Consider the following 50,547-nt stretch of genomic DNA (forward strand, 5'->3'; position numbering starts at 1 on the left):
ATCAGGTCCGCGACCTTCCTCATGAAACCGTCGTCGTAATGACGCCTGCGATCCCCACACATGAGAAACCGCACCTCCAATCATCGAATCTGCATTATCGCAGTCCAACAATCGGGGTGCAGTTCAGGATGCGGGGGCTTTCCGTTCAGTCGACCGGGCCGTCAGTTCACGGCCGGGTCAACCATGTCACGCGCGGCGACGACGGCTCAGGGCGATGCCTGCGCCGGCCGCGAGCATGAGGCCGGCGGCGACGGCGACGGTGGTCACCGCGGCGCCGGTGGAGCTCAGGCCGCCGGACTTCTCCGTCAGACCCTTGCGGGCGGCGTCGAGCGCGGAGAGCGCGGCGTCGACCTGCGTCTGGGTGGCGGAGGCGTTCGCCGAGACGGCCTTGGCCTGGGCGAGCGCGGCCTCGAACACCTTCCAGGAGGCGTCCGTGTACTTGGACGAGTCAAGCTTCTCGGCCTCGACCTTCTTGATCGCGGCGTCGAGCTTGGTCTTGTCCACGCGCTCCGGCTTCGGCGTGGGCTCGGGTTCCGGCTCCGGCGTCTCGCCCTTCTCGATCAGGCCGTCGAACGCGGTCTGCAGCGAGATCGTCGCGTTCTTGACCTCGGTCTCGGTGGCGTCGGCCTTGGCGCTGATCTGCTTGGCGTACTCGAGCGCGGCGGCGTAGGTGTTCCACGAGTCCTCGGTGTACTTGGACTCGTCGAGCTTCTTGCCTTCGACGTCCTTGATCAGCTTGTCGAGCGCGGTCTTGTCGACCTGTTCAGGCTCCGGCTCGGGCTGCTTCTCCTCGAGCGCGGCGCGGGCGTCGGTCAGCGTCTTGAGCGCGGCGTCGACCTCGTCCTGCGTGGCGTCGGCCTTGGCGCTGACGGCCTGCGCGGCCTTGAGCGCGTCGGCGAGGGCGGTCCAGCTGTCCTGCGTGTACTTGGACTCGTCGAGCTTCTCGTCCTCGATGGCCTTGATGGCCTTGTTGAGGGCGGTCTTGTCGACGGTGGGCGCGGGCTTGCTCACGGTGATGTCGATCGTGGCGGTCTTGCCCTGGTAGGTGACGGTCACGGTCTTGTCGGCTTCGGTGAGCTTCGCGTCGAGCGCCGGCTTGAACGTGAAGTCCTTGGCGGTCGCGTCGCCGTAGGTCACGTCCTTGGTGGTGCCGTCGCTGTAGTGCTCGGTGACCACGAGTCCGGCCGGGTCGAAGGACTCGCCGACCAGGTAGGTGCGCTTGGTCGGCTGCGTCTTGACGCTGATGGACTCGAGGGTCGGGGCCGGCGGCTCCGGGGTCTCGCCGTTCACCTTGATGGTGAACGTCTTGGTCACGCTGCCGCTGTAGTTCACGATGCCCTTGACGGTGACCTTCGCCTCGCCGGCCGCGGTGTTGTCCGCGTACTCGAGCACGTAGTCGACGCCGTAGGTGAGCGTCTTGCCGTCGACCTTGACCACGACGTCCTTCGTGTCGAAGACGGCCGGGTTGTCGGCGTCGACCTTATCGACGGTCAGCTCGGCGGGCACGGTGACCTCGGCCTTGCTGATGTCGGTGGTCTCGACGGCCTTGCGCAGGCGGATCTCGGCGGCGGACATGAAGCGGTCGTTGCCGGAGTCGGCGTACGTGTGGACGGCCTTGAGGCGCACGTACTTGGTGGTCACCGGCTGGTCGAACTTCGCGATCTTCCATTCGTAGTCGGTGGTCCAGGTGCCGGTGCCGGCGTCGGTCCAGTCGGTGCCGTTGTCGGAGACCTGCAGCTTGTACTCGGTCACGTTGCCGTTCTTGCTGGAGGCCGGGCGCGGCAGGTAGCGCAGCGCGTCGAGCTTGGTGGCTTCCTTGAGCTCGAAGGCGATCCACAGGTCGTCCAGCGTGGTGGGCGTCCAGTTGGAGTGCCAGTACGTGTTGACGTTGCCGTCCTTGACGTAATCCTTCGGGCCTTCGGTGGAGCCGCCGCCGGTGGTCTGCTCGCTGCCGGCGGTGACGGTCATGTCGGCGGCCGGGTAGTCGCGGGCGTCGGAGTCGGCGGTGTCGGGCTGCTCCTTGCCGAGGTTGATGGTGAAGGTCTCGCGGGTGGCGTGGTCCTCGGACTCGGTGATCACGCGGATCACGTTGTCGTGCGCGGGCAGCACGGTCACGGACGCGTTGTCCTTGCCGGTGGCCTCGACGTCGGCCACGAGGGCCGGCGTGTTGTAGGAGCCGGACGCGAGCGCGGACTCGGAGACCGCGGTGCCGTTGACCTTGAGGGAGGCGAGGCCTGCCGCCGTGTTCGTGGTGAACGTGGTGGTGGCGACCTTGAGCTCGATCTCGGTCAGGCCGGTGCTCACCACGCCGCTGGACGTGGTGGTGTCGGCGTTGGTGATGGTGAAGCGGACGAACGTCGCGCCGGTGGGTGCGAAGTCGTAGGTGTACGGCTTGACGCGGTCGGAGGACTCGGCCGTGGCGATGGTCTCCTTGGCGTTGAGCTGGGTCCAGTCGGTGCCGTTGTCGGAGACTTCGATCTTCGTGGTGCCGGCGTCCGGGAAGGTCACGGACGACGTGTCACGGAAGAAGTACATGACGATCTGGCCGAGCGTCTGCTGGGTCGCGTACTCGAACGTGATCTGCGCCGTGTTGTGACCGGCCTTCGACCATGCCCAGTTGGTCCATGCGGACGGGTTGGGGCCGCCGGAGAGGTTCGGGTCGACGGTGGTGGAGCCGTTCTTGATGGCGTCCAGCGTGTCGGACTGCGAGCCTTCGGGGATGTCCTGCGTCAGCTTCATCGCGTTGCCGGAGACGCTGTCGCCGATGGTGACGGTCGCCTTCTGCACGCGGATGGTGGCGGTGACGGCGATGTCCTTGCCGAAGACGGTCGCCTTGCCGGGCACCACCACGGTGCCGGCCTCGTCGTACTTGCTGTCGGCGGGCTTGGTCCAGGTCACGGCGAAGTTGGCGCTGGTCACGGTGCCGTCGGAGAGCACGAGCGGGCGGGACTCGGGCAGCACGGCGGGCGTGCCGACCTGGGTCGTGGCCGAGTAGTTGAGCAGCGCGCCGCCCTCGTCGATCATCGTGACGCGCACGCTGATCGTCTGGTCGGCGACGGTGCCGGTCACGGTGAACGTGCCGGCCTTGGCGACCTGCTCGTCGGTGACCTCGCCCCACGTGACGTTCTGGCGGTCCTTGGTGCCGTCGGAGTAGCGCACCTCGACGTCGGTCGGCAGCGTGGGCTTGTTGCCGGTCTTCACGTAGTAGTTGCGCGCGTAGTAGAAGCCGTCGATGGTCTTGGCGGTGGTGGAGCCGGGCACGGCGGTCGTGGTGATCGTCGTGGTCGCGGCCTTGAGGCCCTCGGCCGTGGCGGTCACCTTGATGGTGCCGGCGGTCTTGGTGGACTGGACGATGGCGACCAGCTTACCGCTGAACGCCTTGCGGTTGTCCTCCTGATAGGACTGGTGGTCCGTGGTCTTGCCGTTGTCGACGGCGAGGAGCTTGCCGGCGCCCTCGACCTTGAACGTGACGCGGTCGGCGGCGTTCGGCACGGTGTTGCCGTTCGCGTCGGTCACGTCGACGGTGACGTAGCTGAGGGACTTGCCGTCGGCGGAGATCTCGGTCTTGTCGGCCTCGGCCTTGAGCTGGGAGGCGGCACCCGTGGTGGTCACGGAGGAGCGGCCCTCGGCGTCGGTGATCTGCTTGCCGTCCTTGTCGAACGCCTCGGCGGTGATGGTGCCTTCGGCCCACTTGACGTTCCAGGTCAGGTACATGTTCTTGTCGGCGGTCGAGTTCTTGCCCTCGCCGTCATAGGTCTGGTACGTGTACCCGGCCGCGGTGGTGTGGGTGGTGAAGCTCTTCTCGCCGATCAGCTGCTTCTCGGTGCTGCCCTTCGGGGTGAAGTACAGCTTGACCTTGGCGGCGTCGGTGTAGACGACGACCGGCACGTTGCCGTTGGAGTCCTTGGCGACGACGTCGCCGTTCCAGGCCGGCAGGATGTGCAGCGTGTGGGACTTCGTGTTCCACTGGGAGCGGTAGAAGTAGTAGCTGTCCTTGGGCAGGCCGGCGGTGTCGACGATGCCGAAGTAGGAGTTCTTCGGCGACGGCCAGGTGCCCTTGGCGCCCGCGTCGGTGCCGTTCCACGGGGTCGGCTCGCCGAGGTAGTCGAAGCCGGTCCACACGTACTCGCCGGCGACGAAGTCGCGCTGGATCACGTCGTACCATGCGGAGCTGGCGGTCGCGCCCCAGCCGACGGCGTAGTTGTCGTAGCTGGTGAGCTGCTGGTCGCTGGTCGAGCCGGTGGTGACGTTGTAGATGCCGCGGCTGTTGATCGCCGAGGCGGTCTCGGAGCCGTACAGCTTCCAGGTCGGGTGGGCCTGGTGCGTGGAGTCGTAGAGCGAGCCGTTCTCGTAGTTGGCGCCCACGACGCCGCCCGCGGCGGTCAGCGCGTCGCCCATCGTGTTGGACTCGTTCCAGTTGGCCTTGATCTTGTTGTCGCCGTAGGTGGCCGGGCGGGTGGCGTCGGCCGCGGTGGTCCAGCGGGTGAGCTTGGCGGAAATCTGCGGGAAGTCGGAGACGCCGCCGGAGATGCCCTCCATCATTTCGTTGCCGGTCGACCACATGATGATGGACGGGTCGTTACGGTCGCGGTTGATGGTCGAGGTCAGGTCGAACTTGGCCCAGGACTCGTCCTTGTCGCCGCCGAGGATCTGGTTGTCCGCAGCGATGGTCTGGTCGAAGTACTTGGCGTAGTCCTCGGTGTTGCCGTTCTTGGCGCGGTTCCAGCCGTCGAAGATCTCCTCGATGACGAGGATGCCCTCCTCGTTGCAGATGTCGATGAGGGCCTTGGCGGCGGTGTTGTGCGTGGTGCGGATCGAGTTGACGCCCATGTCCTTGAGGATGCGGACCTGGCGGGCGATGGCGCTGTGGTTGGCGACCGAGCCGAGCGAACCCTGGTCATGGTGCATGGAGACGCCCTTGAGCTTGACCTTGACGCCGTTGAGCGAGAAGCCGGTGTTCGCGTCGAAGCTGGTCCAGCGGAAGCCGTACGTGGTGTCGTAGGTGTCGACGGTCTTGCCGGCCACCTGCACCTCGGTGCGCACCGTGTACAGGTTCGGGTTCTCGACGCTCCACAGCTTCGGCTTGGCGGCGGTGATGGTGGACGCGACGTCCGCGCTCTTGCCGGCCGCGACGGACTTGGCGTCGGTGGTGACGGTGCCGATCGCGGCGGAGGTCTCGCCGCCCTTGGGGAACACGGTCTGCTTAAGGGTGACGTCCGCGGCCGCGTCGGTGTTGTTGGAGACGGTCGTGGTGAGGTTCATCGTCACGTCGCCGCCGTTCTGCTCGGCGAGCTTCGGCGTGGTGACGGCGACGCCGTCGCCGGCGACGTGCACGCCGTCGGTGACGGTAAGGGTGACGTCACGATAGATGCCGGAGCCGGAGTAGAAGCGCGAGGACGGGGTCTTGTGGTCGACCTTGACGACGATCGTGTTCTCGGCGCCGAACCTGGCGTTCTTGGTCAGGTCGAACGAGAACGGCGAGTAGCCGTAGGGATGCTCGCCGAGCTTGACGCCGTTGAGCCAGACGGTCGCGTTCATGTACACGCCGTCGAAGTTGATGCTCACCTGCTTGCCGGCAAGGCCCTTGTCAAGGGTGAAGGTCTTGCGGTACCAGCCGGTGCCGCCCGGCAGATAGGCGCTTTCGGCCTCGCCGGACTGCGTGTACTTCTGCGTGATGCTGTAGTCGTGCGGCAGGGAGATCTGCTGCCAGGCGGAGTCATCGAAATCGGGATCCTGCGCGGCGATGGCGTCCGACATCTTGAACTTCCAGTTCGCGTCGAAGTCGGTGGTGCGCGCCTGATCGGCCTCCACGCGGTTGGCGTAGACCACCTCGGGGGTGGAGCTCATCTGCGTGGTGGAGTCGGCACGGGTCGCGGTGTCGGCCGCCGACGCGCCGATCGCCCCCATGCCCAGTGGAATGGATAGAGCCACGGCTGCGGCGAAAGCCACCACGCGGCCACCAAATCTGTGCACTGTCATCCAGTTTCCTTCTTCATTGAATTAACGAGCGTCCGCTGTGGCGCTCCTTGCTGCGGTCGACATACCTGCGCCGGCGCATGGCCGGAGACGGTACCTTTCCCGTATTCTCCCCTATTCTACCGAACTGGACGACATTTATGTAAAGAAACTTAACAATTAAACGGCCCGGCGCGTCGCGGGCGGACTGCGCGAGAGCCCGGCTGCCGCCCGTCTGCCGGTCCGGATGTGGCCTTTACCACACGCACCCTTGAAACGCAAGACCTATGTCCATATTGGGCCATACGTTTGGTTACGTAATGCAGGGGAACCCGCGCCACGCGAGTTGAGAAAGGCCGAAGCCTGACCCTTAGAACCTGTTGGTCAAGACCATCGTAGGGAGCAATGGATATGAGCATCGAACACATCGAAGTACCGGCGAACGCCCCGGCAGGCGACACGCGCGACGCCGCGCCTGACATCCGCCGGCGCATCGCGCGGGCCGTGGGCGACGTGCGCGGACGCACCCCGCTCGCCCAGTCGTTCACCAACTTCGTCACCATCAACCTCGTCGCCAACGCGCAGCTCGCCGCCGGCGGCACCGCCGCGATGAGCTTCCTGCCGGACGACATCATCGACACCGCCGCCATCTCGGGCGCTGACTACATCAACGTGGGCACGCTACTGCCGTTCTATAAGGACGCCCTGCCGCAGGTGGCGCGCGCGTTCCACACGGCCTCGCACCCGTGGGTGCTCGATCCGGTCGCGGCCGGCATCGGCGCCACGCGCACCGCTATCCTGACCTCCTTCAAGCGCTGGCCGCCGACCATCGTGCGCGGCAACGCCTCCGAGATCATCGCGCTCGACGCGATGTGGGGGCTCGGCGACGCGGACACCGCCTCACGGCCTGCCGGCGTGGAATCCGTGGACGCAGTGGACAGCGCCGTCGCGGCGGCCCTGCGGCTCGCCCGGTTCATGGCCGCGCACAACGGCATCGGCAAGGCGGCGGTCGCCGTAAGCGGCGCCGTCGATCTGGTCACCGACGGCGAGGACGTGTACCGGCTGCCCGGCGGCAGCGCGATGATGACGAAGATCACCGGCGCCGGCTGCTCGCTCGGCGGCGTGACCGCCGTGTACCTTGCCGTGGCCGACCCGCTGACCGCGGCGCTGGCCTCCACGGCGCTGTACAACCGCGCCGGCGAGATCGCCGAACGCCACAGCGCCGGCCCCGGCTCGTTCCAGACGGCGTTGCTGGACGCCCTGTGGAACCTGACCGCCGAACAGGTCGCCGAAAGCGAAATCCTGCGCGACTGAACCATCACAGACTTGCCCCCGCTGGCGGGGGCGGCCGGCCGCAAGCCGGCCGGGGCGGCACGCCAGAGCAGTACCAAGCCGCCTTCCGTCGCCTCGCGACGTCTCCCGCCAGCGGGAGGAAGAGTGGAAACCACAACAATTAAAGGAACACCACATGAGCAATGAATATCCCTACGCGTCGATGCGCGACAGCTTCGACCTGTCCGCGTATTTCGTCGTCGGCCCGGACGACTGCAAGGGCCGCCCGCTGACCGACGTGATCGACCAGGCGCTGCACGGCGGCGCCACGTTCATCCAGCTGCGCGCCAAGGGCGCCGACGCCTCCGAGCTGACCGAAATGGCCCGCGACATCGCGCAGATCATCGAGGACAACGAGAAGTCCGACTCCGTCGCCTTCGTCATCGACGACCGCGCCGACGTGGTCTGGCAGGCCCGCCGCAAGGGCATCAAGGTCGACGGCGTGCACATCGGCCAGACCGACATGGAGCCGCGCGAGGCCCGCGCCCTGCTCGGCGACGAGGCCATCGTCGGCCTTTCCGCCGAAACCGAGTCGCTGGTCAAGGTCATCAACGAGCTGCCCGACGGCTGCATCGACTACATCGGCGCCGGCCCCCTGCACGTCTCCACCACCAAGCCCGAGGCGTCCGTCGGCGGCAACGACGGCTCCGGCCGCACGCTTGACGCCAAGCAGATCGACACCATCTGCGCCGCGTCCGAGTTCCCGGTCGTCGTCGGCGGCGGCGTGACCGCTGCCGACATGGCCATGCTCGCCGGCACCAAGGCAGCCGGCTGGTTCGCCGTCTCCGCCATTGCCGGCGCTGAGAACCCGGAGGAGGCCACCCGCGAGATGGTCGCCGGCTGGAAGGCCGTGCGCGGCGACAAGCGCCACGGCTACGCGCCGCGCATCGTGACCCACAACCCGGCCACCGACACGCAGGCCGCGCAGGAGGGCACCGCGCAGCCCGGCTCCGAAGCCACCGAGAAGAAGTTCACCAACGCCAAGGAGGCCAAGGAGGCGCAGAAGCTCGCCAAGCAGCAGCGCGTCGACATCGCCGCCCGCGGCTCCAAGCAGCGTGACAAGGCGCATATCCGCAAGACGAAGTCCGTGCCGTTCTCCTACGAGTACGGCTCGTACGACCTCGAGGTGCCGTACACCGAGATCAAGCTCTCCGACACGCCCGGCGTCGGCCCGAACCCGCCGTTCCACGACTACAACACCGAAGGCCCCAAGTGCGACCCGAAGGAAGGCCTCAAGCCGCTTCGTCTCGACTGGATCCGCGACCGCGGCGACGTCGAAGAGTACGAGGGCCGTGCCCGCAACCTCGAGGATGACGGCAAGCGCGCCATCAAGCGCGGCCGCGCGACGAAGGAATGGCGTGGCCGCTCGCACAAGCCGATGCGCGCCAAGGACCACCCGATCACCCAGATGTGGTACGCCCGCCACGGCATCATCACCCCGGAGATGCAGTACGTGGCGACCCGCGAGAACTGCGACGTGGAGCTCGTGCGCTCCGAGCTGGCCGCAGGCCGCGCCGTCATGCCGTGCAACATCAACCACCCGGAGGCCGAGCCGATGATCATCGGTTCGAAGTTCCTCACCAAGCTCAACGCGAACATGGGCAACTCGGCCGTCACCTCGTCCATCGACGAGGAGGTGGAGAAGCTCACGTGGGCCACCAAGTGGGGCGCCGACACCGTCATGGACCTGTCGACCGGCAACGACATCCACACCACCCGCGAGTGGATCCTGCGCAACTCCCCTGTGCCGATCGGCACCGTGCCGATGTACCAGGCGCTCGAGAAGGTCGAGGACGACGCGAGCAAGCTGTCGTGGGAGCTGTTCCGCGACACCGTCATCGAGCAGTGCGAGCAGGGCGTCGACTACATGACCATCCACGCCGGCGTGCTGCTGCGCTACGTGCCGCTCACGGCGAACCGCGTCACCGGCATCGTCTCGCGCGGCGGCTCCATCATGGCCGACTGGTGCCTGCGCCATCATCAGGAGAGCTTCCTGTACACGCATTTCGACGAGCTGTGCGACATCTTCGCCAAGTACGACGTCGCGTTCTCGCTCGGCGACGGCCTGCGCCCCGGCTCGCTGGCGGACGCCAACGACGCGGCCCAGCTGTCCGAGCTCATGACGCTGGGCGAGCTCACCCAGCGTGCATGGGACAAGGACGTGCAGGTCATGATCGAAGGCCCGGGCCACGTGCCGTTCGACACCGTGCGCATGAACATCGAGCTGGAGAAGGCCGTGTGCAAGGGCGCCCCGTTCTACACGCTGGGACCGCTGACGACCGACACCGCCCCCGGCTACGACCACATCACCTCCGCGATCGGCGCCACCGAGATCGGCCGTTACGGCACCGCCATGCTGTGCTACGTGACGCCGAAGGAGCACCTCGGCCTGCCGAACAAGGATGACGTCAAGCAGGGCGTGATCGCCTACAAGATCGCCTGCCACGCGGCCGACATCGCCAAGCACCACCCGCACGCGCAGGACCGTGACGACGCGATCTCGAAGGCCCGCTTCGAGTTCCGCTGGCTCGACCAGTTCAACCTGAGCTACGACCCGGACACCGCCATCGCCTTCCACGACGACACGCTGCCCGCCGAGCCGGCCAAGATGGCGCACTTCTGCTCGATGTGCGGCCCGAAGTTCTGCTCGATGGCCATCTCGCAGAACATCCGCAAGGCCTTCGGCGGCGCCGCCGCGCAGGAGCAGATCGTCAAGGACTCGATCGCCGGCAAGATCCCGGCCACGGGCGAGACCGCCCCGGCCGCCGCGGATGGCGTCGTGTCCGCCAACGTGCTCAGCCCCGAGGAGATTCGCGCCGGCCTTGACGCGATGAGCGCGAAGTACACCGCCCAGGGCGGCAAGCTGTACTCCACCGCCACGGAGTAAATGACAGGCTGCTAGACAATGCCCCCGCTGGCGGGGGCTGTCGGCGGAGCCGACTGGGGGTGGTCATTGACTGGTGTCTGTGACACCACCGATACCACCCCCAGTCAGGCATTCGCCTGACAGCCCCCGCCAGCGGGGGCATTGTCGTATCAACCAACACTCTCGCCCCCGCTGGCGGGGGCTGTCTCGCGCAGCGAGACTGGGGGTGGATCACACCACGCCGCCGCCGTCCGGAGCTACTCCATGCGCTGGCGCAGTTCCGGGCGTCGTTCCACGCGTTCGAACGCGGTCATCAGGTCGCTCGCGCGGATCGCACCGCGCTTGTCCTTGGCCGCCACGAGCGCGGCCTCCGTCCAGATGGCGCACACTTCGGCGCCACTCCAGCCTTCGGTGCGGGCGGCGACATCGGCGAGCGGAAGAACCCCCTCGGTGGTCAGCGCACGCTCCTGCACCTCGAGGATGCGCAGACGGTCGTGCTCGCTGGGCATGGGGAACGGAATCTGCCAGTCGAAACGCCCCGGACGCAGCAACGCCGGGTCCACATCCTCGATGCGGTTCGTGGCGGCGACCACCACGACGTTGCCTTTCGAGGCGAAACCGTCCATCAGCGTGAGCAGCTGGGCGACGAGCCGCTTGCCGACGCCGTTCGTGTCGTTGTCGCGCGAGGAGGCGATCGAGTCGATCTCGTCGAAGAAGATGATCGCGCGCTTGTCGGCCTGCGCGGCGGCGAAGATCATGCGCAACGTCTCCTCGCTGTCGCCCACGTACTTGCTGACGATCGTCGGGCCGGAGACCAGGTAGAACTGCGCGTCGGCCACGTTCGCGATGATGCGCGCCAGATGCGTCTTGCCGGTGCCGGGCGCGCCGGTGAAAATCACGCCTTTGATCGGCTTGGCGCCGATGGCGCGCATCTGCTCGCTGTTGCCCAGCTGCGTCTCGATGAGCTCCTGGGCGCGGGCGACGACACGCTCGTAACCGCCGAACGAGGCGAACGTGAGACTCGGGTCGTCGCCGGGCATGATCCGGTACTGTTTGATGTCGTCGTCATGGTCGGACTCGCCAGGCCGGATCGCGGTCGGCCACAGCACCCGTTCGATGCCGAACAGGTCGGTGAACTCCACTGTGTTGCCGGGCATGATGTTGGCCGGATACTCCCCCTCCAGCAGTTCCAGGCCGTCCGACGTCTCGATGACCACGCAGTCGTCGAGCGCTCGCCTGACCACGCCGACGCGCGGCTTGACCGGCCACACGTCTGCCGGCACCTTCGTGTAGAAGTCGGTGCCGATGAGCAGCACGTCGCCCACGTCGAACACCTCTTGCCGCGGAAACGTCAGCCGCGTGGTGCGGCCGTTCTGCATGACCGCGTAATAGGCGGTCCGGCCGTCGTCGAAGCCGGTGATGCGCGCCAGCACGCCGTCGTGTCGTCCCACCATGTCGGCGGTGTCCGTCATGTCGCCCATCGTCTCGCCGTCCCTTTCCTCAAGCCGGTGCTGTTCCTCGCCGCGTCCGCTGTACCACGCACGCCATGCCGCACGATTCCGCGAACCTCACCATACCATCACACATTCGCGCGAACCGCAAGAGCCGCCTGTGCGTCACGCTGCTCGCCCTCACCACGTGACGCGCGGCCCGAACCCCAGTATTTGCAACGCTTCTCACTACCGCGTCACCGTGCTCGGGAGAACAGCGTGACGCAAAGGCTCGTGCGGTCGGACGGTGTGACGCGGATAACCTATGCCGGCGATGATACGGCCGCTAGAATGGCCGGTATGACAGTTTCAACACCCATGCAAGACCATGCAGGCCGCACGACGCTGCCCGCAGTGCTCACCGTCGCCGGCAGCGACTCGTCGGGCGGCGCCGGCATCCAGGCCGACCTCAAGACCATGCTCGCCAACGGCGTGTTCGGCATGAGCGCGATCACCGCTCTCACCGCGCAGAACACGATGGGCGTGACCGGCGTGGAGAACGTGTCGCCCGAGATGGTGGCCGCGCAGATCGACGCCGTGTTCGCCGACATTCCGCCGCAGGCCGTCAAGATCGGCATGGTCTCCTCGGCGCCGCTCATCGAGGCCATCGCGGACCGTCTTGCCGCCCACCACGCGACGAACGTGGTGCTCGACCCGGTCATGGTCGCCACGTCGGGCGCGCGGCTCATCGACAACGACGCGATCGACGCGCTCACGTCACGGCTGTTCCCGCTGGCGACGGTCATCACGCCGAACATTCCGGAGACCGAGGTGCTGCTGGAGTTGGGCGGCGGTCAGGCAGCGGCCGACGACGCCGTCGCGCAGCATGCCGCCGAGTGGACCGGGGATGCGGCAAGCGAAACCGGTAGCGCCACGATCGCCGGTCCGGCGGCCATGGAGACGGCCGGACGCGCGATCGAGCGGCGATACGGCTGCGCGGTGCTCGTCAAGGGCGGTCACGGTGTCGCCGACGCCAGCGACCTGCTGGTGAGCGGCGGCGCGACGACGTGGTTCCATGGCACGCGCGTGGACAATCCGAACACGCACGGCACCGGCTGCACGCTGTCGTCGGCGATCGCCTCGAACCTGGCCAAGGGCGAGACGCTGGAGGGCGCGATCCGGCTGGCGAAGGTATACCTGACCGGTGCGCTCGAGGCGCAGCTCGACCTCGGCCACGGCTCCGGCCCGATGGACCACGCGTGGCGCTGGCGTTAGCCGCAACCACCTTTCCCGCTCGCGCTGGCAGGGTCTGTGTCTGACGGGGTGGACGACGGCGGATACGCCGGTGACCACCCACGGCTTCGTCGACAGCGTCCGCCAGCGGGGGCGTCATACACCGCTATATGTTGTACGAGCGGCCGTCCACGGTCGTCCGTTGTTTGAAAGGACCATATCATGACATTCGACCGCAATGCGGTAAGGCAGGAAGTCCCGATCGACCCGAAGACCGGCAAGCCGTATCTCAACACCGTCGCCGCAATCCAGGTGTCGGCGAACGGCGTCGGCTCCGAGGTCTCCCCGTACGTCTCGCAGGCAATCGAGGTGATTCGCGAGTCCGGATTGCCGCAGGAGACGAACGCCCTGTTCACCAACGTGGAGGGCGATCTTGACGAGGTGCTGCGCGTCGCCGGCGACGCGGCGAAGAAGCTCGCCGAGCAGGGGTATCGCACGAGCCTCGTGCTGCATATGGACATCCGCCCCGGATTCACCGGCCAGCTGACCGAAAAGCCGAAGCTGGTCGACGAGATCCTCGCGGCGAAGCACCGGCAGGATGAGAAAGCTGACGCTGAATAGCTGGCAGACCACTAGACATCGTCCCATCGTCACAGCGGGTAGCTACCCGCTGTGACAGACTTGCACCGCGCATGCGAAAAACCGCGGGAAATCACGAAAACCGCGGAAAACTAGAGGAAACCGCCTTCGCAAACACCCGTCACTTGGATGCGTCACAGCGGGTAGCTACCCGCTGTGACATTATGAGGACACAAGAGGGCGGAGATGGAGGGAGGAGCGACCGGCTGAAGATGACGGCGGCGGCTCCCCAGTCGTCGCCCGCGTGACGCTCCCCCAGTCAGCTCCGCTGACAGCGTCCTGCAATCAAGGACTGCCTTCGGCAGGCTCAATACCGGTTCGCTGTCGCTCGCACCTCGCCTATAAACAGCTCCGCTGTCTGCTTCACGGCTCGGCCCTCCACCGAGGGGATCAAGGGAGGGGAGGCCGATCAGCGGCCCTTGCCGAAGGCGCGCAGGCGGATGCCGTTCCAGTCGGGGCTGACGGTGAGCGGCGTCGCGGCGTTCATGCCGGCGGTCTTCGCCGCGGACTGGACGGTGCTGGAGCTTGCCGCGCCCGGACGTCCCGGCTTCGGCGTGAGCACCCAGAAGGGGCCGTCATCGCCGACGACCGAATAGGCATCGACGATGGTGTCGGACAGCTCGTCCTCATCATCGCCGTCGCGCCACCATACGATTGCGCCGTCTACGGCCGAATCGTAGTCCTCGTCGACAAGATCCTCGCCCGTCAGATTCTCGATCTTGGCGCGGATCGAATCATCGACGTCATCATCCCACAGCCATTCCTGCACGATGTCGCCGGAGCGGAACCCAAATTCTTCACCATTCTGTGATGCCGTTTCATTCACGAAAGACACCTTACCAAAACACGGGGAACACACGCGTTACGATATCGAAAATCGTTCAACATCCGGGAAACCGCCGTCAGCCGCTCACGACGCCGAACAACCCTCAAGTGCCCCCGTCTGCCCTTTGCCGATGGCGACGAGCGCCTTGTACGCCTCGTCGAGCGTGGACACCTTGACGACCGTCAGGCCTTGCGGCACATGGCCGACGACCTCATCACAGTTCGACTCCGGGGCGAGGAACCACGTGGCCCCGTCGCGTTTCGCGCCGATCATCTTGAGTCGGATGCCGCCGATCGCGCCCACCGTGCCTTTGGCGTCGATGGTGCCGGTGCCGGCGATGGTCTTGCCGCCGGTCTCGTTCTCCCCGGTCAGCTTGTCGATGACGCCGAGCGTGTACATCATGCCGGCCGAGGGGCCGCCGATGCCGTCGATGTGCATGGAGACCTTGACGCCGGAGACGTCCTTGCCCATGTGCTTGAGGTAGGCGAGCGCGGCCTTCGTGGCGGCGCTCTGCGAGGAGTCCATCTGCTGCGAGGTCTCCTTGGCGTACTCCTCGCTCGTCTGACCGACCGGGAAGACGACCTCCTGCGGCAGCACGGTCTGGTTCTTGTCAAGCCAGCCGACAAGCGCCTCGCCGTTGGTGACCGGATAGCCGGGCACGCCGGACGCGTTGACGGTGACGAGCAGCAGCTTGCCGGAATCCTTGTGCGTCGTGGCGCCGGTGACGGCGATGACCTGTTCGCCCGACGCCTTGCCGAGGACGTCCTGCGTGGGTCCGGGGCCTTCCACCGTGTAGGCGGACGGCAGCAGCAGGATCACGATGCCCAGCGCCACGGCCAGCGTGCCCGCATAGTAGCGCAACGGTCGGCGGCTTTCGGGGATGAGGCCCACATAGGCGAGGGCGCGGCGCAGCATCGTTTGTGCGCTGTGCGCGTGAAGTCGGCGTTTTGACTGCATGTTCGGCATACCTCCCATATTATGGAATCAACTGACAGTACCACGTAAGGCGGGGAACACCATGGATGAGAACGCTATGCGGCAGTGGTTCATCGACTGCTTCGGCCCGGTTCAGGGCGAGATGGCCTGGAATCAGCTGTCCCAGCTGCCGGAGGAGATTCGCGAGCAGCTCATGAGCCAGGACGCCAGCAAGTTGCCGAAGCCCGCCGAGGTGCAAGCGCTCATGCAGGCGTTCACCTCGGGCGGCCTGAACACGTTCGGCGACATGAAGCGCACGGTCGAATCCGGTCCGATCAACGTGAGCCTCGCGAAGACGATCGCCCTGCAGCGCGCGAACGCCGACGGCTCGCAGGCCACAGTGAGCGCGCAGGCCGCCGACGAGACGCGCCGGGCGGTCAGCGAGGCGAACCTGTGGCTGGACACCGCGTGCGAGTTCGACCCCGCGCCGGGCGACATGGAGATGCTCACCCGCGCCGGATGGGTGGAGAACACGCTGGAATCGTGGGCGAAGTTCGCCGCGCCGGTCGCCCAGTCGATGAACGACGCGCTCGCCTCGGTCATCTCCGAACGTCTCGGCGACGCGTTCGGCGGCGAGATCGCCGGCGTGTTTGCAGGCCCTGTGCCCATCCCCATGCCGGACAACATGAAGGACCCCGCCCAGCTCATCAAACTGCTCGGCAACACGTCGTTCGCCATGCAGCTCGGCCAGGCGGCCGGCAAGCTCTCGCATGAGGTCAACGGCAGCTTCGACCAGGGCATCGCGCTGCTCAAGAGCCCCGCCGGCGGCCTGATCGTGCAGAACATCAGCGAATACGCCACGTCACTGAACATTCCGGTGGGCGAGGTGACGTCGTTCCTCGCGTTGCGTGAAATCGCCCACGCCCGCCTGTTCGCCGGCGTGCCGTGGCTCATGCCGCGTTTCGAGGCGCTGATCGGCAAGTATGCGCGCGGCATCACCATCGACCTCGACGCCATGGAGGAGCAGCTGCGCGACGCGACCTCGATGGACCCCGAGTCCATTTCGGGCGCGGTGAACCTGACGAAGGTCGGCATTCCCGACACGCCGGAGCAGAAGGAGGCGCTGGCCTCGCTGGAGACGCTCATGGCGCTGGTCGAAGGCTGGGTCGACTGCGTGACGTGGCGCGCCGGCATGGCGCACATCCCGCATATCGAACAGTTGCGTGAGATGATGCGGCGCAAGCGCGCGGTCGGCGGCCCTGCCGAGCGCACGTTCGAATCGCTGCTGGGCATGCAGCTGCGCCCGAAGCGGATGCGCGAGGCCGCGGTCATCTGGGAGCGCATCACCGCGGCCGAGGGCGCCGAGGTGCGCGACGCCAAGTGGTCGCACCCGGACCTGCTGCCGCAACTGCCGGCGGATGACGGTGCGCCTGCGGCAGGCGGCGAGGCGGCCGGCAATCAGACGTCCGGCACGACGTCCGCGCTCGAGCAGACGGCCGACGCCGCTATCGGCAACGGTGACGCCACGCCGGCAGGCGGTGGCGCTGCGACTGGCGACGGCATCGACTGGGACGCCGAGCTGACCAAGCTCCTCGACGAAGAGCAAGGCAGCGACGGCAGCGGTGACGCTGACAGCGCCGATAACGGCGACACTGACACTGGCAACGACACCCCCGACAGCAACGCCCCCGGCGACAATCGACACTGACCGAACCGCCGAACTACCGAACCGCCGAACTACCGGTCCCAAACCATCCCCGCAATCATCCTGCGTCACGCGGGCCGCCCGGCCCACGTGACGCACCCGCAAAAACCGTTGCAAACACTACGTTTTACAACTCACGTCACACGGGCCGGACGGCCCACTTGACGTGAGCGACGCATCAGCTGAGGAAGCGGCTGGGCGAGCGGCCCTGATAGGCGCCCTCGTTCTTGGCGCGCGCGAACGACATGTGCAGGCCGCGCTCCGCACGCGTCACTCCCACGTACAGCAGCCGCCGCTCCTCCTCAAGCCCCTCCCCCGGCCCCGGGGAGCCGTACGGCAGCAGGCCTTCCGAGCATCCGATGATGAACACGTACGGGAACTCGAGGCCCTTTGATGCGTGGATCGTCGAGACGGTCACCGACGACGCGGCCACGCTCAGCCCCTTGGCCTCGAGCAACGCCAGCTTCTCCTGCGCATCGTCGGCGAGCGCCGAATTCTGCCATCCCGAGTCCCTGCGCACCCGGTAGTGCAGCCCTTGCGCCCGCAACGCCGCGCACAGGGCGGGCTGCTGGGCGTTGATGCGAGTGAGGATTGCACAGTCGGACGGTTTGACGCCGCCTTTGACCAGTCGTGCGATGCGGGCGGCCACGCCGTGCGCCTCCTCAGTGTCATCGGCGTAGACGGTGTGGCCGACGCGCGGCCCGGTCTCACGGCCCGAGTGCAGGATCAGGTAGTCGTCGCGGTTCGGCGCGGCGGCGAGCACGCGGTTCGCGTACGAGACGACCTGCGGCGTGGATCGATAGTCGGTGTTGAGCGTGATGTCGGCGGCGAGCGGGCGGAATTCGTCGGCGAAGTGCAGCAGGTCGTAGCTGCTGGCGCCGGCGAACGAGTAGATGGTCTGCGCGGGGTCTCCGACCACGCACACGTTGCGGTTGCCGCCCGCCCCTGCACGCGCCGACCGTCCGTCGCCGCCGAGCCACAGCCGCATGAGCCGGTGCTGCAGCGGCGAGACGTCCTGGTATTCGTCGACGGTCAGCCAGCCGATGGATGAGCGGATAGAGGCGGCGGCCTCCTCGAAGTCGTCGAGCACATGGCAGGTGAGCAGCAGGATGTCGTCGAAGTCGATCTGCCCGCGCGCGGTCTTCTCCTGCTCGTAGGCGCGGATCACGTCAGCGAAGCGTTCGGCGTCGAGGTCGGCGGGCGGCGTGCGGTGGGTCGCCGAGCAGACGCGGCCGTAGTCCTCGGGCGCGATGAGCGACACCTTCGTCCAGTTGATCTCCGCCTGCACGTCGCGGATGGTCTGCGGCGACGTGTCGGATGCGTTGGTGACGCGCCGTATGGCACGGTCGATGGCGTCGCGCTGGTCGTCGCTCACGTGCGGGAACGGGGCCTCGCAGATGTCGTTCCATACGCGGCGCAACTGGTGGAGCGCGGCCGAGTGGAACGTGGCCGCGGTGACGTCGTCGCCGATGCCCAGCGCCGTGAACCGGGCGCGCATCTCCATGGCCGCCTTGACCGAGAACGTCACGGCGAGCACACGCCGCGGATCCCAGTCGCCGCGCGCGCACGCGTAGGCGATGCGCCGCGTCACGGTGCGCGTCTTGCCGGCGCCGGCGCCCGCGATGATGCGCACCGGCCCGTCGAGCGCGGTGACGGCGGCCATCTGGGACTCGTCAAGCCCTTCGAGAATCGCATCGGTCGGTGAGGTCATGGTATCCATTGTGCGCCATGGACGGCCGTAGCCACGCATCCGGAGGCCGCCGGTACGCTGCCAGCGTATCGGAGTGCGCACTTTCCGCACGTCATGCGGCCAGTCGGGCGACGACACGCCCTGTGATGTACTAGTGTGGGAATGTGACTCAACGAAGCAAGCTTATGTTGGCGGCGCTCGCCTCGGCATCCATGCCCGACATCGTCGTGGCCGGCGTCCGCAGCAGTGAACAGGCCAACGACACCGACGCGGCGGCGGGCATCGACCAGGCCGTGGTGCAGGATTCCGCCGGCAGGCTGTACGACGTGTACGCCTGCGAGAGCGAGGACGGTCGCAAGCGTCTCGCCGGCCGTGTGCGCGCCGCGCGCACGCTCGCGGACGCGAAGGACCCCAACGGGCTTGGGTTCGCGCTGGACCGTGTGCTTGCGTTCGTCGACGGCGAGGCCGACAAGGATACGGCTGACGGCACGACGGTGATGATGGCCGCGCATACCGTGGGCGTCGCCCGGCAGCTGGACCTGCTCACGTTGGATGACTGTGCGGCGATGGGTACGGCGATCGGCGCGATTCACCGGCTGCGGCCGAACTTTCTGCAGGCGGCGCAGTATCCGGTGTTCACCACCGGCCAGATCAGGGCGCAGCTGACCGCGTGGATCAAGCGGCTGCAGCAGGCGGGCCACGTGCCCTCGGAGATCACTTCGAGCTGGAGCCGGATCATGGAGACGGAAGGGCTGTGGTCGTTCGCCACATGCCCGGTGCACGGCGGGTTCGCCGACGGCGACGTGCTGTTCTCCGGCGCGACGATCACCGCGGTCACGAACTGGCAGAACATGCAGGTCAACGATCCGGCGCGTGACCTCGCCTGGATCTTCGGCAAGCTTGATGAAAGCCATCGCAACGCGGTGCTTGCCGCCTATGGGCGCATGATGGGCTCGCGGCTGGACGACCTGATCATGCTGCGCGCGAACCTGTGGCTGCAGATGGAGCAGGTGGGCGATTTCATCTCCGCGCTGTCGCGCGCGGACAGCCAGAAGATCATGCAGTTCAAGGCGCAGGTGGAGCGTCTCGCCCACCAGCTGAGCGCGTTCACCGCGAAGGCGGGCGCGTCCGGCACGTCGCGCGGCGCCGGCGCGAACGGTTCGAAGCCGCCGTCGACCATCACCGTGGGCACGTTGCTTGACGAGGGCGACCGTCGTCGCGAGGCCGCCGAGCGGCGTCGTCAGGCCGACGAGATGGCCGACCCCGGCGACCGCACCGACGAGACGGACCGTACCGGCTCGGCGGACATCCAGGCGGCGGGCGACCTCGACCCGCGCACTATGGGCGTCAGCTACGGCAGCGGATTCTCCACGGCACGTTCCGGCTCGTGGGACGAGGCGGCTGGCGTGGCGCGCACGAAGACGCACGACCAGCATCAGCCGGTCGGCTCCCAGTCGGCGACCATCACGCTCGGCCAGCTGGACAGCGCGACGGTCGAACCGGCGCTGGATGACGAACTGTCTGACGAGACCGACGATCATGAGCCGGTCGCCGCCGGCGCCGGTTCCGCGCGCTCCTCACAGGACGACATCGCGACCGTGACCGCCTCGCAGGCGTACGGCGACCGCTACGGCAAGTACGACGGCGCCGCGAAACGCAGCAACTACGATACGCCGACCATCTCGATACCGCTGCTCGAACGCGAGGAGCAGGCGATGCGTGACGCGCAGTCCGGACTGTCCGGCCATGCGACGTCCGAACATGCAACATCCGGCAACGCGGCAGCCGCCGGCGACTGACCGCCGCGTTCGTCACCCAGGTTTTGGCCGCCTATACTGAAACGCAACGCAACGAAAGGAACCATCATGGATATCGAACTCGGCATCACCAACGTCGCCCGTCCGGTGAGCTTCAGCACGAACGACGATGCGGACACCGTCACCGCGGCCATCGAATCCGCGCTGGCCGACGGCACCCCGATCAAGCTGACCGACGACAAGGGCCGTCGCGTACTGGTCCCCGCGCAGGCCCTCGGCTACGCGCTCATCGGCTCCGAAACCAAGCACGCCGTCGGCTTCGGCGCGCTGTGACGGCAGCTCGCCGCATGGCCGACGCCATCCGGTGACGACACGTTGGTGACGTCGCGGCCGGTGACGACACCGTCGATACCGTCGCCAACGTCACCATCCCATGCATACACGTCACGCTGCCCGCCCTCGCACAGTGACGCACTGCCGAAATCCCTTGTCGCGCAAGGGTTTTGCCGTTTGCGTCACTGTGCGAGGGCGGGCAGCGTGACGTTGTTTTTGTCAGCGGGTCATATCAGTTCGATGGCGCCGCGACGCACGATCTCGGCGACCGTCTCGTCGTCGGTGAGGTTCTCGCCGAGCCGGTTCGGCTTGCCGGCGCCATGCCAGTCGGAGCCGCCGGTGACCAGCAGGCCGTGCTCACGCGCGAGGACGAGCAGCCGTTCGCGCTGCTCGGGCGGATTATCGCGATGCCAGACCTCCAGTCCGTCGAGCCCTTCGGCGGCGAGCGAGGAGATCTGGTCGTCGGACAGCAGCGTCCGGTTGCGGCTGGTCGCGCCCGGGTGCGCGATGATGACGACGCCGCCCGCCGCGCGCACGGCGGCCAGCACCTCGTGCGTGGTGGGCGAGGGCGTGGGGATGTAGTATTTCGAGCCGGCGCTCACCGCGTCGGCGAACGCTTCGGACCGCGTGCGGTACACGCCTGCGGCGACGAGCGCGTCGGCGATGTGGGGGCGGCCTACGGTGGTCTTCTCCCCCTCGCGCACCTGGTCGAGCACCGACTGCCAGCTGATGGGGAAGTCCTCGCTCAACCGGGCGACCATGGCCTTGGTGCGCTTGAGCCGCGCCTGCCGCGTCATGGCGAACAGGTCGGCCGTATGATGGTCGGCGGGGTCGTATTGGAAGGCGAGCATGTGCACCGAGACGTCGCCGTCGCAGGCGGTGATCTCCGTGCCGCGCAGCAGGTGCATACCGGCGGCGCGGGCGGCGGCCGTGGCGTCATCCCAGCCGCTGGTCGTGTCATGGTCGCTGATGGAGGCCCCGTGCAATCCCAGTTCACGGCTCATCGAGACGAGCGTCTGCGGAGTCTCGGTGCCGTCCGAGTATGCGGTATGGCAGTGGATGTCCCACCCGGCCGTCGGCGGCTTGGTGGCGAGTGCTAAACGAGTCATGTATCCATCGTAAGCTGAGGCATGGCTACAGACGGCATGACTGCATGCGACGTGTCGGACCGGCAGGCAGGCCGGGTTCCCGCGACGTGCCGGATGCGACCAGAACCCACGGAAAGGACGGTCAACAACATGGCACAGGACATCGAAACGAACACGGACGGCACGGCGGCGGCCACGGGCAAGGGCCTGGCCGGCTGGCGTCACGGGGCGGTCTGGACGTATCTCATCATGCTCGTCGCGTCCGCGGCGGCGTTGTTCGTCTCGCTGATGCTCGCCGCCGAAACGCTGCAACTGGCCCGTCACCCCGGCGAGAAGCTCGGCTGCGACGTGAACGGCATCATCTCGTGCACGGATGTGGCGCAGTCGTGGCAGGCGGAGTTCATCAAGTTCGCCGGACTGAGCTTCCCGAACGCGTTCTTCGGCATCGCCGCCGAATCGGTGTTCGTCACGGTCGCGGTGATCGGCCTGGCGAAGGTCGTGGTGCCGCGCTGGTTCGCCATCTGCACGTGGCTGGGCGGTCTCGCCGCGCTGCTGTACGCCTACTGGCTGTTCACCCAGTCGATGTTCGTCATCCGCGCGCTGTGCCCGTGGTGCCTTGGTCTGATGTTCGCCACGACGATCCAGTTCATGGCGTTGTCGCATGCGACGGTCGCCGTGCAGGGTCTGCCGCGCCGCTCGCAGGGGCTGCGCAAGTACTACCGTCTGAACTTCGACCTGATGGTCGATTTCGTCTGGGTCATCGCGCTGGTCGTGCTCATCATCGTCGTGGAGGGACCGGCCCTGTTCGCGTGACGTTGTTGCGTGACGGAAGCGTGACTGTCGTCACGTGGGCCGCACATTGTGTCACGTCACGCTCGTCACCACCGTTGCGGCTTCTACCGCAGCTCGACGGTGGCGACGAGCGTGGCCGAACCGGTCAGACTCACCGATTCATCGTCGACGTCGACGCGCAGCGTGCCGCCGCGTACGGTGATGTCCCAATGGTCGATGCCGGTCTTGGCGCGCAGCGTGACACCGGTGGCGCACAGGCCGGTGCCGCAGGAGAGCGTCTCACCGCAGCCCCGCTCGTTGACGCGCATCGTCGCCTCGCCCAGTCCTGCCGCCTCGTCGATGTCGTCGATGCGCACGAACTCCACGTTCTGGTCGGACTCCAGCACAGGCGAGACGACCGGCTTGACCGCCAAATCAAGGTCCTCGACGCGCGGCAACGTGGACATGGCGTCCTCGATCACGGCGACCACATGCGGGTTTCCCATGTCGACGAACGTGCCGCGCGCGCTGCCCGGCGTACCGGGGATGGTGACCTCGAAGGCGTCCAGGTCGCCGCGCTTCCACTCCCCCATCTCGACGCGGAACACGTCACGGCCGTACGGTTCAACGTCGCCGAGAGACCGCAGCGTCTTCACGCCGGCGCGGGTGCCGAGCGCGAACGCCCCGCCGTCGCCTCCGGGGGCGGCATGGACCACGTCGATATGGGCCACGTCACGGGCGAACAGGGTGATGGCACGGGTGCCGTTGCCGCACATCTCGGCCAGCGAGCCGTCCGCGTTGCGGTAGTCCATGAACCATTCGGCGCCGCCCTCACGGCAGGCGTCACGCTGTTCTTCGGTCAGGTCCGAGACGTACTGCGGCCGTGTCAGCCGCAGCAGTCCGTCGGCGCCGATGCCGAAATGACGGTCGCACAGGCCGCTCACCTCGTCGGCGGTCGGCTCATAGAGGCCGTCCGGGTCGAAATACACGATGAAATCATTGCCGGTCGCGTGCGCCTTGACCATGGTGTTCGGAATGCTCATGGCGTACAAGCCTACTCCGACCGCGGAATGTGGGTAGAGTAGGGCGAGCAGCCGACGTGTGGACGGGCGCGGCGGCAGGCGGCAGTGTGCCGCAGCAGACACGGCGCGCGTTCGTCTTGTGGAGAACCGGCCGGGAGGTGCGATGTCGGGGCGCGCGGTGCGGTATGGTGGGTTCCGCGTGTGTTTCGCCGTCGGCCTGCCTGCGTCGTGAGGCGAGGTTTCGGTCTGCGGCGGTCGATTGGAGGGTGAGCATAATGACTTCAACGGCACCTATCGGGGTTTTCGATTCCGGTCTGGGCGGCATTTCGGTGGTGCGGCAGCTCGTGCATGACATGCCGCACGAGCGTGTGCTGTACTTCGGCGACTCCGCGAACGCGCCGTACGGCACGAAGACCCCTGACGAGGTGCAGCGGCTGAGCTTCGCCATCATGGAGCGGTTCATGAAGGAACGGGTCAAGGCCGTGGTCATCGCCTGCAACACGGCAACGTCGGCGGCGGTCAACGCGCTGCGCGACACCTACGACATCCCGATCATCGGCATGGAGCCGGCGTTGAAGGTGGCCTGCGACCGCGGCGACACCCACGCCGGAGCGGACGGTTCCGGTCCGGTCGTCGCGCATACACCGCAGCATGTGATCGTCGCCGCGACGCCGTTGACGTTGCGCGAACACAAGTTCGCGGCGCTGATGGACCGGTTCAAAGCGGACAATCAGATCCTGCCGCAGCCGTGCCCCGACCTAGTGGAGATCGTGGAGCAGGGGCGGCTTGACAACCGCGATCTGGTCATGGACACGCTGCACCGGTATTTTGACGGGTACGACCTCAACGGCATCGACGCGGTGGTGCTCGGCTGCACGCATTTCGTGTTCTACCGCGAGTACTTCCGCGAGCTGCTGCCCGAATCGACCGCGATCATCGACGGAAACGAGGGCACGGTGCGTCATCTGGGCGTCGTGCTCGAATCGCTGGGCAAGCTCGCCCCGGCCACGCAGGATGGCGGCGTGGAGCTGTCCAACTCGGACAGCGGCGAGCGCATCGCCAAGCTCGCCGCCGACCTGTTGCACCGCTGACGCAACTGTCGCTTGCACCGCCGCCCCCGCGCCGCTTGCGCTGCCGCCCCGCGCTGTATCCTCCCTCCTCTATCACTCTGCTCTCTGTCACAGCGGGTAGGTACCCGCTGTGATACCACTCATGAAATCGTTGGAAACTAGCCGCTGTCGCCCTCTCTGTCACAGCGGGTAGGTACACGCTGTGATAGAGAGGGCGTGCGTGTGCGCGAGGCTGTCCGCAAGTGGGGCGTAAGCTCGGACGAAACGTATGAAAGGGGATCAGCATGACGGCAACGGATACGGCAACGCCGACGAACGACACGGCGACAGCGAACGACACGACAGTGAACGCGACGGCGAACAACACGACAGCGAACGCGACGACGACGGCCAAACCGGCGAGCGACACGGCGACGACGGCAACGAACGCGGCGACGGCACAGGGTGCGCACCGCACGGCGATCATCGACGTCGGCGGCGGCTTCCGCGCGATCTTCGGCGCGGGCGTGCTGGACCGCTGCTCGGCCGACGGCATCACGTTCGACCACGGGTACGGCGTCTCGGCCGGGGCGGCGAACCTGACGTCATTCATCGCCCGCCAGCCCGGCCGCAACCACACGTTCTACACGCAGTACGCCTTCCGCAAGGAGTACGCGAGCACGGAAAGCTTCTTCAAGAACCACAATTTCGCGAACCTCGACTACATCTACGGCACGCTGAGCAACCATGACGGTGAGAATCCGGTGGATTTCGCGGCATTCGAGGAGAACCCGATGGGCTTCACCGTGGTGGCGTGCAACGCCGAAGACGGGTCGACCAAATACTTCGACAAGTCACGCATCCGGTTCGACGACTTCGACGCGGTCAAGGCGTCGTCGGCGGTGCCGGTCGCCTGCGAACCGTACGTGGTGGACGGCGTACCCTACTACGACGGCGGCATCGCCGACCCGGTCCCGGTGCAGAAGGCCCTCGATGACGGCTACGACCGCGTGGTCGTGGTGCTCACCCGACTCAGAGACGTGCTGCGCGAGCAGAAGAAGGACCTTGGCCCGGCGCGCATCCTGCAGCATCGTTACCCGGCCGCCGCCGAACGGCTGCGCGAGCGCTACCGCACGTACAACGACGAGGTGGCGTTGGCGAAGGAATACGAGAAGGACGGTCGGGTGCTCATCCTCGCGCCCGACGACCTGTGCGGCCTGTCGACGTTGTCGAAGACGTTCGAAGGTCTGGAGATGATGTACCGTAAGGGGTATGCGGCCGCCGGCGCGATCGCCGACTTCCTCGCCGACTGACGTGTGCGCGGAGGGATGCTCGCGTTACCGCATCCGTCTTCCGCATATTTCATGAGTCGCGTCACGCGGTCCGCCCAATCCGCGTGACGCGGCCGGCGCAAACCACTGAAGGACAACGGGTCTCGCATCGCCCGTCACGCGGACCGGGCGGCCCGCGTGACGGGATTATGTGTCAGCGAACACGCAACACGGTCCGCAATACGGTCAGTAGGCGGCGGCGATGGCTTGGTCGAGGTCGGCGATGAGGTCATTCACGTCCTCGAGGCCGATGGACAGGCGGATCAGGTTGGGGGTCACGCCGTCGGCCAGCTTGTAGCGTTCCGGCACCTCGCGGTGGGTGATGTTCACCGGGTCGACGATCAGCGAGCGCGCGTCGCCGATGTTCGGCACGTAGGCGAACAGTTTCGTGCCGTCGAGGATGCGGCGCACGTTGCTGACGTCGCCGTCGACGAGGAACGAGAGGATCTGGCCGACGCCGCGCGGGAAGTACTTGGCGACCAGATCGTACTGCGGGGTGCTGCCGAGTCCGGAATAGTTGACCTTGATGACGTGCGGCGTGTGCGTGAGATGCTCGGCTATCGTCCGCGCGGAGGCGACCTGCTGGCTGACGCGCTGCGGCAGCGTCTCCAGGCCTATGAGCTGCAGGTAGGCGTTGAACGCGCTTTGCACGGCGCCGAACGTGCGCAGGTACTTGATGCGGATGCGCCGGATGAACGCTTCGGCGCCGTACTTGTCGGCGAAGCTGCGCAACGTGCCGTCAGGGTCGGCGATGACCTGCTGCTCCTGCGTGAACTGGGGGAACCGGCCGTTCGCCCAGTCGAAGCGGCCGGCGTCGACGATGACGCCGCCGATGGCGTTGCCGTGGCCGGTGATGCCCTTGGTGGTGGAGTGCACGACGATGTCGGCGCCGAATTCGATGGGGCGCAGCAGATACGGGGTGGGGACCGTGTTGTCGACGATGAGCGCGATGCCATGACGGTGCGCGAGCTCGGCGATCGGTTCGATGTCGGTGATCTCGGTGCTCGGGTTGGCGACGGTCTCCGCGAAGATGGCCCTCGTCTCGGGGCGAATCGCGGCTTCGATGGCGTCAAGGTCGTTGATGTCGTCCACGAAGTCGGCTTCGATGCCGAACTGCGGCAGGAAATCGCCAAGCGCGTCCACGCTGGCGCCATACAGGTTCGTGGGAGCGATAATGCGCCCGCCGCGCTCCCCCGCGCACATCAGCGCGTAGGAGACCGCCGCCATGCCGGACGAGACGGCCACCGCGCCGATGCCGCCCTCCAATGCGGCGATGCGCCGTTCGAGCGCGTCGACCGTGGGGTTGGCGACGCGCGAGTATTCGAATCCTTGCGTCACGCCGGCGGCAAGGTCACGTCCCCTGAGCGAGTTCTCCAGGTCGAACGCCGCGGAGGCGTAGATCGGCACGCTCACCGCATCATCGTGCCCGGTCGCCGTATAGCCGGCGTGAATCGCATCAGTCCTGAAATCCGTCATCATCCTTCACTTTCGTTTGCCTTGCCTGTCAACACACGCGAAAAGGCCGCGCGCCCGAAACGGCGTACGGCCTTCACGAAGCTCTCATGCGGCCACGGTCGTCAGCCGGCTGAAATCAACCAGCGCAGAGCCTTCCCTCTCCAGCGCGTCGTAAGCCTTGTCGAACGCCTGACCGAGGTCCTCAATCAAATCGGTCGCATCCTCGATGCCGATGGACAGCCGGATCAGCTCGTCGGTGATGCCGACCTTGAGCCGCTCCTCGCGCGGCAGTTCGAAATGCGTCATCCGGCACGGCAGTTCGGCGAGGCTTTCCACGGCGCCCAGGCTGACCGCAAGACGGAACACATGCAGGTTGTCGAGCACGATGGCCGGGTCTGCGCCGGGCACGACCTCGAACGAGAGCACGCCGCCGAAGCCGCGCAGCCCGTTCTCGGAGAGCAGCCGGTTGCGGTCGCCGTGCAGTCCTGGATAGTGGACGGTCCTGACCAGCGGGTGGGCGAGCAGGTAGGCGGCCACCGATTCGGCGTTGGACTGCTGCCGGTCCATGCGCAGCGCGAGCGTCTGGATGCCGCGGCGCACGTCGTTGCATTCGGCCGGTGCGAGCACGCCGCCGAACCGGTTCTGTGCAAAGTAGATCTTGCGGCCGATCTCTTCGTCGAGCACGACGACGAGTCCGGCGTTGACTTCGGAATGGCCGGCGAGGTACTTGGTGGCCGAATGGATGACCACGTCGGCGCCAAGGTCGAGCGGCTGCTGCAGGTACGGGGTGACGAACGTGTTGTCGACGATGGAGATCGCGCCGTACCGGTGCGCGATGGCGGAGATGCGGTTGACGTTGTTGACCTGCAGGAGCGGGTTCGTCAGCGTCTCGAAGTACACGGCCGCGGCCGGGCGCCGACATCGGCCGTCGCCGTCCGCACCGGCGTTCCTGCCGCTGATGGCGGCGTCGAGCGCCTCATAGTCGGCGGTGTCCACCGATTCGAATTCGATGCCGCGTTCGGCGAAGTACTCGTTGAACAGCGAATAGGTGCCGCCGTAGATGTTGCGTCCAACGACGATGCGGTCTCCTGGCTTGAAGATGCTGAGCACCGCGTGGATTGCGGCGAGGCCGGATGCGAAGGCGAAGCCGCGCGTACCGTGCTCCAGCTGGGCGATCTGACGTTCCAGGAAGTCGCGGGTCGGGTTGCCGCTGCGCGCGTAGTCCCAGCGGGGCATGGCGCTGACCGATTCGAAAGCATAGGTCGATGAGTTGTAGATCGGCGGGTTCACGGCTCCGGTGTTGTTGTCGTTGACCGGCAGTCCGTGGACCAGCTGGGTATTGAACCTCGTCATAAGCACCCCCTGAGATACTTCTTGCGGGATCCCCTGTGAATCCCGCGGACGTCTCGACGGTACCGCGGCGTTGGCGGCTTTCGCAAGCCGCGCGGCATATCCGTTAGTTATAGGGGGCTGTAAAACGTTGCAACGACTGGGTTCTCGACATCGCCTGCGCTTTGTTCCGAAAGGCGGCGGCCACAAGACGACACGCCCGGAAGCGGACGGGGCGCACTCCGCTCGCGCGACACGATAGGCTTGATGCTGATGTCGCCCGGGCAGCACCGGGCGCGACGGGTCCGGCCGGCTTGGGCGAACCCGTCGGTTTCGCATAGTGACAGGCCCACGAGCAAAGGAGCTTTTATGACCACTGTAGCCATCGTCGGATGCACGCACGCCGGCACGTTCGCCGCGACCTCCATTCTCAAGAACCATCCCGATTGGACGGTTCACGTGTTCGAACGCAATGATTCGCTCTCGTTCCTCTCCTGCGGCATCGCGCTGTGGGTGGGCGATCACGTCTCGGATCCGAAGCGCATGTTCTACTCCTCCCCTGAGGCGTTGGGCGAGGCGGGCGCGACGATGCACATGCGGCACGACGTGCTGGACGTGGACGTGAAGGGCAAGGTGCTGCACGCCAAGGACCTTGCCTCCGGCGAGGTGAGCGAGTACCGGTTCGACAAGCTGGTGGTGACGACCGGTTCGGCGCCGGTGGTGCCGCCGATCGACGGCCTGGACGAAGGTCTGGAGTCCGGCCGCGTGCTGCTGTGCAAGAACTGGGGGCACGCGCTGGCGATCAAGGAGCGTGCGAAGAGCGCCAAGTCGGCGGTGGTGATCGGCGCCGGCTACATCGGCGCGGAGATCGCGGAGCAGTTCAGCGAGATCGGCGTGAAGACGACGCTGGTGGATGCCCTGCCGCGTGTGCTGGCCAACAATTTCGACGCGAACATCACCGATGAGGTGGAGCGGGCGTTCGAGGACCATGGTGTGACGTTGGCGCTGGGTCAGAAGGTGGTCGCGTTCCGGCCGGCCGCCGGCTCGGACGGCGTTGAGGGTTCCGGTGTGACGGTCGTCACGGAGAAGGGCGAGTATACGGCCGACGTGGCGATCCTGGGCGCCGGCTTCCGTCCGAACACGGAGCTGTTCAAGGACCAGCTGCGGATGCTGCGCAACGGTGCGATCGTCATCGACGATTACATGCGCGCCTCGCTGCCGGACAACACGGTCCTGGAGGACGTGTTCGCGGCCGGCGACAGCGCGACCGTGCGGTACAACCCGACGGGGGCGGACGATTATATTCCGCTGGCCACCAATGCGGTGCGTCAGGGCCTGCTCATCGGCGAGAACATCGTCTCCGCGACGAAGCGGTATCCGGGCACGCAGGCGACGAGCGCCGTCCAGCTGTATGATCTGGCGATGTCGGCGACCGGTCTGACGGCCGGTGGCGCCGAGCGACGGGGGCTGGCGGCGAAGTCGACGACGCTGGTGCAGGATTACCGTCCGGACTTCATGCTCACCACGACGCCGGTGACCGCCACGATCGTGTGGAATCCGGTGACGCGGCGCATCCTCGGTGCACAGTTCCTCTCGAAGCATGACATCTCGCAGGCGGCGAACGTCGTGTCCGTGGCCATTCAGGCCGGGTTCACCATCGACCAGCTGGCCGGCGCCGACCTGTTCTTCCAGCCGAACTTCAGCCAGCCGATCAACTTCGTCGGCGCGGTCGCCATTCAGGCGGTCGCCGAAAGCTGAGCGGGCGAGCAAAGCGAGACTGGGGGGTGACAGCACGACACGTTGAACACCACCCCCACCCGCTACGCGGGAGCCCCCGCCAGCGTGGGCAACGCTCCCCCAGTCAGCTCCGCTGACAGCCCCCTCCACCGAGGGGGCTAAGGGAGACGGGCCAATCGTCACCACAGCCAACGGGCCAGCCCACTCCGCCAAGGGGCCAAGGTGGCGGGGCGGCCGTTGCCATAGCTGAGCGGGTGACGCTCCCCCAGTCTTCGCTCCGCTCAGCCAGCCCCCCTCCACCGAGGGGGCCAAGGTGACGGGTTGACCTTCGCCACAGCTGGACGGGGGCGGCGCTCCCCCAGTCAGCTCCGCTGACAGCCCCCTCCACCGAGGGGGCCAAGGGAGGCGGGCCAATCGTCACCACAGTCAACGGGCCAGCCCCGTCCGACGAGGGGCCAAGGTGGCGGGGCGGCTGAGGAGCGACGCCGATGGCAGATGTGGGTGTTATTCGGTGCGCAAGGCGGTGGCGGGGTCCTGTTTGGCGGCCTTGCGTGAGGGGATGATGCCGCCGACCAGCGTGAGCGCCACACTGAGCAGCACCAGAATCACCGCGGCGAGCGGCGGCAGTACGGCATTGACGTCATTATTGCCAATGGCATGATGCAGCAGCTGGTTGCCCGGGATGAGCAGCAGCAGCGTGACGCCGATGCCGATGAGACCCGCACACAGGCCTATGATGCCGGTCTCCGCGTTGAACACTTGCGACACGTTGCGCTTGGATGCGCCCATGGCGCGCAGGATGCCGATCTCCTTGGTGCGTTCAAGCACCGAAATGTAGGTGATGATGCCGATCATGATCGAGGAGACGACCAGCGACACCGATACGAAGGCGATGAGCACGTAGGAGATCACGTTGATGATCGTGGTGACGGAGCTCATCATCAGTCCCACGTAATCGGTGTAGACGATGCGGTCGTCCTTGCCGACGGTGGCGTTGTAGTTGCTGATCGCGTCGGAGATATGGTCCTTGTTCTCGAAGCTGTCGGCGTAGATGTTGATCGTCGACGGGGCGTCGCGGCTGATGACGCCGAATGCGGCGAGGTTGTCGTCGTAGCTGCCGCCGGAGACGTAGGCGTCGTAGATCTTCACCAGCTGGTCCTGCGTGGCGGAGGCCACATAGGCGTCAAGGCTGTCGGCCAGCTGCTGTTCGCTCGCTGCGCCGGTGGACTGGCCGGCGGCAGCGGATCCGTTCTGCGTCGCGCCGTACATCTGCTGCCCAGCCGTCTGCTGTCCCGCTGCCTGCCCAGCCGCCGACTGCCCAGCCGCTTGCGAGCTCGTCAGCAGCGTCTTGGCCATGGCGGCCTTGTCGCTTACGCCGAGCGTCGACACGTAGGTCTTCGCGTCCGCCGCCTTCTCGGCATCGTCCTTCGGTGAGAACGTCAGGCCGTTGAGCACGTTGCGCTCCTTGTCGGCCTTCTGGTCGGCGACGATGGCGCTTGAGTCGGCATGGTCGATCAGGTCGTTCGTCAGCGCCCTCGTGTAACCGACACCGGCGGCGAGCGGCGTGGCGGAGGCGTCCTTGACCGGCTTGACCACGCCGACGACCTTGAGCTGTGTGGCCGTGGACAGCCGTTTCGCGATCTCGTCGGCGTTGTCGCCGATGTACGTGTAGCGCCCGTCATCGCCTTTGACGTACTGGTCCGCCGCGGGGATGAGGTACAGCTTCTGGTCGAGCGCCTTCGAGTAGTCGATGCGGCCGGTCGGCGTGTTGATCTTCTTGCCTGCGTCGATCCGGCTCATCATCTCGTCGTAGTCGGCGGCCTTGAGCAGGCCGAGCTCGTACAGCGTGGTGAGCGGCACCTTGTTGTCGTCGTCGAGCACGAGCACGACCTCATCCTTGGTCGTCGGCCATGCGCCACGCACGACCCGGTAGTTGTCCTTGACGACCTTGCTGATCAGCTGGCTGTCCTTCGTGCCGGGCATGATCTCGTGGAACGAGTCGGGGGCCGCGTTCGTGTCGGTCTTGCCGGTGAGCATAGACATCTGCATGCCGGTGACGTCGGACATGCTGGCGGACGGTCCCATCGACGTCATCTTCGAAGCCACCGACGAGGATCCGGTGCCGCCGATGTCCACGCCGTCGGCGTTCACCAGCGTACCGTCCGGGTCGTGGTCGAACACGGAGAACTTCACGTCGTACGAGTATTGGATGCCGGTAGAGCCGACGTACTTGCGCACCTCACTGTTCGGATTGTCGAGGTATTTCTTGAAGTCGGTGAGGTTGTTCTTCGTGATGCTGTTCGTCAGGTTCGCCGTCTGCTTGACGCTGCGGTCGTCGGGGTAGATGCCGTCGGTCTTCGCCGACTTCTCCTCGTCGGTGCGGCCGCCGGCCTGCGCGCCCATGATGCTGGTCATGTCGAAGGTCTGCGAGTCGATGGTGATGGGGTAGGCGGTCATCGTGTCGCGCTGGATGCCGTCGATGTAGGCGTTCACGCCGGTGGAGACGGAGAGGATCAGCGCGATGCCGATGATGCCGATCGACCCGGCGAACGAGGTGAGCAGGGTCCGCGCCTTCTTGGTGCGCAGGTTGTTGAAGCTCAGCGCGACCGATGTGGCGAACGACATCGACGCCCTGCCGAGCCTCCGGTGCACGGCCGGCTTCTCCTGGGATTGTTCGGGCACCTCATACGGGTCGGAGTCGCTGCGCAGCACGCCGTCCCTGAGCTCGATGATGCGGGTGGCGTATTCGCGGGCGAGCTCGGGATTGTGCGTGACCATGACGACCAGACGGTCCTTGGCGACCTCCTTGAGCAGGTCCATGATCTGCACGGACGTGTCCGAGTCGAGCGCGCCGGTCGGCTCGTCGGCGAGCACGATGTCCGGGTCGTTGACGAGCGCACGCGCGATGGCGACGCGCTGCATCTGACCGCCGGACAACTGGTTCGGTCGTTTGTTCGCATGTTCGGCCAGCCCGACCTGCTCGAGCGCGTGCAGGGCGCGCGCCCGGCGTTCGGACCGCGGAACCCCTGATATGGTCAGGGCCAGTTCCACATTGGAGACGATGCTCTGGTGGGGGATCAGGTTGTAGCTTTGGAACACGAACCCGATGGTGTGGTTGCGGTAGGCGTCCCAGTCGCGGTCCTTGTACCGTTTCGTGGAGACGCCGTTGATGATGAGGTCGCCGCTGTCATAGCGGTCGAGCCCGCCGATGATGTTGAGCAGCGTGGTCTTGCCCGACCCGGAGGGGCCGAGGATCGCGACGAACTCGCTGTCGCGCAGGCTGACGCTCACGTCGTCGAGCGCCTTGCATACGAAGTCGCCGGTCTTGTACTGCTTCGAGATCGACTGTATCTGCAGCATGGTCCCCTCCCGTCCTGCACGGTCGGCCGACAACCACCACCCGGCTGCCGGCCGACCATCCGCGACGTCCGCACCCCGCGGACGTCATTGAATCATATGTTCTATATTCCATGAAGCCGCGGACGAACGCCACACCGATGCCGCCGTAGGCCGACCGTCAGAACACAACGGCCGAGACTACTGTCAGGGAGAGCAGCGAGAACAGCGTCGTGACCAGGACCATGCCGACCGCGTAATCCGGCATGTTGTCGCGACGCCCGCAGAACATCGCGATCGTCGTCATCGTCGGCAGGCCGGCGACCAGCGTGATCGTCTCGATCATGTCATGCGTGACCGGCAGCCACGGCAGCGCACCGACCAGCCAGACCAGCAACGCGAACAGACACAACGGAAACGCAATCATCTTGAGCACCATGCCGACGTACAGTTCGTACCGCCGCAGCACGTGCCACCACTTGGTGAGCGCGAACAGGCCGCCGAGGTAGATCAGCGACATCGGCGTGGCCATGGAGCCGATCGTGTGCAACGGCTTGAGCACGACGCCGGGCACGTGCACGCCGGCCACAATCAGCGCGAGCGCGATCATCACGCCGATGAACGCCGGATTGACGAACCGTCCCAGCAGCGAACGCACGCGGACGGCCAGCGGCGCACGACGCCGCACGACGTCTGCTCCCCCGACGTCCGATCCCCCGGCAACCGGCTCGCACAGCCACACGCCATACGTCCACAGCAGCGACTGGTCCACGATCGACATCAGCGCCACGAATATCGCGCCCGAACGCGGGAACAACGCCATGATCAGCGGAATGCCGATGAACCCGGCGTTGCCGAACACCATGGACGCCTGAAAGATACGCCCCCGTGAGCCACGCAATCGCAGCAGACGGGCCACAGCGAAGAACACCGCCGCCAGCAGCGCGTACATGACGGCCGTCACCAGCATCACGCCCCAGTTGGCGGCAAGCTGCGCACGGTCGGTGCCGTCGACCGCGTTGGAGAACACCAGCACCGGGATGAGCACGTTGATGAGCAGCGAACACATGCCGTTCAGCGCCGTGATGCCGTAGAACTTCAGCCGCACGCACAGATAGCCCACCGCCAGCATGATGCCGAATCCCACCAGCTGGCCGAGCACGATGCCGAACTGTCCCACGAAAACACTCCTTCCTTCACCGGCGGTCGCATGGGACCGCCGCGTACGGCCGCGCCGCGACGGACACCGCCGCGGTCGCGCGCAGCAGAACACTGCCGTCGCCGGATGTCAGCCGTCGTCAGTCGTCGAACGTCGCGTTGCGATAGTCCGCCCAGACCGGCATCGGACCGCCGTCGCGCAGCCGCTCGCGGATGTCGCCGTAATAGTGCAGCTTGCGCAGCACATGGCCGTACGCCTCGTCCAACGCGCGCCGCTGGTCCTCAAGCGCCTCGCGCCGGCCCTGCAACAATGTCATGATGTCGTCGATATGACCCGGCTCATCGTCCTCGAACGAGAAGAACCGCCGCAGGTCCTCGATGGACATGCCGGCGCGTTTGAAACAGCAGATAGTCCGCAGACGATGGATGTGGCATTGCCGGTAGACGCGCCTGCCCGCCGCGTCACGCCCGACGCCGGTCAGCAGGCCGACCTCCTCATAGTAGCGCAACGTGGACGGTTCCATGCGGAACATGGCCGCCACGTCGCGGATGCCGTACACGCGGCCGTCAGCGTCCGCCTTATGCTCGTCGCGAACCGACATGACCCCTCCCTTGCCTGTTGTCCGCCGCCGGCGTCCCGCTGCCACGGGACACGCCGGGAACAGCGATTTGCGTTCAAGCCGGCTTGAAGAGTCATCATACTGGAAGACGTCGCCGCACAGCCCGGCAGGACGCCCGGCGACGGCATCGCGACGACCACGACACACACAAGGAGACCTCATGTTCGAACCGACGAACGACTACAGCCCGGCGACGGACCGCTATGACACGATGCTGTACAAACGCTGCGGCAAAAGCGGACTGAAGCTGCCCGCGATCTCGCTGGGATTCTGGCACAACTTCGGCGACATCACGCCATGGGAGCAGATGAAATCGCTCGCGTTCACCGCGTTCGACCACGGCATCACCCACTTCGACCTGGCGAACAACTACGGCCCCGAGCCGGGCGCCGCCGAACGCAACGCCGGCAGGCTGATCCACCGGTACTTCGCCGCCCACCGCGACGAGCTCGTCGTCAGCACGAAGGCCGGCTACGAGATGTGGGCCGGACCGTACGGCGACTGGGGCAGCCGCAAGTACCTGCTCGCTTCGCTCGACCAGAGCCTGACGCGCCTCGGCCTCGACTACGTGGACATCTTCTACCATCACCGCCCTGACCCCGAGACCCCGCTGGAGGAGACCATGGGCGCGCTCGCGCAGGCGGTGACCAGCGGCAAGGCGCTGTACGTGGGCCTGTCCAACTATGACGGACCGCATCTCGAGCGCGCGGCCGCGATCCTCGACGAGATGCATGTGCCGTTCATCATCAACCAGAACAAGTACAACATCCTCGACCGCACGGTGGAGGTGAACGGGCTCAAAGAGACCGCGAAGCGGCTCGGCAAGGGGCTGATCACGTTCTGCCCGCTCGCGCAGGGCCTGCTGACCGACCGCTACCTCGACGGCATCCCCGCCGACTCGCGCGTCGTCCACGACCCGCGGTTCCTGCACAAGGAGGACGTCGAGCGGGTGCACGGCAAGATCGTGGCGCTCAACGAGATCGCGCAGCAGCGCGGCCAGACGCTCGCCGAGATGAGCCTCGCGTGGCTGCTGCATGACGATGCGGTGACCAGCGTGCTCGCCGGCGCCTCGAAGCCGCAGCAGATCATCGACAACATCGGCGCGCTGAAGAACCTCGAGTTCAGCGACGAGGAGCTGCGCCGCATCGACGAGATCGCGCTGCAGTAGCAGGCGGGGACGGTCCACTCCCGGGTGGCGCTCCCCCAGTCACGGCCCGCGGCCGCGACAGCCCCCTCCACCGAGGGGGCCAAGAAATCAACCGACCGTACTCGTAGCGACTCGTCCGGGTACGGTCGGTTGATTTTTCCTGACCGACCGTACCGCGGTGTACCGCGGTGTATCGCGGCGGTACGGTACAGTGTTGCCCTACGCAAGCGCGGCCGGCGGACCGCGCGGTCACGTCCGCAACCGCATGAACGAGGAGGACCCATGCTGCCCGAAGACCTGCCTGAGAACTACGTCGTGCTCGATCTTGAGACGACCGGCGTCAGCTGGTACCGAGACACGATCATCGAAATCGGCGCGGTCCGTGTGCGCGGCCGCGAGCAGACCGACACGTTCCAGCAACTGGTCAACCCGGAGCGCGATCTCAACCCGTTCATCACGAAGCTGACCGGCATCACGCCGGACATGCTGGCTCCGGCGCCGGACCTTGCCGCCGTCCTGCCGGATTTTCTGGACTGGTGCGGCGACGACCCGCTGGTCGGCCACAACATCATCCGCTTCGACATGAAGTTCATCGATCTTGCGGCGACGCGGCTGCTGCACCGCAGTGTGCCGAACCGGGTGATCGACACGCTGGGCATGAGCCGCACGCTCTTCCCCGAGCATCACCGCCATCGTCTCGTCGACCTGATCCAGCGGTTCGACATCGCCGACGTGGAGGAGCACCGCGCCCTCTCGGATGCCGAGCAAACGCAGATGTGCTTCGAATGGATGCGCCGCTGGGCCGCCGACAACGGCCGCGAACTGTAACGGCATCGCCGCCAGCACGCCCGCTTACCGCTGATCGAACGGCACGTAGTCGCGTTCCGTCTCGCCCGTGTACACCTGACGCGGACGTCCGATCTTCGTGTTCGGGTCGGCGAGCATCTCGCGGTACTGCGCGATCCAGCCGGGGATGCGGCCGAGCGCGAACAGCGTGGTGAACATGGCGGGGTCGAATCCGATCGCACGGTAGATGAGCCCCGTATAGAAGTCGACGTTCGGATACAGATGGCGTGAGACGAAGTAGTCGTCGTGCCGCGCGATGTCCTCCAGCTCCACGGCCACGTCGAAGAGCGCGCGCTCGTCGGCGGGCAGCTTGCGCGTGTCCTCGCGGTCGATGATCTTCTCCAGGTACTTGCGTGCGATGGCCGCGCGCGGATCGTACGACTTGTAGACGCGGTGGCCGAGGCCGGAGATGCGATGGCCGTTCGCCTTCGCATCGTCGACGAACTCCTTGACGGTCTTGCCGGAGTCGCGGATCGCCTTGAGCTGGCGGAGCACCTCCTCGTTCGCGCCGCCGTGCAACGGCCCGGACAGCGCGTTGATGCCTGCCGCGACCGCCGAATACAGGTTCGCGTGGGCGCTGCCGGCGATGCGCACGACGGACGTGGAGCAGTTCTGCTCGTGGTCGGCGTGGATGATGAGCAGGCGGCCGAGCGCGTGCACGTACAGCGGGTCGGATTCGAACGGCTCGTACGGCACGGCGAAGCACATGCGCAGGAAGTCGTCCACGTAGCCGCGCGCGTAGTCCGGGTAGAGCATCGGCTCGTCACGGCGACGGCGGAAGATGTAGCTGACGATGGTGCGCACCTTCGCCATGATGACCTTGGCGGCCTCGTCCAGCTGGTCTGAGTCGGTGATGTCGGTGGTGTCCGGGTAGAAGGCGGCGAGCGCGTTGACCGCCGAGGCGAGCACGCTCATCGGGTGCGCCGACCGCGGGAACGAGCCCATGAACGTGCGGAAGTCCTCGCCGACCATGGTCTTGTGGTTGATATCGGAGCAGAACTGGTCGTATTCGGCCTTCGTGGGCAGTTCGCCGTGGCGCAGCAGCCAGGCGACCTCGAGGAAGTCCGACTGATCGCACAGTTGCTCGATCGGATAGCCGCGGTAGCGCAGGATGGAATGCTGGCCGTCGATGTAGGTGATTTTGGATTCGCACTGCGCGGTGGTGAGGAATCCGGGGTCGAGCGTCACCCAGCCGTCGTTGCGCAGCTTGGAGACGACGATGCCGTCCGGACCGGCGGAGGCTTTGACGACCGGCAGCGTGTACTGATTCGAATCGACGTGAAGTTCAGCGGTTGCCATGCACGTGCTCCTTCTGATGTCCGGATGACGGCCGGGTTCACGGTCCGTCTGCCGCTTGTGTTGCTGGGATTCCACACTATATTGCGCGCATGTTTCCCGGCAAAGACGACGCCCGGCACGTGGACATGCCACATGCCGGGCGTCGGATGATGTGCTGGTCGGCTGGTGCTTCGGCGAGCGTGCCGCGGCCGCCATGTTGTTGTACGAGCGGAAACGCTGTGCCGTTTGCGTGGGTGAGAACCACCCTCAGTCTTGCTTCGCAAGCCAGCTCCCGCCGGCGGGAGCAATCAGGATTGCGCCCCCGCTGGCGGGGGCTGTCAGCGTGAGCTGACTGGGGGTGGTCATGCTAGGTGCCGGCCCACGACGTACTAGTCGCGGACGGTGAGGATCTGCGGACCGTCCTCGGTGATGGCGATCGTGTGCTCGCTGTGCGCGCCGCGCGAACCGTCGGAGGAGCGCAGCGTCCAGCCGTCCTTCTGGTCCTGGTAGATCTCGTCGGTGGACTTGAGGAACCAGGGCTCGATGGCGATGACCAGGCCCGGGCGCAGACGGTAGCCGTGGCCGGCCTTGCCGTCGTTGGCGACGTGCGGGTCGCCGTGCATGATGTGGCCGACGCCGTGGCCGCCGAACTCGAGGTTGATCGGGTAGCCGTATTCGCGGGCGATGTCGCCGATGGTGGACGACACGTCGCCGAGGCGGTTGCCGGGGCGGGCCGCGTCGATGCCGGCGGCGAGCGCCTCTTCGGTGCACTTGATGAGGCGCAGGTCGCTGGGGTCGGGGTCCTTGCCGACGACGAAGCTGATGGCGGAGTCGCCGACCCAGCCGTTGACGCTGACGGCCAGGTCGAGGCTGATGAGGTCGCCGTCCTTGAGGTTGTAGTCGTAGGGCACGCCGTGCAGCACGGCGTCGTTGACGGACGTGCAGATGTAGTGCGCGAACGGGCCGGTGCCGAAGTCGGGGGCGTAGTCCACGTAGCAGGATTCGGCGCCCTTGCGGTCGACGATCTTCTTGTGCACGTACTCGTCGATCTCGAGCAGGTTGGTGCCGACCTTGGTCATGGCCTTGAGCTCTTTGAGGATCTCGCCGACGAAACGTCCAGCCGGCTTCATTTCTTCGATTTCCTGAGGTGTTTTCAGTTCGATCATGGTCTCCAGCCTACTGTGCAGGGCAGTCAGCGCGTCACTTGCGGCGCGGGCGGCCGAAGGCGAACGCGCGCACGATGGCGGAAACGCCCATGACGAGCAGCGAGCAGCCGGTGAAGATGACGAGGAACACCATCGAGGCGAGCGGCGAGAACAGCACGACGACGCCGGCGATGATCGAGATGATCGCGTAGGCTACGGCCCATCCGGAGCTTGGCAGCCGCCAGGATTCGGCGAGCGCCATCACGCCTTCCATGATCCAGCCGATGCCGACGACCAGCGTGACGAACACGGCGAGCGTCTGGCCGGTGAGCATGGCGTTCCTGAGCATCGCGATGCCGCCGATGGCGAGCAGTGCGCCGAGGCATACGTCGAGCACGCGCCAACCGGCGGGCAGTCCGAGCGTGACGACGGCGCTGACGATGCGCACCGCGCCGGAGACGATGAAGTAGATGCCGAGCGCTATGGCGAGCAGGCCGAGCGTCTTGCCGGGCCATACGAGCAGTGCGATGCCGAGGATGACGGCGGCCGCGCCGACGACGCCGTAGAGCGCGCGGATGGTGTTCTTGGCGCGCTGCGGCAGCAGTTCCTCGATGAGCCGGAACAGGTTGAAGGACTGCCAGTCGGCTCCGCCCGGCGCGGCGCCGAACGGGCCGCCGGCCTGACCGCCGTCGCCGCCGGGTACGTTCTGGCCGTAGGGCGGCTGGTAGGCGTAGGGCTGGCCGTATGGAATCTGGCCGGTCTGCTGTGATTGGCCGTTCGGCTGGTACTGGCCTGCGCTCGGCTGCCCCTGCTGGCCGGCCTGTCCCTGCTGCGGCTGGCCCTGCGGGGCGTATGCGCCGTATTCCGGCTGCGGACGGCCGTTGTTCCGGCCGTCATCCATCGTGTCGCTCATGATGGCTCCTTTCGTCGCGCCGCACGCCGTCCCGGCCGTCCGTCCGCCCATCCGACGGAACCACGCAGGAACGGCGGCTGCTGCGTCTTTCGTTTCCGGTTTCTATTTTAGACATCTTGTCTAATTCTCGCCCATGGCGTAAAACAGACACTTCAGCAACCGAAAATCAGGCAGACGGCCGACCTCCGACGAAAACCGAATGTCACGCGCGCCGGGGACGTCAGCCAACGCGGATACCATGAAAGCCATGACTACACCTCAGATCTCCGGCCTCGATCCGGCAGCCTTCTCCTCCGTCATCAAACCTTCCGACGACCTGTTCCGTTTCGTGAACGGACCGTGGATCGACACGTACCGTCTGCCCGACGACAAGGCGCGCTACGGATCGTTCGACAAGCTCGCCGAAGACTCCGAAAACCAGATTCGCGACATCCTCGAGGACGACGACTGCCCGGCAGTCAAATCGCAGGCGCTGTACCGTTCCTTCACCGATGTCGACGCCATCGAGGCCGCCGGCATCACGCCGATCCGCCCGGCCCTCGACGCGATCGACCAGGCAGGCGACAAGGCTGCGCTCGTGCGCACGCTCGGCTCGCTCAAGCCCACCGACGAAAGCCCCGACGCCTTCGGCATCGCCGTGTACGGCGACCCGAAGGACCCCGACACCAACGTGGTGCACATCGAGCAGTCCGGCATCGCGCTGCCCGACGAGGCGTACTACCGCGAGGACCATTACGAGCCGATCCGCGAAGCCTACGTGCGGATGGTCGCGAAGCTGCTCACGCTCGCCGGCTACGGCAGCGCGGAACGCGGCAACACCGGCGACGACGGCGTGCAGGACGACTCCGACTCCTCCGCCGAACGCGACGCGCGCCGCTTCCTGGACGTCGAGACGCGCATCGCCGCCAACCATTGGGACAACGTCGCCACCCGAGACTCGCAGAAGACCTACAACCCCACCGACTGGCAGACGCTGTCCGCCGACCTCGCCCACTTCGACCTCGCCGCATGGGTGGACGCCTGGCAGCAGGCGTACGACGCCACCACTGCCGCGAAGGCGCAGCCGGTCGACCTGCGAGGCGCGCTGAACCACGTGATCGTGCACGAGCCGAGCTTCCTCAAGGGCTTCGACGACTTCTGGCAGTCCGCCTCGCTGGACGACCTCAAGCTGTGGGCGCGCGTCCAGGTGCTCATCGGCGCCGCGTCCATGCTCAGCCACGACTTCGACGTCACCCAGTTCGAGTTCTTCGGGCGCACGCTGTCCGGCACCGTCAAGCAGCGTGACCGCTGGCGCCGCGGCGTCGCGCTGGTCAACGGCATCTGCGGCGAGGATGTGGGCCGCGAGTACGTGCGCCGTCACTTCCCCGAAAGCGCCAAGGCGCGCATGGAGCAGCTCGTCGCCAACCTGATCGACGCCTACCGCGTCTCGATCACCAACAGCGACTGGCTGGGCGAGGCGACCAAGGCCAAGGCGCTCGAGAAGCTCGGCAAGTTCACGCCGATGATCGGCTACACGGAGCACTGGCGCGACTACACGGCGCTCGACGTGCGCGCCGACGCCGGACTGGTCGCCAACATGAAGGCCGCCGCCCTCTACGAGTGGGGCTACCAGCTGGCCAAGGCCGGCAAGCCGGTCGACAAGGGCGAATGGCTGATGAACCCGCAGACCGTGAACGCGTACTACGAGCCGGGCATGAACGTGATCGTGTTCCCCGCGGCCATCCTGCAGCCCCCGTTCTTCAACCCGGACGCCGAGGACGCCGCCAACTACGGCGGCATCGGCGCGGTGATCGGCCATGAGATCGGCCACGGCTTCGACGACCAGGGCAGCCAGTACGACGGCGACGGCACGCTGAACAACTGGTGGACCGACGCCGACCGCGAGGCCTTCGAGCAACGCACGAAGGCGCTCATCGAACAGTACAACGCCTTCGTGCCCGTGCAGCTGGCCGAGAAGTACGCCGACGAGCCCGGCAAGGCCCCGCACGTCAACGGCGCGCTGACCATCGGCGAGAACATCGGCGACCTCGGCGGCGTGAACATCGCGCTCAAGGCGTACGCGTTCGCGCTCGACGAGGCCGCCGGCCGTCCCAAGGACGGCTCGCCCGCCGCGATCGAGGCGTCGCTCGACTCCGCGCCCGTGATGGACGGCTACACCGGCCTGCAGCGGTTCTTCCTCAGCTACGCATCGATCTGGCGTTCGAAGAACCGTGACGAGCTCGCCGAGAAGTTCCTCGCCATCGACCCGCACTCCCCCGCCGAATGCCGCACGAACGGCATCGCGCGCAACGTCGACCTGTTCTATAAGGCGTTCGACGTCAAGCCCGGCGACGGCATGTGGCTCGACCCGGACCAGCGCGTGCGCATCTGGTGACGTGCTTCGCGGGCGGCGGCCGACAGCAGAAGCCGACAGCAGAAGCCTCAGCTGAATTCGTCGTCGCCCGCGAAATCGTCCATGGACCCGTCCAACGGCTCATCCAATGGCGCCTCGGCATACCCGTCCGACGCGGATGCCGAGGCGTCCGCATATCCGCCCGGCTGTCCGCCATCCGGCTGTCCGGCATCCGACTGTCCACCATCCGATTGCGCGCCGGGCGGCGACAGGACGTCCACCGGCGTGACGACCTGGCCGTTGCCCGGTGGGACGTGCGGGTCGAAACCGGCGCCGGCAGGCGGTATGCCCGTCCCGTCGGCGTTCGCCGCGGCGTTCGCAGCGCCGGCGGCCTGCTGAGCCTCCTGTTCGGTCGCGTTGCGGTTCGCCTTCATCACCCGCTTCAGCTCGGTGATGCCGTAGTTGAGGTCATGGCCGATGTTCGACGCCTCCAGCACGGTGCGCGAACGCTTCTCGCCTTTCTGCGTCACCCACTCGTCGGTGGCGAGCACGCCGGTCACGATCACGGCGTCGCCCCTGTGCAGCGAATGCCGCACGTTCACGGCGAGCGTGCGGAACGCCTTCACCGTCAGCCATGTGGTCGGCAGGCTGCGCCATTGACCGGTCTTGAGCTCCCGATAGCCCCGCGTGCTGCCGACCCGGAACGAGCAGACGTCCTTGGCGCCCGCCTTGCTGTACGATTCCGGCTCCGCCCCGATGAAGCCGGTGATGGTCACCATCCCCTGTTGTATCGCCATGTCGGTCTCCTTTGCTTGCTTGAAGTGCCACCGCCGGCCCTTCTCATCCGGCGGTGGCTCCACTATGGCAGATTTCCCGACTGCGGCACAGGAATTCCGACCCATGTGGTCGGAGGTCCACTGTTTGGCGTGTCGTGGATAACTTGTGGACGGATTTCCGGTTATCCACATCGACCGGCATCGTCGCCCGATCGACCCGCATATACGAACAGTCCCCCGGCATGTACCGGGGGACTGTCCCATGCGCTACGCGTACGGCGTATCAGATGGCATCCGTCGGGATGCCTTAACCGAATGTCACTCGCCGAGCAGCGTCTTCAGCCGCGCCTCGAGCACGTCGGCAGCCTCGGCCGCAGGCACGGCGGCGGAGTCGGAGCCGTCACGGTTGCGGATCTCGATGGTGCCGTTGTTCACGGTGTCGCGGCCGGCGACGGCGATCAGCGGCACGCCGATGAGCTCGGCGTCCTTGAACTTGACGCCCGGGGAGACCTTCTTGCGGTCGTCGTAGATGACCTCGACGCCGCGGGACTCGAGCTCCTCGACCAGCTTCTCGGCGGCGTCGAAGGCCGCCTGGTCCTTGCCGGTGGCGACGACGTGCACCTGCGCGGGCGCGATGACGGCCGGCCATGCCAGGCCGCGCTCGTCGTGATGCGTCTCGGCGACGCAGGCGAGCACGCGGGAGACGCCGATGCCGTAGCAGCCCATCCACACGGGCACGGTCTTGCCGTTCTGGTCGAGCACCTTGAGGTCCAGCGCCTTCGAGTACTTGAGGCCCAGCTGGAACACCTGGCCGATCTCCACGCCGCGCTCGAAGCTCAGCGGGCCGGAACCGTCGGGGCTCATGTCGCCGTGACGCACCTCGACCGCCTCGACGGTGCCGTCGGCCTCGAAGTCGCGGCCGTAGACCAGATCGTAATAGTCGACCTCGTTCTCGTCGGCGCCCGTGAACCATGCGGACCCCTTGACCACGTGCGCGTCGAGCAGGTAGCGCAGCGGCTTCTTGAGACCGGCCGCCTCACGCTGGGGGCCAAGCACCATGGGTCCGATGTAGCCGTGCACGAGCTCCGGGTATGTCTTGAGGTCCTCGGGCGTGGCCTCTTCGATCTCGAAGGGCGCGAACTGCGCCTCGAGACGCTTCATGTCGACCTGACGGTCGCCGGGCACGCCGATGGCCACGATCTCGCGCCACGGGCTGTCATGCTCCTCGTCCTCCACATGCTTGACCGCGATGATCACGTTCTTCAGCGTGTCGGACGCCTGCCATTCGCGGCCGTCCTCGCGCGGGTACTTCGCGTTGGCGAGCGCGATCATGCCGTCGATGGTCTTCGCATCCGGGGTGGGGCGCTTGGACGCGGCCGGCGTGGCCGAGCAGTCGACTTCGGGCAGTTCGGGCGTGTGCAGTGCCTCGACGTTCCACGCCTTGCCGGAGGGGGCGAGCGCGAACGTGTCCTCGCCGATCGGCATCGGCGCGAGGAACTCCTCGGACGCGGAACCGCCCATCGGGCCGGACATGGCGAACACCGGCACGTACTTGAGGCCGATGCGCTGGAACACGCGCTCGTACGCGCCACGCTCGTCGTAGTATGCCTTGCGCATGCCCTCCTCGTCGATGTTGAACGAGTAGGCGTCCTTCATGACGAACTCGCGGCCGCGGATCAGGCCTGCGCGCGGACGGAACTCGTCACGGTACTTGGTCTGGATCTGGTAGAGCACCACCGGCAGGTCCTTGTAGGACGAGTACATGTCCTTGACCAGCAGGGTGAACATCTCCTCGTGCGTCGGCGCGAGCAGATAGTCGGCCTCGTGACGGTCCTTGAGGCGGAACAGGTTCTCGCCGTACTCCTCCCAGCGGTGGGTCTTCTCGTACGGCTCGCGCGGCAGCAGCGCGGGGAAGTGCACCTCCTGGGCGCCGATGCCGTCCATCTCCTCGCGGATGATGGTCTCAATCTTGTTGAGGACGCGCAGGCCGAGCGGCAGCCAAGTCCAGATGCCGGGCGCCGCCTTGCGGATGTAGCCGGCACGGATAAGCAGTTTCGCGGAATCGACGTCAGCGTCCGCGGGGTCCTCGCGCAGCGTGCGCAGGAACATGGTAGACATACGAAGTGCTGTGGAACTCATGGGCTCCACGGTATTAGCGTTTGGGGACATTGGCCGGCTACAATAGGGGACAACCGACATGACATGGGGGGTGTCTCATGAACGATGGGGTCCAGCCGGATGGGCGGCAGCCGAACTTTCCTTACACGCCGCTGCAACAGCCGACGCAGCCAGCGCAACCGAAACCGTACCCGCAAACTGACGCAGCGCGGCCGCAGCAGACCGAACCGGTCACGCAGCCGCAACCCCGACCTTGCGGAACGCAGCGGCGTTACGGAGCACAGCCGCCTTACGGAACGTCGATGCCGCCACAGCCGGGAAGGCCGCCGCAGCGTTCCGGCGCGCAGGTGCTGCTGCTGGCGACCGGCGTGGCGCTGATCGCCATCGCGCTGATCACCTTCGCCTCGATCGGCTACACCACGTTCGGCAAGGTCGGCCGCATCGTGGCCATCGGCGTGCTGGGAGCCGTCGCGATCGCCCTGTCGTTGCCGCTGTCCGGCAGGTTCCGTATTTCCGCCGAGGGTGTGGCATGGGTCGGACTGATCGCGTTGACCGTCGACTCGTGGCTGATCGGCGACCTTCCCGCGTTCGCCGGCGACCGCACGGGGTCGGGCGCGGCGGCCACCGGCGGGTCGCTGCTGGTCTGCGCGGCGGTTTCGTTGGCGGCAAGCATGATGCACGGACGCACGGCGCGCCCGTTGCGCACGTTCGGCCTGTATGCGGTCGGCGCGTCGCTGTTCGGCGTCATACTGCTGATGTCGCTGCCGGCACTGCCGCGAGCACTGGGCGACGGCATCGACGTGGCGGTCGCGGCGGCGGCCGTAGCGATTGCGGTTCTGGCGCGAACGACGCCGGCTGTCGGCGGTTTCGGCACTTCCGCCGGACAGTCAGGACGGCGGCCGGCTTCCCCGGCAACCCGCGCGCCCCAGCCAAACGTGCCGTTCCAGCAAGACGCCGCGTTCCAGCCGCAGCCGGCACCCGGGCAACAGCCGACGCCTCAACCGGCGCCTTGCCTCGCCCCGGAATCGCAGCCTGCGCTCATGTCCGGCTCGCAGCCGAACGTTCCGTTCCCGCAAACACCCCAGCCGCAGCCGGCAGAACCATGGCAGTCCCGGATGGAGCAGTTCGTGCAGCCGCCGACGCTGCCTATCACGCCGCGGCTCCCCGCGCCTGCGCACGGTGCCGAACGGGTCGTCGCGGCGACGATCGGCGCACTCGCGCTCATGCTCATCACGCTGGGCGACTACCAGTCAAGCAAACCCGGCGTCAGCATCGTCGCGGTCGTGGCGTACGTGCTGCTGCTGGCGCTCGTCGGCATGACCTGGGCGTGCGCGGCGACCGTGCAGCCGACAACACCGGAAGGAACGCCGCTTCCGGCACCGTTGCAGGCCATGTCCATGGAGAGCATGCGATGGATCGTCTCGCTGGCGGCGGCCGTGGCCTGCATCGGTCTGACGGCCGTCATCAACGACGGACCGCTCCAGGCCGACGGCGCGACGATGCTGCTCGGCGTGACGGCGCTCGCCATCGGAATGTATTGGATGCGGCGCCGGCCGATGCTGCGCAGCTGGGCGGCGTTGTGGCCGGGCTTGTTGACGCTGTTCGTGCCCACGTATGTGACCGCGATGGGGCATTTCGACGTGCTGTGGCGGTTCGTGGCGTTGCTGGTCGCGGCGACGGCATGCATGGTGGCGGGCGCGCTGCTGCGGTGGAAGGCGCCGCTGACCATGGGCGCGGTCATGCTCGTCGTGGTCGCGGTGTCGCGGCTGTGGCCGTGGATCGCCGTGTTCTCCCGGGATTTCTGGTGGGTGTGGCTGCTGGCGTGCGGCATCGTGCTGGTCATTGCGGCGATCCGGTATGAGGCGAGCATGGCGTCAGTGCGCTCGCTGCGCCGGCGCCTTGCCGACATGCGGTAGCGTCACGCCGACGCAACCGGCTTGGCGAGCGAAGGACGCCCGGCATCATGCTGCCTATACCGCATTTCGGATTCAGCAGGACGGGAGGTTCTCAATTGCGTGGCAGCCTTGCGGACTCCGGGTTTTCTCCCATTCTGGCCCCTCGAAATGGGAGAAAATCAGGAGTCACAGGCCGAACCGCAGCCAAACTCCCGGCTTTCTCCCATTCCGGACCCTCGAAATGGGAGAAAACCCGGAGTCTCGGATGCTGCAGCGGGCGTTTCCTATCAGGACAGCAGACAAGTTAGCCGCGAACGGACGCAAACCGGCCTTGTTCAGTCCTCTTCCCGTGGCAACGGCTGCCGTCCTAGTCGCAAACGGACGCAAATCAGCCCAACAGAGGCAGTTTCCGGCCAAAATCGCCAATGTCCTGGTCGCAAACGGACGCAATCCGACCCCGCAACGGTACTGTGATACAACGGAACCAGCAACCGACAGGAGGCTCATCATGGCAACATCACCGCAGAACAACGCAACAGAGACAACATCGGCATCAGCAGCAGCAACACCGGTAGCAACACCGCGCTTGACCGCCGGCCAGACGGCGCCCGGCTTCTCCCTGCAGGCCGTCAATCCGGACGGCAGCGAGACGACCGTCTCCCTGACCGGGCTGACCGCCGCGGGCAAGTCGGTGCTGCTGTACTTCTATCCGGCGGCGATGACGCCCGGCTGCACCACCGAGGCGTGCGACTTCCGCGACAACATCGCACGGCTGGGCACGCTGGGGTACACGGTGCTCGGCGTCTCCAAGGATCCGCTCGACAAGCTGCAGCGGTTCCGCGAGAAGGAGCACCTCTCGTTCCCGCTGATGAGCGACCCCGATCTGACCGTGCACCGGGCGTACGGCGCGTACGGCGAGAAGAAACTGTACGGCAAGGTGCATGTGGGCGTCATCCGCTCCACGTTCGCCATCGACGCGCACGGCGTCATCACGCTCGCCCGCTACAACGTGCGCGCGAAGGGTCATGTCGAGTCGCTGCTGAAGACGCTCGGCAAGGCCGCGGAACGGTAGTCCTGCCGATAGCCGCCGTACGCGGCACCGTGTGCATGGCGCAGACGACTGCAGCACGCCCCTCCGCATGGCCGTGACATAATCCAGCCGACGGCTCCATACGGAACGCGGTTGTCCAGCTCGCCGCCGACGGCAAGTCATGTGGCTATGCCATCCGGCGCCCCGGCGATTTCGTCCGTTACGCCAACGCATCCGTCAGCGTAACGGACGGAACCATCATCCGGCGTCGTCAGCGGCGAACGTTGACGAGCGGCTCGCCGGCGGCGTACCGGCGCACGTTGTCGAGCGCGATGTCGATGATTCGGCGTTCCGTGACCGCCAGATGGTTGCCGCCGGCGACGTGCGGGGTGATCAGACAGTGCGGCTCGTCCCACAGCGGACTGTCGGCGGGCAGCGGCTCGGGTTCGGTGACGTCGAGGCCGGCACCGTGCAGCTGGTCTTCGGCGAGCGCCCGGGCGAGCGCGATCAAGTCGACGGCGGTGCCACGGCCTGCGTTGATGAGGACGGCAGTGGATTTGAGTAGGGTGAGCCGGCGTCCGTCGATGAGATGGTAGGTGTCGGCGGAGGCGGGTACGGCGAGCGCGATGACGTCGGCTTGGGGCAGCAGCGCGTCGAGCTCGTCGAAGCCGTGAATCTCGTCGAAGCCGGCGGCCGGCTTGGTCGGATCGCGACGTACGCCGACCGTGTGCGAGCCGACGGACCGGCATAGCGTGGCGAAGTGCGAGCCGATGTCGCCGGTGCCGATGACCAGCACCGTGGCACCGTCCGGCGTGAGCGCGGGGCCGAGGTCGTGCCAACGGTGTTCGCTTTGCTGTCGTGCGTAGGTGGGCAGGTTCTTCATCAGCGACCACATCATCGCGAACATGTGCTCGGATACGGTCTGGCCGTAAGCGCCGGTGGCGTTGGTGACGTGGGTGTCTTCGGGTAGTACGCCGGGTGCGAGGTACGGGTCGACGCCGGCGCTCCACGTCTGCAGCCAATCGAGGTTCGGGTATTGTGCGCAGTCGGCGGGTGGGATGTTGCCGATGACCGCGGTCGCCTGCGACTTGAGGTCGTCCGGCACGACCGCCTTCCAGCCCATCATGCCGCGCTGGCGCGGCTCCCCCACGAATTCCTGCGGCGTATCGCCTGCGGCTTCGGCGAACGCACGACGCTCGTCATCGGTCAGCGGCAGGCAGTTGATGATCAGTTTGCTCACGCCACTCATTATAGGTTTTTCATGACGGACCGTACTCGTGGCGGACCGTTCGGGTACGGTCGGTCATTTTTTCTTGACGGACCGTACTCGGAAGGCTGCGTACGGGTACGGTCGGTTGAGTTTTCCTGACGTTGATAATGGTTATGCCGGTTAATCCGATCGGCGATAATGGGAGTGGCGGCCTGGCGGTGACCCTGATTCTGACTGACGGCCTCGGTGATCGTGGCCTGTCCTTGTTCCGATTTGTCCC

Annotated in this window: 34 protein-coding genes; 16 read left to right on the top strand and 18 right to left on the bottom strand. The window is 66.5% G+C overall.

The genetic code is table 11. The features are described from left to right. Window positions 1–186 precede the first annotated feature (186 nt). The gene (locus tag F7D09_RS07610; RefSeq protein ID WP_152234798.1) at window positions 187–5,979 is read right to left on the bottom strand and encodes a discoidin domain-containing protein; all 5,793 of its coding nucleotides are present in this window, start codon (window positions 5,977–5,979) and stop codon (window positions 187–189) included. Between the two features lie 387 nt (window positions 5,980–6,366). Here F7D09_RS07610 and F7D09_RS07615 point away from each other — a divergent pair, with 387 nt between their 5' ends. Together F7D09_RS07615 and thiC are read left to right on the top strand one after the other, a co-directional pair. Next, complete coding sequence (locus F7D09_RS07615; protein ID WP_152234799.1) at window positions 6,367–7,269, top strand: hydroxyethylthiazole kinase; 903 nt, start codon at window positions 6,367–6,369, stop codon at window positions 7,267–7,269. A gap of 154 nt (window positions 7,270–7,423) precedes the next feature. Beyond that, on the top strand, window positions 7,424–10,174 hold the full coding sequence (gene thiC / locus F7D09_RS07620) for a phosphomethylpyrimidine synthase ThiC (protein WP_152234800.1): 2,751 nt from the start codon (window positions 7,424–7,426) through the stop codon (window positions 10,172–10,174). A 236-nt stretch (window positions 10,175–10,410) separates the two neighbouring features. Here thiC and F7D09_RS07625 read toward each other — a convergent pair whose 3' ends face one another. Then, the gene (locus F7D09_RS07625) at window positions 10,411–11,625 is read right to left on the bottom strand and encodes an ATP-binding protein (protein WP_319792555.1); all 1,215 of its coding nucleotides are present in this window, start codon (window positions 11,623–11,625) and stop codon (window positions 10,411–10,413) included. Between the two features lie 309 nt (window positions 11,626–11,934). Here F7D09_RS07625 and thiD point away from each other — a divergent pair, with 309 nt between their 5' ends. Beyond that, a complete protein-coding gene (gene thiD, locus F7D09_RS07630; protein ID WP_376863510.1) occupies window positions 11,935–12,858 on the top strand; it encodes a bifunctional hydroxymethylpyrimidine kinase/phosphomethylpyrimidine kinase in 924 nt (307 codons plus the stop codon). Window positions 12,859–13,038: 180 nt separating this feature from the next. Continuing rightward, complete coding sequence (locus F7D09_RS07635) at window positions 13,039–13,437, top strand: thiamine-binding protein (protein ID WP_152234801.1); 399 nt, start codon at window positions 13,039–13,041, stop codon at window positions 13,435–13,437. Between the two features lie 427 nt (window positions 13,438–13,864). On the opposite strand, the gene F7D09_RS07640 is transcribed toward F7D09_RS07635, so the two are convergent. Together F7D09_RS07640 and F7D09_RS07645 are read right to left on the bottom strand one after the other, a co-directional pair. Next, window positions 13,865–14,281 (bottom strand): DUF3052 domain-containing protein, encoded by a 417-nt coding sequence (locus F7D09_RS07640; RefSeq protein WP_152234802.1) that lies wholly within the window; start codon window positions 14,279–14,281, stop codon window positions 13,865–13,867. An 84-nt stretch (window positions 14,282–14,365) separates the two neighbouring features. Then, window positions 14,366–15,247 (bottom strand): YlbL family protein, encoded by an 882-nt coding sequence (locus F7D09_RS07645; protein WP_152234803.1) that lies wholly within the window; start codon window positions 15,245–15,247, stop codon window positions 14,366–14,368. Window positions 15,248–15,299: 52 nt separating this feature from the next. Between F7D09_RS07645 and F7D09_RS07650 the strand changes: the two genes are divergently transcribed. Beyond that, window positions 15,300–16,904 (top strand): zinc-dependent metalloprotease, encoded by a 1,605-nt coding sequence (locus F7D09_RS07650; RefSeq protein WP_152234804.1) that lies wholly within the window; start codon window positions 15,300–15,302, stop codon window positions 16,902–16,904. Window positions 16,905–17,079: 175 nt separating this feature from the next. Here F7D09_RS07650 and F7D09_RS07655 read toward each other — a convergent pair whose 3' ends face one another. Continuing rightward, on the bottom strand, window positions 17,080–18,621 hold the full coding sequence (locus tag F7D09_RS07655; RefSeq protein WP_376863513.1) for an ATP-dependent helicase: 1,542 nt from the start codon (window positions 18,619–18,621) through the stop codon (window positions 17,080–17,082). A 155-nt stretch (window positions 18,622–18,776) separates the two neighbouring features. On the opposite strand from F7D09_RS07655, the gene F7D09_RS07660 reads away from it, so the two are divergent. Together F7D09_RS07660 and F7D09_RS07665 are read left to right on the top strand one after the other, a co-directional pair. After that, window positions 18,777–20,390, top strand: coding sequence for a phosphotransferase (locus F7D09_RS07660; RefSeq protein WP_152234830.1), 1,614 nt, complete (start codon window positions 18,777–18,779; stop codon window positions 20,388–20,390). Window positions 20,391–20,456: 66 nt separating this feature from the next. Then, window positions 20,457–20,681, top strand: coding sequence for a DUF3107 domain-containing protein (locus F7D09_RS07665; protein ID WP_152234806.1), 225 nt, complete (start codon window positions 20,457–20,459; stop codon window positions 20,679–20,681). Window positions 20,682–20,908: 227 nt separating this feature from the next. Here F7D09_RS07665 and F7D09_RS07670 read toward each other — a convergent pair whose 3' ends face one another. Next, window positions 20,909–21,790, bottom strand: coding sequence for a PHP domain-containing protein (locus tag F7D09_RS07670; protein ID WP_152234807.1), 882 nt, complete (start codon window positions 21,788–21,790; stop codon window positions 20,909–20,911). A 129-nt stretch (window positions 21,791–21,919) separates the two neighbouring features. Between F7D09_RS07670 and F7D09_RS07675 the strand changes: the two genes are divergently transcribed. Then, entirely contained in the window at window positions 21,920–22,582 is a 663-nt protein-coding gene (locus F7D09_RS07675; protein ID WP_152234808.1) for a vitamin K epoxide reductase family protein, read from the top strand. Between the two features lie 83 nt (window positions 22,583–22,665). On the opposite strand, the gene dapF is transcribed toward F7D09_RS07675, so the two are convergent. Continuing rightward, a complete protein-coding gene (gene dapF / locus F7D09_RS07680) occupies window positions 22,666–23,583 on the bottom strand; it encodes a diaminopimelate epimerase (protein ID WP_152234809.1) in 918 nt (305 codons plus the stop codon). Window positions 23,584–23,837: 254 nt separating this feature from the next. On the opposite strand from dapF, the gene murI reads away from it, so the two are divergent. Next, entirely contained in the window at window positions 23,838–24,653 is an 816-nt protein-coding gene (gene murI, locus F7D09_RS07685) for a glutamate racemase (RefSeq protein ID WP_152234810.1), read from the top strand. 263 nt (window positions 24,654–24,916) lie between these two features. Then, window positions 24,917–25,924 (top strand): patatin-like phospholipase family protein, encoded by a 1,008-nt coding sequence (locus F7D09_RS07690; RefSeq protein ID WP_152234811.1) that lies wholly within the window; start codon window positions 24,917–24,919, stop codon window positions 25,922–25,924. A gap of 204 nt (window positions 25,925–26,128) precedes the next feature. Here the strand turns inward: F7D09_RS07690 and F7D09_RS07695 are convergent, their stop codons facing one another. After that, entirely contained in the window at window positions 26,129–27,418 is a 1,290-nt protein-coding gene (locus tag F7D09_RS07695) for an O-acetylhomoserine aminocarboxypropyltransferase/cysteine synthase family protein (RefSeq protein ID WP_152234831.1), read from the bottom strand. A gap of 84 nt (window positions 27,419–27,502) precedes the next feature. Next, complete coding sequence (locus F7D09_RS07700; protein ID WP_152234812.1) at window positions 27,503–28,750, bottom strand: trans-sulfuration enzyme family protein; 1,248 nt, start codon at window positions 28,748–28,750, stop codon at window positions 27,503–27,505. A gap of 345 nt (window positions 28,751–29,095) precedes the next feature. Here F7D09_RS07700 and F7D09_RS07705 point away from each other — a divergent pair, with 345 nt between their 5' ends. Next, the gene (locus F7D09_RS07705; RefSeq protein ID WP_152234813.1) at window positions 29,096–30,484 is read left to right on the top strand and encodes an FAD-dependent oxidoreductase; all 1,389 of its coding nucleotides are present in this window, start codon (window positions 29,096–29,098) and stop codon (window positions 30,482–30,484) included. 483 nt (window positions 30,485–30,967) lie between these two features. Here F7D09_RS07705 and F7D09_RS07710 read toward each other — a convergent pair whose 3' ends face one another. The 3 genes from F7D09_RS07710 to F7D09_RS07720 all read right to left on the bottom strand — a co-directional run bounded on the left by F7D09_RS07710 (window position 30,968) and on the right by F7D09_RS07720 (window position 35,559). Further along, the gene (locus tag F7D09_RS07710; protein ID WP_152234814.1) at window positions 30,968–33,823 is read right to left on the bottom strand and encodes an ABC transporter ATP-binding protein/permease; all 2,856 of its coding nucleotides are present in this window, start codon (window positions 33,821–33,823) and stop codon (window positions 30,968–30,970) included. Between the two features lie 157 nt (window positions 33,824–33,980). Next, window positions 33,981–34,979, bottom strand: a complete 999-nt coding sequence (locus F7D09_RS07715) for an AEC family transporter (RefSeq protein WP_152234815.1) — start codon at window positions 34,977–34,979, stop codon at window positions 33,981–33,983. A gap of 118 nt (window positions 34,980–35,097) precedes the next feature. After that, the gene (locus F7D09_RS07720) at window positions 35,098–35,559 is read right to left on the bottom strand and encodes a MerR family transcriptional regulator (protein WP_152234816.1); all 462 of its coding nucleotides are present in this window, start codon (window positions 35,557–35,559) and stop codon (window positions 35,098–35,100) included. Between the two features lie 178 nt (window positions 35,560–35,737). Between F7D09_RS07720 and F7D09_RS07725 the strand changes: the two genes are divergently transcribed. Further along, window positions 35,738–36,745 carry an aldo/keto reductase gene (locus tag F7D09_RS07725; protein ID WP_152234817.1) on the top strand — a complete coding sequence of 336 codons (1,008 nt, stop codon included), beginning with the start codon at window positions 35,738–35,740 and terminating at the stop codon, window positions 36,743–36,745. Window positions 36,746–37,006: 261 nt separating this feature from the next. Then, window positions 37,007–37,552, top strand: coding sequence for a 3'-5' exonuclease (locus F7D09_RS07730; protein WP_152234818.1), 546 nt, complete (start codon window positions 37,007–37,009; stop codon window positions 37,550–37,552). A 24-nt stretch (window positions 37,553–37,576) separates the two neighbouring features. On the opposite strand, the gene F7D09_RS07735 is transcribed toward F7D09_RS07730, so the two are convergent. The 3 genes from F7D09_RS07735 to F7D09_RS07745 form a co-directional block, all read right to left on the bottom strand. After that, a complete protein-coding gene (locus tag F7D09_RS07735) occupies window positions 37,577–38,869 on the bottom strand; it encodes a citrate synthase (RefSeq protein WP_152234819.1) in 1,293 nt (430 codons plus the stop codon). Between the two features lie 368 nt (window positions 38,870–39,237). Further along, a complete protein-coding gene (gene map / locus F7D09_RS07740; RefSeq protein WP_152234820.1) occupies window positions 39,238–40,014 on the bottom strand; it encodes a type I methionyl aminopeptidase in 777 nt (258 codons plus the stop codon). A 34-nt stretch (window positions 40,015–40,048) separates the two neighbouring features. Next, window positions 40,049–40,906, bottom strand: a complete 858-nt coding sequence (locus F7D09_RS07745) for an HdeD family acid-resistance protein (RefSeq protein ID WP_152234821.1) — start codon at window positions 40,904–40,906, stop codon at window positions 40,049–40,051. Window positions 40,907–41,153: 247 nt separating this feature from the next. On the opposite strand from F7D09_RS07745, the gene F7D09_RS07750 reads away from it, so the two are divergent. Beyond that, complete coding sequence (locus F7D09_RS07750; RefSeq protein ID WP_152234822.1) at window positions 41,154–43,280, top strand: M13 family metallopeptidase; 2,127 nt, start codon at window positions 41,154–41,156, stop codon at window positions 43,278–43,280. Window positions 43,281–43,327: 47 nt separating this feature from the next. Here the strand turns inward: F7D09_RS07750 and F7D09_RS07755 are convergent, their stop codons facing one another. Continuing rightward, window positions 43,328–44,035, bottom strand: a complete 708-nt coding sequence (locus tag F7D09_RS07755; protein ID WP_152234823.1) for a single-stranded DNA-binding protein — start codon at window positions 44,033–44,035, stop codon at window positions 43,328–43,330. A 297-nt stretch (window positions 44,036–44,332) separates the two neighbouring features. Then, entirely contained in the window at window positions 44,333–46,153 is a 1,821-nt protein-coding gene (locus F7D09_RS07760) for a proline--tRNA ligase (protein WP_193312384.1), read from the bottom strand. A gap of 281 nt (window positions 46,154–46,434) precedes the next feature. On the opposite strand from F7D09_RS07760, the gene F7D09_RS07765 reads away from it, so the two are divergent. Both F7D09_RS07765 and F7D09_RS07770 read left to right on the top strand, forming a co-directional pair. Further along, window positions 46,435–48,048: an SCO7613 C-terminal domain-containing membrane protein gene (locus F7D09_RS07765; RefSeq protein ID WP_152234825.1), complete on the top strand. Its 1,614-nt coding sequence runs from the start codon at window positions 46,435–46,437 to the stop codon at window positions 48,046–48,048. A gap of 487 nt (window positions 48,049–48,535) precedes the next feature. Then, a complete protein-coding gene (locus F7D09_RS07770; protein WP_152234826.1) occupies window positions 48,536–49,099 on the top strand; it encodes a peroxiredoxin in 564 nt (187 codons plus the stop codon). Window positions 49,100–49,328: 229 nt separating this feature from the next. Here the strand turns inward: F7D09_RS07770 and F7D09_RS07775 are convergent, their stop codons facing one another. Then, on the bottom strand, window positions 49,329–50,297 hold the full coding sequence (locus tag F7D09_RS07775; RefSeq protein WP_226836106.1) for a D-2-hydroxyacid dehydrogenase: 969 nt from the start codon (window positions 50,295–50,297) through the stop codon (window positions 49,329–49,331). Window positions 50,298–50,547 lie beyond the last annotated feature (250 nt).

The sequence above is a fragment of the Bifidobacterium leontopitheci genome, assembly GCF_009193355.1.
In the GTDB taxonomy this organism is placed as follows: domain Bacteria; phylum Actinomycetota; class Actinomycetes; order Actinomycetales; family Bifidobacteriaceae; genus Bifidobacterium; species Bifidobacterium leontopitheci.

What these genes read in the sequence shown, in the direction of transcription:
- F7D09_RS07610 (WP_152234798.1), bottom strand. Translation starts at nt 5,979, where the DNA reads ATGACAGTGCACAGATTTGGTGGCCGCGTGGTGGCTTTCGCCGCAGCC.
- thiC (WP_152234800.1), top strand. Translation starts at nt 7,424, where the DNA reads ATGAGCAATGAATATCCCTACGCGTCGATGCGCGACAGCTTCGACCTG.
- F7D09_RS07660 (WP_152234830.1), top strand. Translation starts at nt 18,777, where the DNA reads ATGTTGGCGGCGCTCGCCTCGGCATCCATGCCCGACATCGTCGTGGCC.
- F7D09_RS07645 (WP_152234803.1), bottom strand. Translation starts at nt 15,247, where the DNA reads ATGCCGAACATGCAGTCAAAACGCCGACTTCACGCGCACAGCGCACAA.
- dapF (WP_152234809.1), bottom strand. Translation starts at nt 23,583, where the DNA reads ATGAGCATTCCGAACACCATGGTCAAGGCGCACGCGACCGGCAATGAT.
- F7D09_RS07720 (WP_152234816.1), bottom strand. Translation starts at nt 35,559, where the DNA reads ATGTCGGTTCGCGACGAGCATAAGGCGGACGCTGACGGCCGCGTGTAC.
- F7D09_RS07750 (WP_152234822.1), top strand. Translation starts at nt 41,154, where the DNA reads ATGACTACACCTCAGATCTCCGGCCTCGATCCGGCAGCCTTCTCCTCC.
- F7D09_RS07760 (WP_193312384.1), bottom strand. Translation starts at nt 46,153, where the DNA reads ATGAGTTCCACAGCACTTCGTATGTCTACCATGTTCCTGCGCACGCTG.
- F7D09_RS07635 (WP_152234801.1), top strand. Translation starts at nt 13,039, where the DNA reads ATGACATTCGACCGCAATGCGGTAAGGCAGGAAGTCCCGATCGACCCG.
- F7D09_RS07745 (WP_152234821.1), bottom strand. Translation starts at nt 40,906, where the DNA reads ATGAGCGACACGATGGATGACGGCCGGAACAACGGCCGTCCGCAGCCG.
- F7D09_RS07650 (WP_152234804.1), top strand. Translation starts at nt 15,300, where the DNA reads ATGGATGAGAACGCTATGCGGCAGTGGTTCATCGACTGCTTCGGCCCG.
- F7D09_RS07665 (WP_152234806.1), top strand. Translation starts at nt 20,457, where the DNA reads ATGGATATCGAACTCGGCATCACCAACGTCGCCCGTCCGGTGAGCTTC.
- F7D09_RS07705 (WP_152234813.1), top strand. Translation starts at nt 29,096, where the DNA reads ATGACCACTGTAGCCATCGTCGGATGCACGCACGCCGGCACGTTCGCC.
- F7D09_RS07725 (WP_152234817.1), top strand. Translation starts at nt 35,738, where the DNA reads ATGTTCGAACCGACGAACGACTACAGCCCGGCGACGGACCGCTATGAC.
- F7D09_RS07675 (WP_152234808.1), top strand. Translation starts at nt 21,920, where the DNA reads ATGGCACAGGACATCGAAACGAACACGGACGGCACGGCGGCGGCCACG.
- F7D09_RS07695 (WP_152234831.1), bottom strand. Translation starts at nt 27,418, where the DNA reads ATGACGGATTTCAGGACTGATGCGATTCACGCCGGCTATACGGCGACC.
- F7D09_RS07655 (WP_376863513.1), bottom strand. Translation starts at nt 18,621, where the DNA reads ATGGATACCATGACCTCACCGACCGATGCGATTCTCGAAGGGCTTGAC.
- murI (WP_152234810.1), top strand. Translation starts at nt 23,838, where the DNA reads ATGACTTCAACGGCACCTATCGGGGTTTTCGATTCCGGTCTGGGCGGC.
- F7D09_RS07755 (WP_152234823.1), bottom strand. Translation starts at nt 44,035, where the DNA reads ATGGCGATACAACAGGGGATGGTGACCATCACCGGCTTCATCGGGGCG.
- F7D09_RS07770 (WP_152234826.1), top strand. Translation starts at nt 48,536, where the DNA reads ATGGCAACATCACCGCAGAACAACGCAACAGAGACAACATCGGCATCA.
- F7D09_RS07615 (WP_152234799.1), top strand. Translation starts at nt 6,367, where the DNA reads ATGAGCATCGAACACATCGAAGTACCGGCGAACGCCCCGGCAGGCGAC.
- map (WP_152234820.1), bottom strand. Translation starts at nt 40,014, where the DNA reads ATGATCGAACTGAAAACACCTCAGGAAATCGAAGAAATGAAGCCGGCT.
- F7D09_RS07625 (WP_319792555.1), bottom strand. Translation starts at nt 11,625, where the DNA reads ATGACGGACACCGCCGACATGGTGGGACGACACGACGGCGTGCTGGCG.
- F7D09_RS07730 (WP_152234818.1), top strand. Translation starts at nt 37,007, where the DNA reads ATGCTGCCCGAAGACCTGCCTGAGAACTACGTCGTGCTCGATCTTGAG.
- F7D09_RS07670 (WP_152234807.1), bottom strand. Translation starts at nt 21,790, where the DNA reads ATGACTCGTTTAGCACTCGCCACCAAGCCGCCGACGGCCGGGTGGGAC.
- F7D09_RS07710 (WP_152234814.1), bottom strand. Translation starts at nt 33,823, where the DNA reads ATGCTGCAGATACAGTCGATCTCGAAGCAGTACAAGACCGGCGACTTC.
- F7D09_RS07765 (WP_152234825.1), top strand. Translation starts at nt 46,435, where the DNA reads ATGCCGCCACAGCCGGGAAGGCCGCCGCAGCGTTCCGGCGCGCAGGTG.
- F7D09_RS07735 (WP_152234819.1), bottom strand. Translation starts at nt 38,869, where the DNA reads ATGGCAACCGCTGAACTTCACGTCGATTCGAATCAGTACACGCTGCCG.
- F7D09_RS07700 (WP_152234812.1), bottom strand. Translation starts at nt 28,750, where the DNA reads ATGACGAGGTTCAATACCCAGCTGGTCCACGGACTGCCGGTCAACGAC.
- thiD (WP_376863510.1), top strand. Translation starts at nt 11,935, where the DNA reads ATGGCCGGTATGACAGTTTCAACACCCATGCAAGACCATGCAGGCCGC.
- F7D09_RS07690 (WP_152234811.1), top strand. Translation starts at nt 24,917, where the DNA reads ATGACGGCAACGGATACGGCAACGCCGACGAACGACACGGCGACAGCG.